The following is a 42,744-nucleotide window of genomic DNA, read 5'->3' as shown; positions in this document are numbered from 1 at the left end:
CGACGCGGTGGCCGAGCTGGTCACCGCTTCGGCCGTGCCCTGCTGGTCGGTGTAGCTGACCACCACCCGGACCGTGCCGCCGACATCGGGGTCGCCCAGGGTGTAGGTCGCCTGATCGGCCGCGCCGATGCTGACGAAGCCCGAACCGGTGTTGCGCTGCCAGTCGTAGTGCAGCGTGCCCAGACCGTCGAGATCGRCCAGGGCGGCGGTGTCGGCCGTCAGGATCTGGTTCTCGGTGGTCGTGCCGGTGACGCTGACACCGCCGGTCGGGACGTCGTTGACGTTGGCGATGGCGGCGGTGGCCGAGCTGGTCGCCGACTCGGCGAAGCCCTGCTGGTCGGTGTAGCTGACCACCACCCGGACCGTGCCGCCCACGTCGGAGTCGCCCAGGGTGTAGGTCGCCTGATCGGCCGCGCCGATGCTGACGAAGCCCGAACCGGTGTTGCGCTGCCAGTCGTAGTGCAGCGTGCCCAGGCCGTCGACGTCGGCCAGGGTCGAGACCGCCGTCAGGACCTGGTCCTCGGTCGGCGTGCCGGTGATGCTGGCGCCGCCGGTGTGCGGGTCGTTGACCSCGGCGATCGACGCGGTGGCCGAGCTGGTCACCGCCTCGGCCGTGCCCYGCTGGTCGGTGTAACTGACCACGACCCGGACCGTGCCGCCGACATCGGGGTCGCCCAGGGTGTAGGTCGCCTGATCGGCGCCGACATTGACGAAGCCGCTGCCGACGTTGTGCTGCCACTGGTAGTGCAGCGTGCCCAGGCCGTCGAGATCGGCCAGGGCGGCGGTGTCGGCCGTCAGGATCTGGTTCTCGGTGGTCGTGCCGGCGGCGGTGGCCGAGCTGGTCACCGCCTCGGCCGTGCCCTGCTGGTCGGTATAGCTGACCACCACCCGGACCGTGCCGCCGACATCGGGGTCGCCCAGGGTGTAGGTCGCCTGATCGGCGCCGACATTGACGAAGCCGCTGCCGACGTTGTGCTGCCACTGGTAGTGCAGCGTGCCCAGGCCGTCGAGATCGACCAGGGCGGCGGTGTCGGCCGTCAGGATCTGGTTCTCGGTGGTCGTGCCGGTGACGCTGACGCCGCCGGTCGGGGCGTCGTTGACGTTGGCGATCGACGCGGTGGCGGAACTGGTCGCCGATTCCACCGTGCCGCCGGCGTCGGTGTAGTAGATCACCACGCGGACAATGCCGCCGACGTCGGAGTCGCCCAGGGTGTAGGTCGACTGGTCGGCGCCGACATTGACGTAGCCGCCGCCGATGTCGTGCTGCCACTGGTAGTGCAGCGTGCCGATGCCGTCCACGTCGGCCAGGGTCGAGACCGCTGTCAGGACCTGGTCCTCGGTCGGCGTGCCGGTGATGCTGGCGCCGCCGGTGTGCGAATCGTTGACCGCGGTGATGTTGACCGTCACCGAGCCGCTGGCCGTGTCCGTCGCGCCCGATCCCTGGCCGCCGCCGGGCGAGCCGTCGGTCAGCGCGTAGTTGAGCGACACGCTGGCGGGCGGCGCGTTGCTGGCGTTGGTGTAGGTGATGTGTTCGATAACGTCGTTGACCAGCGCCGTGGTCGCGGTCGCGGCGGAACTGGTGAAGGTGATGCCCAGCACGCCGCCGGCGCTGGTGAAGGTGGCGAAGGTCAGTCCGCCGACCTGCAGATTGGCCCCGCTGACCGTGAACAGGCCGCCCGAGGCGAAAGCGAAGACGTCGGCGGCGTTGGCCGAGGCCCGCTGCACCGTGAAGCTGGCGCCGCCATAGTCGCCCGAACCGCTGTTGCGGGCGTCCAGGTCGATGTCGGACACCGTCAGCGAGCCCAGCAGGGTCGCCGCCGTCTGCTCGGTGGCGCCGACCGCGGTGGCGCTGGCCGGAACCACGGGCGTGTCGTTCACGGCCGTGATGCTGGTGGTCAGGTCGATGCTGGCGTCGCTGAAGCGGGTCTGCCCGCCGTTGACGCTGACGTCCAGGGTCGCGCCGGTCGTGACCGCGCCGCCGGAATTGTCGATCAGATAGGCGGTCAGGGCCGGGACCGCGCCGTTGAAATTGGCGGCCGGCAGGAAGCGGACCAGGGTTCCGGCCGCCAGCACCAGGGCGGAGCTCTCGCTGGGCGCGCCGATCGTCGTCCAGGCGCCGTTGAAGTACTGCCAGACGCCCTGGCTGGCGGCCGCGTTGCCGGTGATGGCCACGCCGGCCAGGGTGTCGCCGGCGTCCGGGTCGGTGAAGTGCGAGGCGAACAGGGTCGAGACGCTCTGGCCGGCCGGGGCGGCGGTGTCTTCGTTGACCGCCGTGAGGGTGGCCGAACCGCTGGCGACCGGCGCGTCGTTGGTCGGGGTGACCACGATGTTCAGCGTCATCGCCGCGCTGTAGGGCGTCGAACCGCCGGTGGTGCTAAGGTCCGGAGTCTGGCCGGTGGTCACCGCGCCGGCCGAGTCGTCGATCAGCGAGACGGTCAATGACGGCGCGGTGCCGGCATAGTCGGCCGCCGGCACGAAGCGCACCAGGGTGCTGGCGTCCAGGACGAAGGCGGAGGCGGCCGAAACGGCCGGCAGGTCATGCCAGCTGCCCCCCGAGAAGTACTGGTAGACGCCTTCCGCGGCGGTCGCCGCGTTGGCCGTCACCGCCACGCCGGTGAAGGCGTTGGCCGACGAGCCGCCGCCCACGGTGTCCGTGGTGTCGGAGAAGTGGCTGCTGAACAGCGAAGAGACCGTCTGCCCGGCCCCGGGCGCGGAATCCTCGCCGACCGACGTCAGGCTGACGGCCGAGCCGCCGGTGACGGTCGGGGCGTCGTTGACCGCGGTGACGGTGTGGCTGAGCACCACCGTGCCGGTGCTGTAGGGCGTGGAGCCGCCGTTGGTGGTGGTGTTGACGACCGCGCCGTTGGTCAGGGCGCCGCCCGAGGCGTCGACCACCCTGGCCGTAAGGGTCGGGGCCGGGCCGTTGAAGTTGGCGGCCGGCAGGAAGCGGATCGGCGCGCTGGCGGCCAGCGTCACCGCCGCCGCCGTCGAGGCCGCGCCGATGTTCACCCAGGTCGAGCCGTTATAGTACTGCCACTGGCCGGTGCCGCCGGTGGAGCCGTTGGCGGTCACGGCCACCCCGGCGAAGGCGTCGGTGTCGCCGTCGCTGTACTGGCCGCTGAACAGGGCCGAGACCGTGTTGGTCAGGGCCGGGTTGGCGACGTCCTCGTTGGTCGCGGCCAGGGCCTCGGTGCCGTCGCCGCTCACGGTCGGCGCGTCGTTCACCCCGATGATGGTGATGGTGTAGCCGTCGGTGTCGCTCTGCGCGCCGCCCGTGCCGCTGGCCCCGCCGTCGCTGGTGACCACGGTCAGGGTGTCGGTGCCGCTGACATTGGTGTTGCCATGGAACAGCAGGCCGTTGCTGGCCGCCAGGGTCGTGTTGATCGCGTTGATCGTGCCCGTGACGGTCACCGAGCCGGAGCCGTTGCCGCTGACATTGCCCGCTGTCAGACCGCTGGCGACATTGGTCCGCAGGGTCAGTATGCCCTTGGTCACGCTCAGGGTGACCGTCACCGTCGCCGAGGCCGGATTGGCGTCGACATCGCTGATCTGCAGGCCGGTGACGGCGATATCGGTGTTTTCGTTGCCGGTGGCGCTGGAGACCGTGCCGTTGACCGGCGCGTCGTTGACCGCCGTGATGTTGATCGTCGTCGTGCCGATGTTGACCGTGGTGTCGCCGACGTTGGTCGTCGCGGTCGAGATCCCCGGCGTGCCGTCGTTGATCGCCCAGGTGATGGTGCGGCTGGTGTTGGCGCCGTAGTTCGTCGGGTTGTCGCCCGTGGCCCAGTAGACCAGCCCGGCCAAAGCGGTCTGGTAGTGGGCGATGGTGTCGACGCCGCTGAGCGTCAGGGTTTCGGCGGCCGCGTTCCAGCTGACGGTGATGCTGGTGCCGGCGATCGTGCCCGAGACCTGCTTGCCGGCGCCGTAGCCGAGGTGGTCGTCGGCCTTGCTGTCCTCGTTGGTGGTGAACGTGCCGCCGGTGATCGCCACCGTGGCGCCGGTCAGGTAGCCGCCGCCGTTGTCGGTGATCGTCGGGGAGCCGCTCAACAGGGTGGTCGCCGACGCCGCCTGCTCGGTCGCCGCCGTGCCCGCGCCGGTGACGGTCAGGGCCGCCAGGTCGGCGAAGACCATCCCCTCGACCGTGGCCCCGACAATCGTGGTGCCGGGATCGATCTGGCGGAGCAGGGTGGCGGTGGTGCCGGCGCCGTCCAACTGGAAGACGTAGATGGTGTCGTCGGTGTCGGAGCCGCCGTTCTCGACTTCCTCGCTCTCGATGTAGAGCTGCCGCGTCGACGGATCGAACGTCATGTCGCCGGCGTAGAAGTGGTTGCCGCCCGGCATGCCGACCAGCGTCACCTTGACGGCTGTGCCGCCGGTGGCGCTGCCGCTGATGTACCAGAGGGCGTTGTCGTTGGCGTCGTAGTTGCCGCTGGGCGACGGGTTTTGCGAGTGGGTCGTGAAATAGACCAGGTCGGTGGACTCATCGACCTCGACGTCGACGAACAGGCCGTCGGCGTAGGTGGTGTTGTTGAACTGGTTGTCGTCGACCAGCGCGACCGTGCTGTTGTTCGGGTTGGCGAGGTCCAGGCGGAAGAGACCGGTCGCCAGGCCGCCGATCGTCTCGGTGTAGTACATCCGACCGCCGGCCACGATCGTGGTGTCGATCGCGAAGTCGCGCGGATCGAGGACGAAGAAGCCGCTCTCATTGGGCCGGTTGTCGGTGGCGGCCGTGGTCAGGAAGCCGAGGTCGGTGAGGGTCCCGGCCGCGTCGTAGCTGTAGACCCGGATGCCGGTGATGTTGCCGTTCGGCGTCCCCGCGCCGTCCTGATAGCCGACATAGATCTTGCGGTTGACCGCATCGACCTCGATCGTTTCGACGATGATGGTGTCGGGGAAGTCGACCACGGTGGTCGGGGCGGCGGCGCTGTTGATCGAGCCCCGCACCAGCAGGGCGTGGTCGTCGATGCTGTTGCTGAGGATGGCGAAATAGAAGCCCGTCGCGGTGTCGATGCCGAGGCCGGAGGTGAACGAGCTGACGAAGGCGTCGTCGCCCGTGCCCGCCCCGCCGTTGCTGACGACGGTGGTGCTGCCGGTGCCGTCGTCATTGACGCGGACGAGCTTGGTGTCGGCGTCGCCGCCTTCGGTGATGTACCACAGCTGGCCGGAGAACGGCATGGGTCAGTCCTTTGCCTCAGGCAAAACCACGCGCCGTCGCGCGGGCGCGACGGCGTCGGGACTCTCGCCCCGCGGGAAATGGGTGAAAGAAGGGACTAGGGGCGCGGAACGGCCGCGCACGACGCGAGGGCGAAAAAGCGCGCACGAAAGCGCATATATTACGCAACTGACTCCCCCCTCGCTCTAGTCAAACCATAAACGCAACCTTAACGAGGATGCGACGCCCGCACAAGTAGACACACGCTGATTGGCGAACCGCGTTCTCCTAACTATTGTGCAGCTCAGGATAGTGGGTTAGGAGGAGGACAATCGCCGGGGTGGGGCGCCTGATCTTAATCTTGGTTAAGACGCGGGGACGACTTAAGGTTTAGTCCAGGTCGATCGCGCGCGTCATGCCTGGGCACTTAAGACTTTTGGGAGCGAGGGAACGATCATGACCGAGCCTTATCTTGGTGAAATCCGCATGTTCGGGGGCAACTTCGCGCCTGTCGGCTGGGTCATGTGTGACGGCCAGCTGATGTCGATCGCGGAGAACGACGCGCTGTACGTCCTTCTCGGCACGACCTACGGCGGCGACGGCGTCAACACGTTCGGCATCCCGGACCTGCGCGGGCGGGTCGTGACCCACCAGGGCTCCAAGAACGGCCAGACCTATGTCATGGGCCAGATGACGGGCGTCGAGAGCGTCACGCTGATCTCCACCCAGCTGCCGGCGCACACCCACCCGTTCTTCGCGGCTTCGACGGCGGGCGCGGTGTCCACGCCGACCACCGCGACGATGATCTCGGACCAGGGACCGACCGGGACCGGCATTTTCGGCTACGCGCCCTACAACGGCGCCAACGAGCAGATCGCCCTGGCGGCCGCCTCGACCACGCCCGCCGGCGGCAGCCAGCCGCACGAGAACATGCAGCCCTATCTGGGCATCAATTTCATTCTCGCGACCGCGGGCGTCTTCCCGTCGCAGAACTGACCTTTCCGCCAGAAGATCTTTTGGAGACTCAAAGAGATGAGTGATCAATATCTCGCGGAAATCCGCATTTTCAGTTTCCCTTTCGCCCCGAGGGGCTGGGCTCAGTGCAACGGCCAGATCATGCCGATCCAGCAGAACACCGCGTTGTTCTCGCTTCTGGGCACCACCTATGGCGGCAACGGCACCAGCAACTTCGGCCTGCCCAACCTGATGGGCAACATCCCGCTCCATATCGGCCGCGCCCAGCCCGGGCCCGGCCTGCAAGTCTACGATCTGGGCCAGACCGGCGGTTCGCAGACCGTGACGATCCTGACCCCCGAGATGGCCGCACACAGCCACTCGCCGGTGGTGACCACGGCGGTCGGGACCGTCTCGACCTCGGCCGGCAACCAGCCGGCCAAGGCGTTCACCGGCAACTTCTCGAAGAACACCCAGGGCCTGTTCTTCAGCACCGTCACCACGCCGGCCACGCAGCTTCCGCCCCAGACCATCACCCAGACGGGCGGCGGCCAACCTCACAACAACATGATGCCGACGCTGTTCCTGAACTACTGCATCGCCCTGCAGGGCGCCTTCCCCGCCCGCAACTGATCGCGATCGCGACGAATACGAGGAGCAAGTCACATGTCTCAGCAGTATATGGGCGAAATCCGGATCATGGGGTTCAACTTCCCGCCGAAGCACTGGGCCCAGTGCAACGGTCAACTCATGGCCATCTCCCAGAACCAGGCGCTGTTCTCGTTGCTGGGCACCACCTACGGCGGCAACGGCGTCACGACGTTCGCCCTGCCTGACCTGCGGACCCTGGCCCTGGGAGGCGTCAGCTCGAGCTATCCGTTGGGCGCGATCACCGGCGAGTACGCCCACACCCTGCTCCAGACCGAGATCCCGAGCCACGTCCACTTCCTGAAGGTGGACGCCACCAAGGCCGGCTCCAGCAACCTCAGCACGGCGGCGGCGGGCAACAGTTTCGGACAGACGGGCAGCAGCGCCAGCGAAGGCACCGCTCCGGTCTACAACATGTACAGCACCGTGGTGACGCCCACCGCGCCCATGGCGCCCCAGGCCCTTGGGACGGCGGGCGGCAGCCAGCCGCACGAAAACCGCCAGCCGTTCCTGACGGTGAACATCTGCATCGCCCTGGCGGGGATCTTCCCGTCGCGGAACTAGGCCGTCCGGATTTTGTGGCGTGGCGTCAGTTGAACAGCGCCTGATAGTTCTGCCGCCCGGGCTCGGGCGTGTGGATCGGGATCAGGTACAGGTCGTAGGCGGTTCCGTCCTCGACCTTCATCGTGTGCATTCCCTCGGCGAGCACATCGCCGGGGGGGCCGCTGAAGATCAGCACGAAGGGCTGGAAGTCCGGTCGCCCGTGCCCCGGCTCGGGCTTGAACAGCTCGATCTCGTTCAGCGACAGGACTTGACCGCCGCCTTCGACCCGGAACGACGCGCCCACGTGCGGGGTGAAGGAGTCGGCGGTCGGGACGACGAATTCGGCGGCCATGATGTTCCCCGGGTCAGAATCGAAGCACGGCCATTATGACGACCTCTCCACCTGAACGGGAAGAGCCCGTCGCATCGCCATCCTTCGCCCTGCGCCCCGAGGTCGAGGCCGACGCGCCCTTCCGCCTGGCGCTGTTCCGCGCCTCGCGCGGTCCGGGCTGGGACCAGATCCCCCTGCCCGCCGAGATGCTGACCAAGATCATGGAGCAGCAGTTCCACGCCCAGACCCAGGGCTATCGCGCCGCCTATCCCCAGGCCCGGCTCGAGATCGTCACGATCGACGCGGCGCCCGTCGGGCGGCTGGCCACCGATCGCGGGACCGATGGCCTGCGCGTAGTCGACATCGCCGTGGTCCCCGAGCAGCGCGGCCAGGGGATCGGCGGGGCGATCCTGCGGGCGCTGATGGACGAGGCCGCCGCCGTCGGAACGCCGGTGATGCTGCAGGTGGCCAGCGACAACCTCTCGGCCCAGCGGCTCTATCACCGGCTGGGCTTCGTCATGACGGCGGCGAACGACACCCACCTGACCCTGCGTTGGCCCGCCCCGTCCTCGACGCCAGGGAGCGCGGCTTGACCCGGATCGCCGTGGTCGGCTGCGGCGCCTGGGGGCGGAACCTGATCCGGACCTGCGCGGAGCTTGGCGTGCTGGGCGCGGTGATCGACACCGACGCGGCCGCCGCCGCGCGCGAGGCCGCGGCCTGGAGCGTTCCCGCCCTCCCCCTGGCCCAGGCCCTGGACGACGCTGGCCTGGACGCGATTATCATCGCCGCGCCGGCCGAGGCCGAGACCCTGACCGGAAAAACTGATGCGGCGCGACCAGGCCGTGCCCCCCCGACCGAGACCGGGCCGGTCGCCGCGGGAAGCGAACCGCGCTTCGTCGATCTGCTCGCCGAACCGCCTTTGACCAGAGAAACCCGCCATTTCATCCGATGCCGCCAGACCAGAGACGCCCCCTTTACGGGTATTGAAGAAGGCGTTCGCGCGCAGCGGGTGCTGGAACGGGTTCAATTCCAGTTGAACCGTTGCTCCGATCAGCTTCGGACCTAGTCGGATCGCAGCGATCATCTTGCGAGACCTCACATAACACCGTTCGAACACTTCCGACTAGAAAGTAGATATGATCTTTATCGGCAAGAATAGGGCGAACGTCGCGCAGAGAACGGCAAATATACCCGAGACAAACACCCTTTTCGCGAAGCCGACCAACGCGTACCATCCCGCCATGTCGAGGGGCGCATTGAACTCAAACAAGAACGCCCGCCGCGCGAGGGGCCAATGAACGTCCACGTTCCGGCGTTTCCATTGCGTGGCGACGACGGTCAGACGTCGAACTTTCAAATCCTCACCCGAAAGATCCCGCAGCCTGAAGCCGTGATCGGCTTGGTCGGCATGGGCTATGTCGGTCTTGCGATCTCGGACGCCGTTTGCCCGGCCGGCTTTCGGGTGATCGGCTTCGACCTGGATGAGGCCCGGAAAGATTGTGAAGGCCTGAGATGAGCGCCGCGTCGTCATCGGACCGTTCAGCCGCCTGGGTCCGCCCCTCGGCGGCGGTCGAGCCGGGCGCGGTGCTGGGCCAGGACATGGCCTGCCCCCGCATCGGCGACCGCTACGCCGAGCGCGCCGAGGGTCTGCGGCGGACGATCAACCCGTCGGGCTTCGGCGAGGCCCCCAAAGACGACCAAAGTGAAGAACAGTCAGCGAGCGTCGGATGAAGCGGGCCCTGGTCATCGGATCGGAAGGCAATATCGGCAAGCCCCTGGCGGCGCACCTGCGCGCCCAGGGCTGGGAGGTGCTGTGCGCCGACATCAAGCCCGGCTGGCGCAAGGACTATCTGCAGGTCGACATCAACCAGCCGGCCGACCTGATGCCGACCCTGCGCTGGAAGCCGGACGTGATCTTCGCCCTGGCCGCCGTGGTCAGCCGGGTGACCTGCGAACAGGCCTCCAGCCTGGCGGTCAGCACCAATCTGGGCGGGCTGAACAACGTGGTGCTGCTGGCCCAGGCCGCCGACGCCAAGCTGGTCTATTTCTCGACCTCGGAAGTCTACGGCCCCACCGACGGGCCGATGGACGAGGCCGCCACCGTCCCCCGGCCCAACAACCGCTACGGCCTGACCAAGCTCCTGGGCGAGCAACTGGTCGACTACGAGGTCGCCCAGCACGGCCTGCGCGCGGTCACCCTGCGGCCGTTCATGATCTATGACGAGAACGAGGACTTCGGCGACCACCGCTCGGCGATGATCCGCTTCGCCCACGACCTGGCGCGCGGACGTCCGATCGAGGTGCATCGCGGCGGCGCCCGGAGCTGGCTGCACATCTCCGACGCCGTGCGCGCCATCGAGGCGGCCGCCGGGATCGAGGAGCACGCGGTGATCAATATCGGCCATCCGGACGTGACGCCGATCGAGGCCCTGGCCGAGGGCTTACGGACCCGGTTGGACGCCTCGCCGTCGCTGATCGCCCTCCGCGATCTGCCCGCCCGGATGACCGCCGCCAAGCAGCCCAGTCTGGACCGCATGCGCAACCTGCTTGGCGTGACGCCCAAGGTGTCGCTGGACGAGGGTCTGGACCGCGTCGTGACGCGGGTGCGCGCTCGCCTGGCACAGATCCAGTCGGGACAGCCGGCGTGACAACCGGTGGGATAGGCCGCCTGCTGACCGTGGTCGGCGCCCGGCCGCGGTTCGTCAAGGCCATGCCGGTCAGTCGCGCGATCGCGCGCGCCGGACCTGACCGAGGTGATGGTCCATACCGACCAGCATCACGACGCGGCCCTGTCCGACAGCTCCTTCCGCGAACTGGACCTGCCCGAACCCGCCAAGAACCTGGGTGTTCACGGCTGTTCGCACGGCCGCTGGGTCCGATCGACATGCAGCGGCCGCTGGCCGACTGCGCGCTGGCGCTCACCGATTCCGGCGGCCTGCGGAAGGAAGCCTATTTTCATCGCAAGCCCTGTGTCACCCTGCGCGACGACACCGAATGGAGCGAGACGGTGAACGCGGGGTGGAACCGGCTGTGGACCGTGAACGACGACCGGCCTCGGCGTGAGATCGATGACTATGGCGCGGGCGACGCCGCCGAACAGATCGTCGCGACGATCGCCCGATTTGTCGTCCAAGGTCGCGATGAGGACTTCGCCGCGCCGCGCGCGATGACCGGAGCCCGCTCATGAAGGACAGCCACGACCGGCCGCGACCGCCCCTGCCGAGCCACGACGTATCGCCGGACGAAACGGTCCCGTCGGCGGAGAGGGCGCGGCCGCTGCGCATCCTGCTGGCCTGCAACTACGACCCGGCCAACGCGGCCACGGTCTGCGACCACATCAACGCCTTCGCCGGCTATTCGCGCCATGAGATTCGCGTGCTGTCGCGGGTCGGCGAGATCTTCGACGGCGTGAAGCTGGACGCCTTCGACGCGGTCGTGATCCACTATTCGCTGTTCCTGGCGATCGAGGCCTTCGTGGGCCCGCGATCGCGTCGCGCCCTGGCCGCCTTCCGCGGCGCCAAGGCGGTGTTCATCCAGGACGAATACCGCTTCGTGAACGCCACCCTCGAGGCGCTGGAGGCCTGCGGCGTGGACCTGGTCTTCACCTGCCTGGGACCGGCGGAGGCCGATCGGATCTACGGCAAGTCCGGCCGGTTGCGCACTCAGCAGGTCCTGACCGGCTACGTGCCCCAGACGCTGACGCACTACCCGCCCGTTCCGCTGGCGAGCCGCAAGACCATGGTCGGCTATCGCGGCCGGACCTATCCGGCCTGGCATGGCGAGCTGGGCCGCGAAAAGATCCGCATCGGCAAGCTGTTCAAGCGCGACGCCCGGCGGTTCGGCATTTCGACCGATATCGCCTGGTCGGAACGCAGCCGGCTCTACGGCCGCGACTGGGTGAATTTCATCCGCAACTGCCAGGCCGTGCTGGCCGTCGAGAGCGGGGCCAGCGTCTTTGACTTCGACGGCGCGGTGGCCGCCCGCACCGAAAGCTTCGCCGCCCTGGTCGAGCGCCCCCACCCGATCCCGGCTCTGTCCAGGAAGGCCTCCTACGAGATGCTGCGCGATCGGTTCTTCGCCGATCACGAGGACCAGATCGACATCGCCCAGATCTCGCCCCGGGTCTTCGAGGCCATCGCCCTGCGCACCCTGGTGATCGCCTATTCCGGGCGCTATTCGGGCGTGCTGGAGCCGTGGCGGCACTATGTGCCGCTCGACAAGGACCACGGCAACATGGCGCAGGTGGCGGCGGTGCTGCGCGACCCCGAGCGGGTCGCCGAGATCATCACCAACGCCTATGCCGAGATCGCCCTCAATCCCGCCTACGGCTACGGGTCGATGATCGACCTGTTCGACCGGCGGATCGCCGAGATCGCCGCGGACCGACCGCGCGGGGTGACCAACGACCGCATCGACGCCAAGTTCCGCGCCGCCTTCCCATTCTTCGCGATCGACAATCCCCACGAAATGCGACGCCCGCGCCTGGCCTGGCGGCTGGCGCGGGCGGCTGTCCGCCGCCTGGGACTCGAGAGCCTCGCGCGCCGCCTGCTGCGGCGGTGACGTCGAGTTAGTCGACGCCGATCCATCGCCGCAGGAACGGCAGGCGCGCGATGGCGCCCAGCCGGCGCCTCAGCACGGGGGCCTTGAGCAGGCGCGACTCCACGATGATCACCGCCCAGGCGCCCCAATCGCGCAACCGCAGGAACAGCCGCAGGCCCCGCCCGCGCCTCACGCCAGCACCTGATCGGTGATCTCGGCCACCACCGTCCGCCAGCTGTAGCGGCCCGAAGTCACGATCTCGGCGTGAGCGCGGTCGACCATGGCCTGGGCCCGTCGCGGATCGCGGCTGTGGTCGAGGGCGTCGTCGATGTCGGACAGGTCGCGGCGAACCGGCTGGTAGTGGCTCCCCGCCTCGAGGACGCCGCTGTAGTCGCCCTCCACCAGCACCTGGAACGTCCGGGTCGCCGCCGCCTCGAGGTGGCGCGGCGACATCGCGCGGATCTCGGTCTCCGGCGGCAGGCCGTTCGCCGGGTCGACCCGCGACGAGCCGCCCTCGACCCCGACGACCGCCCGACTGGCGCCCAGCAGGCGGATCCAGGCGTCGCCGACCAGCTTGCGCTTACCGTCGACCGCCACGTCGGCGCGATGGCCGCGCGCCGCGGCCCAGGCCGCCGCGCGCAGCCCGACCTCGCGCTTGATCAGGCCCATCTCGCCCAGCCAGGCCGGCGTCTCCCAGGCCCGGTAGCTGACGGCGATCGATCGCCGCGCCAGATCGCTGGACGCCCGCCGCATCAGCCCGTCATCGATATAGCTGGTCAGGAAGCGCCGCAGGGCGAAGGGCCTTTGCCCGACCGGATAGACGCTGTCCCACAGCGGCGGATCGAGCGCGGTGAGCAGCAGGTCGATCCGCGCCTCGACCAGGTAATCGCGCAGGCCTTGAAGGCCGAGGAATTCGTCGAGCGGCGCGGCCACGCGGCGCGAGCGCGGCGGAACGGCGTCCATCGCCCGCCGCAGGCCGCCCAGGCCGACGCGCGTGTATCGCGCGGCCAGGGCCGTCGCGTCGACCATCACCAGATCCGGATCCAGCTGGGTGATCCAGGTCGGATTGAACGGAAACCCGATGTTCAGGAACGTCGTCCGCCCGGGGAAACAGGTCTTCCAGGCGAAGATCCGCTGATGCTCCCAGCGGCGCAGCGGCCACTGGCCGCGCCAGTTGTACAGGACCACGGCGGTCGGTTGGTTGCGCATGCGCGGCGAACTAGGCGGCGCGGGGCCGAGCCTGGCCTTCGACGGCGAGGACATGGACCCGAGCCCGGGCACGGATGAATCGCGAAGCCATGGACGCCGCCCTGGATGGAAGCGCCTGGCGCGCTCGCCTCAAGCGTCGGCGGCGTCGGCGGTCGCTGTCAACGCCTAAGGCTGTCGCCCTGCACCGCGCCTTGGGCCCCGCGCAGGGTCTCCGACGGAGACTCGCCGAACATCGCCCGATAGGCCCCCGAGAAACGCCCCAGCTCCCAGAAGCCCTGGTCCAGCGCCACCTGGGTCACCGTGGTCGGGTGACGGCCAGCGTCCAGCAGCCGGGCCCGGGCCGCCGACATGTTCTTCAGCCGCAGATAGGCCTTGGGACTGACGTCGAGCAGGTCGTGGAAGGCCCGGTAGAGCGTGCGGCGCGAGATGTTCAGGGCCTGGCAGATGTCCTCGATCTGCACGGCCTGCCGGGCGCCGCCGCTTTCCAGGAAGTCCTCGGCGCCGCGAACGATGCGGGCGGCGTTCAGCGCGCCCTGCCGGCGCGCGCCCTCGCCCTTGACCTCGGACAGGGCCGTCAACAGGCCGTCCAGCAGTTCGTTGCGCAGGAAGGCGACGGTGCTGGCCGGAATGCCGGCCCCCATGGCCCTCAGCAGGCTGGAGCAGCCCTGCAGCACGCGCTTGCAGGCGGCCCTGGCCTCGGGCGGCGGCGAATAGACGGCCGGCTCGGTCCAGAAGCACGGATCGGCCAGCCATTCGAACGCCTCGGCCCGCTGCATCACCAGGCCCCACGGCGCGGTGACGACGGCGTAGGCGACGTGGCCCTGGAACCGCCCGTCCAGTTCTCCGCCCGGCGGGATGGCGATGATGTCGCCTTCCTCGATCCGGTGGCCCCACTGGTTGAGCACGCCCTCCTGCTCCATCACCGAAACCAGGCTGAAGGCCTTGCGCGCCATGATCCCGCGCACGCGAAGGTCGCCGTCGAACGCCCCGGCGTCGAAACCCATGTCGCCCAGGCTGGCCCGAAGCAGGTGGCCGCGGCACGGCTCGGGCGTCAGCTGGGTGATCGCCAGATCGCGACCGGCGGTGTGAGCCCAGACCTCGTGCGGACCGCGGGTTTCACACAGCGTCGCATGGCCTAGGGAAACGGGCGCCGCGCGCGCCGCTCCGAACGACCGCTGCTCGTCAAACGTTCCGGAGACCAGGCCGTCCTCGGCCAGATCGGCGCGCGACGTGTTCGTCCTGGCCTGCCGCCAATCAGCATTCGACCAAGATCGAGGATGAGATTCCCTCATGCCTTCATTGTCCATCGGACCTCTCCTGGCTGAGACGATGCGATCAATGACGCTAGCGTCATGACCTTAGAACGACCGCACCTATCGTCACGCCCGATTCACCCTTCGAAGATGACACGACCTCTCTTCAATGTAAGTAAGGTGAAACCACTAGAAAGCATCGAAACAACAGAGAAAATTACAAATTTTCGTATGGCCCAGCTTGATAACCAAGTTTAGTGTATAGTTAATTTAACATTATTCATTAATACATAAAATCCCAAGGAACAGATGCGCGATTGGCACTTGCCGCATAGCAGACCGAGAGATTCGGAAGAAACATGATGGCGAAACGGGGTCGCGGAGGACTCTATGGCTCGTCAAAATTCGAAGGAAATGGCGATTTTCGGGAAAAGGAATCTCTCGGAGACTCCAGGCAACCCGCAAGAGCAGGATCGATGGACGCAAGCCTTGCGCGACCTGAAGGCCGCCTGCGATGGCGAACGCCGGCAAAGGCGCCAAATCGCCGAGAGCGGAGCCCGCCAATTGCACCGGGCGCAGGCCGTATTGCGCGAGGCGGAGAATCGCCAGCGCGACGCGGAAGCGGCCCTGATTCGGGCCCGGCGGATGGCCGCGGTCGGCTGGATGGCGGCCGAGGCCTGCCGTGACATGACCGCCCTTCACGCGGTGGCCATGAGGGCCCTGACCTCCTCCCGCGAGCGCCTGCACGGCGACCACCGGACGGTCTGCGAGATCGACTGGGCTCTGGGCGGGCTGAACCAGGCCGAGCAGATGCTGGACCGGGTGACGGCCTATCTCGACGCCCGCCGCGAGACCAGCCAGGGCGCCCGCATCGACGGTCTGCTGGCCGGGAACTGACAAGGCTTCCGCAAGCCGGCAAAGCGCTGAACGTTGGAGACCTGAACCAGGTCGTCATCCCGGAAGCCTCGTAGAGGCTGTCCGGGATGACGACGGTTAGAAAACCCTAGGCCTCGATGTCGACGTTCTTGGTTTCCTTCAGGAACAGGACGCCCACCACGGCGGTCACCGCGGCCACCACGATCGGGTACCAGAGGCCGTAATAGATGTTGCCCGTGGCCGCGACCATGGCGAAGGCGGTGGTCGGCAGGAAGCCGCCGAACCAGCCGTTGCCGATGTGGTAGGGCAGGCTCATCGAGGTGTAGCGGATGTTGGTCGGGAACAGCTCGACCAGCATGGCGGCGATCGGGCCGTAGACCATGGTCACGTACAGCACCAGGATCGCCAGGATCCCGACCACCAGCGGCTTGTCGATCAGGGCGGGATCGGCCTTGGCCGGATAGCCGGCGGCCTTCAGCGCCGCGCCCAACTCCTTTTCCCAGGCCGTCTTGCGGTCCTTGAAGGCGGCCTTGTCCAGGGTCTGGCCGGGGAACGAGGCGATCGTCGCCCCGCCGATCTTCACCTGGGCCACCGAGCCGGCCGGAGCGGCCTGGTTGGAATAGGTCACGCCGGCCTTGGCCAGGTACGACTTGGCCAGGTCGCACGAGCGGTTGAACACCGTCTTGCCCACCGGGTCGAACTGGAACGAGCAGTCGGCCGGGTCGGCCACCACGGTGACCGGCGCGCTGGCCACGGCCGCCGCCAGTTGCGGGTTGGCCGCCGTGGTCAGGGTCTTGAACAGCGGGAAATAGGTCAGGGCCGCCAGGATGCAGCCCAGCATGATGATCGGCTTGCGGCCGATCTTGTCCGACAGCCAGCCGAAGAACACGAAGAACGGCGTGCCGATCAGCAGGGCCGCGGCGACCAGCAGATTGGTCGTGCCGCCGTCGACCTTGAGCATCTTCTCCAGGAAGAACAGAGCGTAGAACTGGCCGGTGTACCAGACCACCGCCTGGCCGGCGGTCAGGCCCACCAGGGCCAGCAGCACGATCTTCAGGTTGCCCCACTTGGCGAACGAGTCGACCAGGGGCTGCTTGCTGCCCTTGCCCTCGTCGACCATGCGCTGGAACGACGGGCTCTCGGCCAGTTGCAGGCGGATCCACAACGACACGCCCAGCAGCAGCACCGAGATCAGGAACGGGATGCGCCAGCCGAAGGCCTGGAAGGCGTCCTCGCCGGTGGCGTTGCGGGTCAGCAGGATCACCACCAGGCTGAGGAACAGGCCGAACGTGGCGGTCACCTGGATGAAGCTGGTGTAGAAGCCGCGCCGTCCGGGCGGGGCGTGTTCGGCCACATAGGTGGCCGCTCCGCCGTACTCGCCGCCCAGGGCCAGGCCCTGGACCAGGCGCATCACCACCAGGGCGATGGGCGCGGCGATGCCGATGCTGGCGTAGCTGGGCAGCAGGCCCACCGTGAAGGTCGACAGGCCCATCAGCAGCATGGTGACCAGGAAGGTGTTCTTGCGGCCCCAGAGGTCGCCCAGCCGCCCGAACACCAGGGCCCCGAACGGCCGCACCGCGAAGCCGGCCGCGAAGGCCAGCAGGGCGAAGATGTAACCGGTCGTCTCGTTGACGCCCGAGAAGAAGTGTTTGGTGATGTAGGTGGCCAGCGAGCCGTAGAGATAGAAGTCGTACCACTCGAACACGGTGCCGACCGAGGCGGCTCCGATGACCAAGGCGTCATTGCGCCCGACGGTGCGGCCGCCCTTGGCGCCCTTCACCGGCTTCGCGGCGTCGCTTCCCATTCGCATCTCCCCCAAGCATTCTTTGGCGTCGCCGCTTCGGGCGATCCGCTATGTTACCGCAACCATAATGAACGGCGTTCGCGGCGTTGGCGAGAGGCTAAACATGAACCGGACGAAAGCCGAAGCGTTGGCTAAAAAGGAATCCTCGCCGTCCCATTTCGCGGGACGGGGCAAATAGTCAGGACCCTGATGAGCGTCGTCGCGGCCTATATCTACAAGGACGGCGTCAGGACCCGCGAGGTCAGTCTCGACAAGGACGACGCCCTGGCCACCAAGCCCGGCGAGTTCGTGTGGATCGGCCTCTATGAGCCCAGCCAGGCCGAGATGGCCCGCCTGCAGACACGCTTCAAACTGCATCCGCTGGCGATCGAGGACGCGCTCAACGCCCACCAGCGGCCCAAGGTCGAGGTCTATGGCCGCGAGCTGTTCGTGGTGGCGCGCACCGCCCAGCTGGTCGACGCCCAGATCGCCTATGGCGAGACGGCGATCTTCGTCGGCCAGGGCCACCTGATCACTGTCCGCCACGGCTCGGCCCGGGCCCACACCGAACTGCGCGCCCAGCTGGAGGCCTCGCCGACCCTGCTGGCCAAGGGCTCGGACTACGTGCTGCACGCCGTGCTCGACTTCGTGGTCGACGGCTATCTGCCGATCATCCAGGCCTTGGAGGACGAGGTGCTGGACATCGAGCGCCGCACGCTCGAGAGCTTCCTCAGCCACGCCGAGGTCAAGCGCCTGTTCCACCTGCGGCGCGACCTGATCCGCTTCAAGCGGGTGCTTTCGCCCATGGCCGAGGTCTGCGGGCGGCTGGAGCACCTGGAGACGCCCTGCCTGGACGACGACGTCCGCCCCTATTTCCGCGACGTGCTGGACCATACGCAGAAGGTCGAGGGCATGGTCGACGCCCTGCGCGAGGTGATCACCTCGGTGTTCGAAGCCGCCTCCCTGCTGGAACAGCAGCGGCAGAGCGCCATCACCCGCAAGCTGGCCGCCTGGGCCGCCATCCTGGCCGTGCCGACGGCGGTGGCCGGGATCTACGGCATGAACTTCGAGCACATGCCGGAGCTGCGGTGGACCTGGGGCTATCCCGCCGTGATGGTCGGGATCGTCGGGGTCATCGGGTGGCTGTACTGGCGGTTCAAGAAGAACGGGTGGCTGTAGAGCTCCACCCTTTCAACCGTCATCCCGGGCCCTGTGCCCGGGACCCCTTGTTCAGCTTCCACGTGAGGCGCAAGCGGTTCGCCAGCGAACCGCCCCCACTGCATCTGCGGCGGACAGAGGGGTCCCGGGCACAAGGCCCGGGATGACGAATGTTGAGAGTTTGGAGCGCTAGCCCTAGCTCGCCCAGGCTCGCGCCGGGTGCAGGAAACGCCCCGCCTCGGCGCCGTCGCGCAGGAACACCCGCACCTCGGCGGCGCGGCCGGAGGCGGCCAGGCGGCTGGCCAGGTCCCGGGCGGCGGCTTCGGCGCGACCGCCCCGTTCGAAGGTGAGGTCGGCCTCGAGGGCCTCGGAGCGCACGGACCAGCCTTGCTCGGCCGGGGCGACGGAAATCAGCAGAGCCATGAGGAGCTCCTTACGCAAATCAGACTTGGGAGCGCCCTCCCTTGGGCTTCAAAGGGGGCGCGAACGAGCGGCTTTTCGGGGCGCCAACCGACCCCGAAACATCGAGGTCAGATCGGCATTCGCCCTACGAGGGAATGACATCGACACATCTTATAGGCTCGCAACTTCACAACTTGACGACATCGGTACGGCTCGAACGCAACTGACGCGAGCCAGAACTCCTGGCCTCGTTTTTAGTTTCTCGGGCCCCGCTTGGGATATGGCGATGATCTGCGGAAAGGTAGGCGGCGCCGGCGCGCGCCTTCGAGCCGTTCGAGGCCCTGCGACCTCAGCAGTCCGGCTTGTCCAGATGCGCCTTGATCAGTGCCCGGCCCGCGCGCGCCACGACCCGCACCGGGCCGCTGGGACCCAGGGTGACGCGGGCGGTGTAGGAGCCTTCCATCAGCAGCATCAGGCCGTCGGCCAGGTCGTCGTCGATCGCGCCGGCCCGCTTGCATAGGTCGATCAGCCGGGCGTGCAGTTGCTGCTTGTAGGCCACCGACACCTTCTGGGCCGGGTGGTCGGCCTCATGCAGTTCGATGGCGGCGTTGGACAGCGGGCAGCCGTGGACGTCGGCGTTGCAGGCCTTGGTCTCGAAGGCGTCGAAGATCGCCTCCAGCTGCGCGCGCGGGTCGCCGCAGGTGCAGCCGACGACCTCCTCCCACCAAGCCCAGTAGTCTCGCTCCTGCTCGCGCAGCACCTCGGCGACCAGTTCGTCCTTGGACGGGAAGTTGCGGTAGAGCGTCATCTTGGTGGCGTCGGCCTCGGCGGCGATCGCCTCGACCCCCACCGCGCGGATGCCGTGCTGATAGAACAGCTCGCGGGCTGTTTCGAAGATCCGGTCGCGGGCCGGACGTTTGGACAACGGGGCGCATGCGGGCGCCTCCATTTCGTCCATCTTGCCCCCGCCAGAATTTCTCTCAGCCATTTTCACAGCGCCTCACCTTGACGTGAGAGTTACCGGTCAGTATCTCTCACCCAGCGGATGATACCGAACGGTATCGTCACATTGACTACATCGTCACAGATGGACGTCACGTCAAGCAACAGCAACTGCGACATTTGATCCTTAACCCCATAACGGAGCGCGAGCCATGCCCCCGAGCGCGAGCCAACACCCCGCCGCCACGCCCGCCAACGCTCCGCGCTGGATCGCCTTCGCGGCCGGGCATGCCCGTTCGCTTCGCAAACTGATCGGCGCCGGCGCCGACGGCCCGTCCGGTCAGGACTGGGCCGCGTCGCCCAAGGCCCGCCAGAAATCCCGGCGTCCCGTCTGGGAATAAACAAACCCGCGTCTCCTCCCCGCCCACCTTCCGTCCGACAGGTACGCTTTATGTCCCTCCGCCCCGTTTTCACGTCCTTCGCCGGTCTGGCCGCCATGGCCGTGCTGGCCGCCTGCAGCGCCCAGGCCAAGCCGGAAGCCGCCCCGCCGCCCGCCCAGGTCACCGTCACCGCCGTGGCCTTCAAGGAACTGCGCCAGTGGGACGACTTCACCGGCCGCCTCGAGGCCATCGACACCGTCGACATCCGCCCGCGCGTCGGCGGCTATATCGACGGCGCCCGCTTCGAGGAAGGCGCCCGGGTCCGCAAGGGCCAGGTGCTGTTCCAGATCGACCCGCGCCCCTACCAGGCCGAGGCCAATCGCGCCGAGGCCGAGGTGGCCCGCGCCAAGGCCCTGCTGAACCTGGCCGTCGTCAACCGCGAGCGCGGCCGCCGGCTGATCGAGCAGAACGCCCTGGCCCAGAGCGAGTTCGACCGGCTCTCCGCCGAGGAAAAGGCCGCCCAGGCCAATCTCGGCGCCGCCGAGGCCGCCAACCAGACCGCCCGCCTGAACCTGGAATGGACCCGCGTGGTGTCGCCGATCGACGGCCGGGTCTCCAAGGCGGTGATCACCCGCGGCAACCTGGTCACCCCGTCCGACCTGCTGACCACGGTGGTGTCCGACACCCCGATCTACGCCGCCTTCAACGCCGACGAGCAGACCTTCCTGAAGTACGCCTCGGCCGAACGCGGCAAGGCCAGCCCGGTCTATATGGGCCTGATGACCGAGGACGGTTATCCGCACCAGGGCCAGCTGAAGTTCATCGACAACGCCATGGACGCCAAGAGCGGCACGATCAGCGGACGGGCGATCTTCGCCAACGCCGACGGCCGGTTCACCCCCGGCCTGTTCGCCCGCATCCGCATGGTCAGCGACACCTCCGCGATGGTGGCCCTGACCCCCGATCGCGCGGTGGCGACCGACCTGGGCAAGCGCTACGTCGTGGTGGTCGGCGCCAACAACAAGGCCGAGTACCGCCCGGTCGAGATCGGCCCGCTGGCCGGCAACCTGCGCATCATCCGCACGGGCCTGAAGCCCGGCGACCGGGTGGTCGTCGGCGGCCTGCAGAAGGTCAAGCCCGGCGACACGGTCAGCCCGGTGACGATCAAGACCGACCTGTCGACCGACCTGTCGCAGTTCGAAACTGGTCCCCAGAGGGTCGCGATGATCAACAGCGTTTCTCAGAACTAGCCCTTTAAATCCGCTCATCCCGGCGAATGCCGGGACCCAGATCCCAAAGCGATGGGGTGGGTTGGAACAGCTCGGCGCTTTTGGCGTCAGCTACACCGCCCTTCCATCTGGGTCCCGGCATTCGCCGGGATGAGCGGAGTGAGAGTTGCCCTCGAAAGTTGGCCTTCGAGCCAGCCGACGCCCCCTCCTTGCCTCCTCCCCGGACGCCTCCCATGAATTTCTCCAAGTTCTTCGTGAACCGGCCGCGCTTCGCCGCCGTGCTCTCGATCATCATCTTCATCGCCGGGTTGGTGGCTCTGCCGCGCCTGCCGATCTCGGAATATCCCGAGGTGGTGCCGCCGACAGTGGTCGTGCGCGCCGCCTATCCGGGCGCAAACCCCGCCGTCATCGGCCAGACCGTCGCCGCCCCGCTGGAGCAGGCGATCAACGGCGTCGAAGGCATGATCTACCAGTCGTCGCAGTCGGCCTCCGACGGGGCGATGATCCTGACCGTCACCTTCGCCCTGGGGACCGACCTCGATAAGGCCCAGGTGCAGGTGCAGAACCGCGTCGCCCAGGCCCTGCCGAAACTGCCCCAGGAGGTGCAGCGCATCGGCGTGACCACCGACAAGGCCTCGCCCGACCTGACCCTGGTCGTGCACATGATCTCGCCCAACAACCGCTACGACATGCTCTATCTGAGCAACTACGCGCAGCTGAACGTCCGCGACCGCCTCAAGCGCGTCGACGGCGTGGGCGACGTGCAAATCTTCGGGGCCGGCAGCTACTCGATGCGGGTGTGGCTGGATCCTGAAAAGCTGGCCTCGCTGAACATGACGGCCGGCGACGTGGTGAAAGCGCTGCGCGAGCAGAACGTCCAAGTCGCCGCCGGCCAGCTGGGCGCCCCGCCGACCAATGTGGGCGCCGACTTCCAGCTGTCGATCAACGCCCCCGGCCGCCTGACCGACGAGGAGCAGTTCCGCGAGGTCATCATCCGCTCGGGCGCCAACGGCGAGATCACCCACCTGGGCGACGTGGCCCGCGTGGAGATGGGCGCCAACAACTACGCCCTGCGGTCCTTGCTCGACAACAAGTCGGCCGTGGCCATGCCGATCTTCCAGCGCCCGGGCTCCAACGCCCTGGCCATGGCCGCCGACATCAAGAAGACGATGAAGGAGCTGAAGAAGGAGTTCCCCGAGGGCGTCGACTACGAGATCATCTACGACACCACCGCCTTCGTGCAGGAGTCGATCGACTCGGTGGTCCACACCCTGATCGAGGCCATCATCCTGGTGGTCATCGTGGTGGTGATCTTCCTGCAGGGCTGGCGCGCCTCGATCATTCCGCTGATCGCCGTGCCTGTCTCGCTGATCGGCACCTTCGCCGTGCTGCTGATGCTGGGCTTCGGCCTCAACGCCCTGACCCTGTTCGGCCTGGTGCTGGCCATCGGCATCGTCGTCGACGACGCCATCGTCGTGGTCGAGAACGTCGAGCGCAACATAACCAACGGCCTGGAACCTGCGGCGGCCACCCGCAAGGCCATGAGCGAGGTCACCGGACCGATCATCTCCACGGCCCTGGTGCTGTGCGCGGTGTTCATCCCGACCGCCTTCATCAGCGGTCTGTCCGGCCAGTTCTACCGCCAGTTCGCCCTGACCATCGCCATCTCCACGGTGATCTCGGCCTTCAACTCCCTGACCCTGTCGCCGGCCCTGGCCGCCGTGCTGCTCAAGAGCCACGACGCGCCCAAGGACCGCTTCCAGAAGGCCATCGACGCGGCCCTGGGCTGGCTGTTCAACCCGTTCAACCGCGTGTTCGCCAAGGCGTCCAACGGCTATGTCCGCAATGTCGGCCGCACCCTGGGCAAGTCGACCGCGGGCCTGGTGGTCTACGGGATCCTGCTGGCCCTGACGGTCTTCGCCTTCGCCAAGACGCCGGGCGGCTTCGTGCCGCAACAGGACAAGGCCTATGTGGTCGCCGTCGTGCAGCTGCCCGACGCGGCCTCGCTGGACCGCACCGAGGCGGTGATCCGCCAGATGAGCGACATCGCCATGAAGGTGCCGGGCATCAAGCACTCGGTCGCCTTCCCCGGCCTGTCGGCCAACGGCTTCATCAACAGCCCCAACTCCGGCGCGGTGTTCTTCCCGCTGGACGACTTCAAGAACCGCACCGGCCACGACCTGTCGGCCAACGCCATCGTCGGCCAGCTGAACGCCAAGTTCGGCGCCATCCCCGACGCCCAGATCGCGGTCTTTCCGCCGCCCTCGGTGCAGGGGCTGGGCACGATCGGCGGCTTCCGCATGCAGATCGTCGACCGCGCGGGCCTGGGTCCGGACGAGCTGAACAAGCAGACCCAGAACCTGATCGACAAGGCCCGCAAGGACCCCGCCCTGACCGGCGTGTTCTCGACCTACCAGGTCAGCGTGCCGAAGATCGAGGCCGACATCGATCGCGAGAAGGCGCGGGCCTCGGGCGTGTCGCTGACCGACCTGTTCGAGACCATGCAGGTCTATCTGGGCTCGCTGTACGTCAACGACTTCAACCGCTTTGGCCGCACCTACGAGGTCAACGTCCAGGCCGACCAGAAATTCCGCATGCAGCCCGAGCAGATGCTGCGCCTGCAGACCCGCAACGGCGACGGCCAGATGATCCCGCTGGGCGCCTTCGTCAGCTTCAAGGAGACCACCGGCCCCGACCGCGAGAGCCACTACAACGGCGTGCTCACGGCCGAGATCAACGGCGGCCCGGCCCCCGGCTACTCGACCGGCCAGGCCCAGAAGGCGCTGGAGGACCTGGCCAAGCAGGAGCTGCCCAACGGCATGGGCTACGAGTGGACCGAGCTGACCTACCAGCAGATCCTGGCGGGCAACACGGCGATCTACATCTTCCCGCTCTGCGTGCTGCTGGCCTTCCTGGTGCTGGTCGCCCAGTACGAAAGCTGGAGCCTGCCGCTGGTGGTCATCCTGATCGTGCCGATGACCCTGCTGTCGGCCCTGGCCGGCGTGCTGCTGACCCATGGCGACAACAACATCTTCACCCAGATCGGGCTGATCGTGCTGGTGGGACTGGCGTGCAAGAACGCCATCCTGATCGTCGAGTTCGCCAAGGAGCGCGAGGAGCATGGCGACACGCCGCTGCAGGCGGTGCTGGAAGCCTGCCGCCTGCGCCTGCGGCCGATCCTGATGACCTCGATCGCCTTCATCATGGGCGTGGCGCCCCTGGTGGTCAGCCACGGGGCCGGCGCCGAGATGCGCCGCGCCATGGGCGTGGCGGTGTTCTCGGGGATGCTGGGGGTGACGGTCTTCGGCCTGATCCTGACCCCGATCTTCTACTTCGTGATCCGCCGCGCCACCGCCCGCCGGGCGGCCCTGAAGGCGGCCAAGCTACCCGTCGTGGAGGCGCACTGATGAGCATCGCCGCTTCCCCCCTCCCCCTCGATGGGGGAGGGGCCGGGGGTGGGGGTGACAGCGCCGGCGGGCTTCGGCTCGGCCGCGCCACCTCCGGAACCGCTTTCACCCCCATCCCCAACCCTTCCCCCATCAAGGGGAAAGGGAGACCTCTGAGGTCATCCATGACTGCTTTGAAACTCACCTTCGTCGCCGGCGTTTCGGCGCTGCTCCTCGCCGCCTGCGCCGTCGGGCCGGACTACAAGACCCCGGTCGACGCGCCGGTGGTCCTGCAAAACGCCCCGGCCGGCGCCTTCTCGACCGCCAATCCCGAAGCCCAGTGGTGGAAGGCGTTCAACGATCCGGTGCTGGACGGCCTGATCACCCAGGCCCTGGCCGGCAACCTCGACATCCGCATCGCGGTCGCCCGGGTGGACGAGGCCCGGGCCCTGTTCAAGGACGCCCGCCTCGACCAGCTGCCGCGGGTCACCGCCAGCGGCGGCTACGCCAAGAGCGACCAGCAGCAGCCGGGGTCGAACGGCCAGCGCGTCGAGAGCGACCTCTACCAGGCCGGCTTCGACGCCGGCTGGGAGATCGACCTGTTCGGCCACGTCCGCCGGGGCGTGGAGTCGGCCAAGGCCGAGGCCGGGGCGGCGCGGGCCGACCTGCGCGACGCCCAGGTGACCATCGCCGCGGAAGTCGCCCGGAATTACCTCGAGCTGCGCGGGGTCCAGGCCCGGCTGGCCGTGGCCAACCGCAACCTCGACACCCAGCGCGAGACTCTGCGCCTGACCCAGGTGCGCTACAACGCCGGGGCCGGCAGCCCGATCGACGTGGCCTCGGCCCAGGCGCGCCTGAACGCCACCGAGGCGGTGATCCCCGCCCTGATCACCGCCGAGAAGCGGGCCAACTACCGGCTCTGCGTGCTGGTCGGCCAGCGGCCGGGCGCGCTGGACGCGGCCCTGGTGGCCAGGGACGCCGAGGTCGCGCCGCTGATCGCCGCCCTGCCGATCGGCGACGCCGCCGACCTGCTGCGCCGGCGGCCCGACGTCCAGGCCGCCGAGCGGCGCCTGGCCGCCCAGACCGCCAAGGTGGGGGTGGCCACGGCCGACCTGTTCCCACGCGTGCGGGTGACCGGGTTCGTCGGCTTCCTGTCGGGCACGAGCTCCGGCTTCGGCAACGCCGCCAGCCAGGCTTGGTCGGTGGCCCCCACGGTCACCTGGCCGGCCCTGGACCTGGGCGGGGCGCACCAGCGCCTGAAGGCCGCCGAGGCCCGCAACGACGCCAGCCTGGCCGTCTACGACCAGACCGTCCTGCGGGCCCTGGAGGACCTGGAGACCGCCCTGGTCGCCTATCGCCAACAGCAGGCCCAGCTGGTCAGCCTGACCAACCAGGCCGCCGCCTCCCGCCGCGCCGCCGAGCTGGCCCGCATCCAGTACAAGGAGGGCGGCATCGACTTCTTGGTGCTGCTGGACGCCGAACGCACCCTGCTCGCCGCCGAAGACTCGCTCACGGTCGCGGAGACCGGCGTGAACACCAACGTCGTGGCGATCTACAAGGCGCTGGGCGGAGGGTGGACGTCGTAAAACACCCTCTCCCGGAGGGGAGAGGGAGGGACCCGCCGCGCAGCGGTGGGAGGGTGAGGGGTGACGCCCTCACCGTTTTTTCACCGACGCCCTGCCGGCACGCCGGCTGGCTCAGCACCCCCTCACCCTCCCACGCCTTCGGCGCGGGCCCCGCCCTCTCCCTCTGGGAGAGGGTTCTCTTTCGGCGAAAAGTTATCCACAGGGCGTCGCTCCATCCCCGCCCCCGTCAAAACAAACCGCAGCCCAATCAACCGCTTACACAAAAATACACGTTTCCGATCCCCACCCTCCAGGACGGCCGCACACTAGCGGCATGACCCAGACCACCACCGACATCCCCACCTGGTGCGCCGCCTTCCAGCTCAAGCTGATGGCCGCCCTCGACGCGGCCTGGAAGACCATCGAGGCCGCCACCGATCCCGCCGCCATCCGCCAGGCCCGCGACAAGGCCAGGGCCATCGGCGACCTGGCCGCCATGGCTCGCAAGGTGGCCCTGATCGTCCCGACGCCCCGCGGCAAGCCGCCGCTGGCCGAAACAGCGGCCGCCGGCCTGCACGCCGCCCAGGGCGTGGCCAATGTGAGCGCGATGCTGATGGCCTCGACACCCGCCGCTCCCGTGGCGGCGCAGGCCGAGCCCTCCCGGCGAGCGCTGGACAAGCTCAAGGGCGGGCGGCGGGGGCGGCTTTAAGAAAGGGGCACGTGGCTCACCCACTTGCCCCCACCTGACCGCTTCGCGGTCTGTCCGCCCCCATAGGGGGCGGAGGACACGCGCACCGCTCCTCTTCCCCCTATGGGGGAAGACGGTCGCGAAGCGACCCGTAGGGGGCAAATGGGTGTGATCCCACGCCAAGGGCCGCGCCTCTACGCCCAATCCGCCCGCAGCGGCGAGGCCGCGCCTTGAAACCTTGATGGCGAGCCTGCTCTGGCGTCTGACCGAGTCAAGGACGACGCGCCGCGTCGCCGCGACGCGGCCGCCGGAGGCGGTCCTTGACTCGGTCAGACGCCAGAGCTCCGATCCACCAAGGCTTTAAGGCGCGGCCTCCATCCGGGCGATTGGAGCTTACGCCGAGAAGAAACTTCTGAGCGTCGGCAATAGGAGGTCGTTCTGATCAGCCGGGATTAGTGTTGTGGCGAAAACTCGCTTTCCACAGCCATGCCATCGCCCACAGAGCTACCGCCGCCAACAAGCAAAGCACCACCAGCTGCGGTCCAAATCCGCGCAACTGATCCCACCGCGACAATGCCAACGTGGTTCGCTCAGAAGGGTATGCAAAACATTCGGACCATTCACCGCGCCATAGCGACAAGACAAATCGGTCTGTCTCGCCCTTCGTGAAGCCCTCGCATGATCCATCAGATGAAGGCGTTAGAAAGAAACCCATGCCGTCTGGGCGACCGACGAGCCGGCCAAAGGTCGGATCATCCGGCAACTTCCCGTTTTCTCGAGAATAGCTGTCCACGATTTTCGCAGCCTGCTCGAACTGGCGAAAATAGGCCTGGTCCTTTTCACCTTGGATGGGCAGCATTTTCAGCATGCCAACCAGCACCCAGACGGATAGCGCCGCAGCGGCGCCCAGGATGATTGAAGCGAGCACCTTCACAGCCTCACCCCCTCAACACCACCACCTCGAACACCGCCCCCGCCTCGCCCTCGACCAACCTAATCCGCCCCGAACTCGCCGCCAGCAGCGACCGCGCGATCGACAGGCCCAGCCCCGTCCCGCCCGTCTCCCGCCGGCTGGTGAAGAACGGTTCGAACAGGCGGTCGCGGTCGGCGGCCGGGACGCCGGGGCCGTTGTCGGCGATGCGCAGCACGATCTCGTCGCCGACCGCCGCGCCGCTGATCCGCACCGTCGTGGCGCCCGCCTGGCGGCTGTTCTCGGCCAGGGAGGTCAGCACCGCCTCGATCGTAGCCTCGGGCGCGGCCGCCGGCGGCAGGCCGGCGGGCAGGTCCAGCACGACGTCCAGCCCCCGCCCGCCCTGGGCGTCGACCACGCGGCGCAGCGGCGAGGCCAGGTCCGTCACGACCCCGGCCTGGGGCATGGCCATGTCGGCCCGGGCCAGGTCCATCAGCCGGCCCACCAGGTGCGAGAGCCGGGCGCTGTCGGCCGAGATGTTGGAGAGGAAGCGGCGGCGCTCGGCGTCGCTCATGGTGTCGAAATGGTCGTCCAGCAGCTCGACCGCCCCGGTGATCCCGGCCAGGGGCGTCTTGAACTCGTGGCTGACGGCCGAGGCGAAGTCGCGCAGGTAGCGCGAGCGCACGGCGATGGCGTCGGCCATCACCCGGAAGTCCTGGTAGAGGTCGCGGATCTCGACGGCGGCGGTGGCCGGAGTCTCCGGCACGCTGCCCTGACCGGCGGCCACGCTGCGCGTCGCCGCGCTCAGCGCCTCGATCGGCCGGGTCACGCCGCGCGACACCAGGCCCGACAGCAGCACCAGCAGCAGGATCGTCGCCCCGGCCCCGATCAGCAGCTTGCCCCGGTCCTGGTAGACGCCGCGAAACAGCGCCCGGGGCGAGCGCGACAGCAGCAGCGCGCCCACCACCTGGCCGTTGACCGTCACCGGCCGCGCATGGTGCAGGCGCACGGCCGAGGCGCGGCTGAGCCACTCGAACGAATAGCGCGGATGATAGGCCCCGTTGCGCCGCAGGACGGTGCGCGAATGGCCGTGCAGCGCCGCCTGGATCTCGGGCAGGGCCGCGAGACTCCCGCCCTGCCCCAGGCCCCGCACCACCACCCCGTGGCGGTCGACGATGACGATCGAGGCCAGGGTGCTGCGGCTGGTCTGGTCGAAGATCGGCTCCAGCACCTCGGCGGCCGCCTCCGCCTGGGGATCGGCCTTGGCGCCGGGGACCGAGGTCGGGCGTTCGGGCAGCACCGGCGTGCCGCGCAGGTCGATGCTGGTCGCTTCCGGACGATAATAGCCCGGATCGTCGCGGGCGTCGGGGTCGGCCGGCGTCAGGTCTGGCGCCGCGCCTGGCCAGAGGTTGGCGGCGGCCGAGGCCAGGGCCGCGCCCTGCGAGGTCAGCTCGGCCTCGGTCTGGCGCACCAGGGTGTTCTCGTAGGTGCGCAGGAACACCGCCCCGATGGCCGGCATGGCGGCGGCGAACAGCAGCACGGTCAGCAGGATGGTGCGCAGGCGCAGGGCCGGCCACCAGGTCCGCAGCCAGCTGCTCATCCGGCGACGCCGGCGCAGGCGCCCAGGCGGTAGCCGATCCCGGCCCGGGTCTCGATCACGTCGTGCCCGCCCAGGCCGGCGAACTTGGCCCGCAGGTTGCGCACGTGGCTGTCGATGGTGCGGTCGGTGACCGCGAAGCCCGGGCCGCGCAGGCGGTCGATGATGGCGTCGCGGCTGAACACCTTGGTCGGGGTGGCGGCCAGGGTCTTGAGGATCGTGAACTCGGTGACCGTCAGCGACACCTCGCCGCCGGCCCAGGCCGCGCTCCAGGCCTCGGGGTCCAGGCTCAGCTTGCCGCGGACGATCAGGCCGTCGGCGGGCGTCGCGTCCGAGGGCTTGCCGCCGGTGCGCCGCAGGATCGCCTGGACCCGGGCCACCACCTCGCGCGGGCTGAACGGCTTGACCACATAGTCGTCGGCCCCCAGCTCGATGCCCAGCACCCGGTCGATCTCGTCGTCGCGCGAGGACAGGAACAGGATCGGCAGGTCGCCCTGGGCCCGCAGGCGGCGGCAGACCTCCAGCCCGTCCAGGCGCGGCATGTTGATGTCCAGCACCACAAGGTCCGGCGCGCGTTCCGCGACGGAGGCCAGGGCCGCCTCGCCGTCGGCCGCCTCGCGGGTCTGCAAGCCCACCTTGGCCAGGGCGAACACCAGGAGCTGGCGGATATGGGGATCGTCGTCGACGACCAGGATCGTGCGCTGCATGACGCTCATGTTCAGTGCCGCGCGTGCGGGGTCAACGGGATTGCCGAGGCGGCTCGGCGCGTTTGCCGTGCAGATTCGGTGCAGAGGCGAAAACCCTCTCCCGGAGGGGAGAGGGAGGGGCCCAAGCGCAGCTTGGGAGGGTGAGGGGTGAAGGCGTCGGACGGCGCGCCGGCAGGACGCTCTGTGAAATCGGCGAGGGTGTAACCGCTCACCCTCCCACGACTTCGTCGCGGGTCCCTCCCTCTCCCCTCCGGGAGAGGGTTTCTTTCTTTAAGCCCCCGTCGCCGCCTCGGTCCACTTGGCGAACGGGGTGTCGGGTTCGTCGCCGAGGCTGGGCTGCAGCGAGCGCAGGTCGCTGGGGCGGATGTTGAACGCCTTGCGGAAGCTGCGGCTGAAGTGGGCCTCGCTGCTGAAGCCGCACTGGAAGGCGATCTCGCTGATCCGGCGGGCCCGCTTGGGGTCCAGCAGGGCGGCGCGGGCCAGGTGCAGGCGGCGGTCCCAGATATAGGCCGTCACCCCGCCCAGCGGCTCGAACAGGCGGTAGAGGGTGGAGCGCGACACGCCCAGGGCTTCGCTGATCTTGGCCGGGTTGAGACTGGGCTCCAGCAGGTTGTGCTCGACATAGGCGCGGGCCCGCATCAGCACCGGCGACTCGCGCGCGCCGAAGTCGGCCCGTCCGGCCTCCATCGCCAGGCAGGCGCCCAGCAGTTCGGTGGTCGCGCGGGTGATGCCCGGCAGGGTCTCGGGCAGCAGTTGGGGGAACCAGCGGGTCACCGCGGTCAGGTGCTCGATCAGCAGGCCGGCGCGGTTGCCGTCCAGCACCATGCCGTGCAGCTCGACGCCGCCGGCCACGGCCTGCACGTCGGCGCGGGGCAGGAAGGTGCTCAGCACCTTGACCGCCGTGCTGTGCATGACCATCGGCCGCGACAGGTCGCAGATCCCCACCTCGCCCGGGCCGAACGAGAAGGGCACGCCGTCGAAGTCGCCGGTGTGCGACCCGGCGATGTTGAACTGGACGATGTAGTGGTCGCGGCCGTCGGCGGCGATCATCTCCGGCGTGCGGAACACGGTCTGGCCGCCGGTCTCGGTGACATAGAAGGCGTGGGGGCCCAGGCGCAGCGAGGTGATGTTGGCCGTGAAGCCCGGCTCGGGGTCGCGGGCGTCCAGCGCTGTCAGAACCTCCCGACGATAGTAGTCGTGGCGCTCCTCGGGCGGAACGCTCCGCGTGCTGAAGTTCGTCCGCCCCAGCTGAAAAACGGTTTCCGCGGGCGGGTTCAAAGGTTCACTCATGCGGCCTCCCCCAAGGCACAGTCACGCATTTACGGTGTTCGCCCAATGCGGGCGTTCGTCGCACCAAGCGAGAGGGGGGTTTTCCTTTGAGACAAGCGATCAAGAAAATGGGACCCCCATGTAATGGTTACGGCGCGTAAAGCCTTACTGGTGTCGGCTCTGTCGGACGAACGTTGATCGATGATCAACATCGTCCGGACCGTATTCACCGACGCTCGGGCGCAACGCCATCGGCTCGGAGAACGGCGCACCGCGAGGCCTGGGGGGGCCGCGCGCTCAGCGCCGCCCACCCCCGAGGGGGACTCAAACTGAAGGCGGGCCTTGGGGGAGGCCCGCCTTTTATTTTGAAATGACAGCGTTGGCGGGGGCGCCCCGTGGCGGACGCTCGACGTTCGCCGGTCGCTGTGAAACAATTTCGAATGTCCAGCGATCCAGATTTGGTCGGAACGGTATTTTTCACGGTTTGCGCCGGGCTGATGCTGTGCCTGACGTGGTGGCCTCGCCTTTGGATCGTGCTGGCGGTCGACAGGCGTCGGACCGCCGACGACTTCGGGCGTAGGCGCGGAATACTGCGTGTACTGACCGGCTTGGGGGCTTTGCTTTGTGTTTCCCTAGCGGTCGCCATGTATCTCGGGTTTTGAATCGCCCGACGGTGTCCCCCAAACAGCCGATCGCCATTTCGCTTTCGGCGCCGTCGACCGGAGCGGTCAACGCGTCAAATGCCGCCGCCCCCTAGTGCTCGCGGCCCATGCGCCAGAAGGTCTGGAACAGCGGTTCGACCAGATAGGCCAGGGCCGAACGCTTGCGCAGCGGGATCAGGACCTCGACCGGCAGGCCGGCCTGCAGGCCCGATCGTGGGCCGCGCACCTTGCGGATCTTGTCCAGCTCCTCGGGCGGGGCGGCGACCTCGGCGCGGAAGTACTGCACCCCGGTCTTCTCGTCGGTGAAGCTGTCGGCCGACAGCTCGGTCAAGGTTCCGTTCAGCAACGGCAGGTCGCGCTCGTGCAGCGAGGTGAAGCGGATCTGGGTCTTCTGGCCCGGCCGCAGGTCGTCGGCGTCGTTGGGCGAGACCTTGGCCTGGATGACCAGGCGGCGGTCCTGCGGCACGATCTCCATCAGGGTCTGGCCGGGCGCCACCACGCCGCCGACCGTGAACACGTTGAGCCCCACCACCTTGCCGCCGGACGGGGCGCGGACCGTGGCCCGGGCCAGTTGCTCGCGGGCCGCCAGCACCTTGGGCTGCAAGTCGTCGAGCCGGACCTGGACGTCGCGCAGCTGGCCGGAGACCTCCTCCATCATCTGCCGCTCCAGCGACAGGGTCTGCAGGCGCGTCTCGCCGATCTGTTCGCCGGAGCGGGCGATCTGGGCGCGATAGGCGCCGTCCTCGCCGGTCAGGGAGGCGGCGCTGCGTTGCAGGGCCAGGACCCGGGTCTTGGGCGCGTAGCCCTTGGCGGCCAGCTCCTGCACGCCCGCCAGCTCCTCCTCGATCAGCTTCTGCTGCTCGCGGTTGGCGTCCAGCTGGCGCTGGGCGCCGCTGGTCTGCTGGGTCAGTTGCAGGACCCGCTGGTTGAGCACGCCGCGCTGGGTCTGAAGCGAGCTGCGGCGGGCCTGGAACTGCTGGCGCTGCAGCCGCAGGGCGTCCTCGGCCAGGGGCTTGTCCTCGGGCGTCAGCTTGGCGAACTCCGGCGGGGCGGCGAAGCCGGCCTGCCTGTCGCGCTCGGCGACCAGGCGGGCGCGCTGGGCCAGCAGGGTCAGGACCTCGCCGGTCATGCCGCGCTCGCTGGCCCGCAGTTCCGAGGCCGACAGCTCGACCAGGATCTGGCCCTTGACCACGCTTTGGCCCTCGACGACGCGGATGGCGGTGACCACCCCGCCCTCGCGGCTCTGCACCGACTGCCGGTTGCCGGCCACGGCGATCACCCCGTGGGCGTAGGCCCCGGCGTCCAGCGGCGCCAGCGCCGCCCAGCCCAGGAAGCCCACGAAGAACAGGCCGGCCACGCCCGCCCCGATGCGGATGGCCATGACGGGATCGTCCGACAGGCGCGGCGGGACCTTGGCGGCCGCTTGCTCCGGAGCGTGAAGTGTCGTGTCGGTCATGGCTTGGCGGCCTGCAGGGCGGTCGTGGTGGAAGCCGGCTTGGCGCCCGCCCCCTTGGCCTGGTTCTTGGCGGTCTCGGCCATCTTGGCGATGACGTCGGTCCGGGGACCGAGCATTTCGAGCTGGCCCTCGCGCAGCACCAGCAGGCGGTCGGCGACGTTGAGGATGCCGGTCCGGTGGGCGACGATCAGGATCGCGGCGTTCCGCGCCTTGGCGGCCAGGATGGCGCTGTTCAGCGCCGCCTCGCCGTCGGCGTCGAGGGCCGAGTTGGGTTCGTCCAGGATCAGCAGCGGCGGGTCGCCGTACAGCGCCCGCGCCAGGGCCACGCGCTGGGCCTGGCCCGCCGAGAGCCCGCGTCCGCCGGCCCCCAGCATCGTGTCATAGCCCTTGGGCAGGCGCAGGATCAGCTCATGCACCCCGGCCGCCTGGGCCGCGGCCACGACGTCGGCGTCGATGATCGCCGGATCGCCCCCGGCCGCCCCAGTGGCGCTCCAGGTGGCGAACCGCGAGATGTTGTCCTTGATCGAACCGGCCAGCAGGCCCGAATCCTGGGGCACGTAACCGATGTAGCGGCCCAGCCGGTCGCCGTCCCAATCGGCCAGGTTGGCGCCGTCCAGGCGCACCGTGCCGGCGTCGGGACTGATCGCCCCGGCCGCCACCCGCGCCAAGGTGGTCTTGCCCGCCCCGCTGGGACCGATCACGCCGAGGATCTCGCCCGGCGTCAGGCGGAAGGAGACGCCGCGCAGCAGGACCGGCCCCTCGCCGGGCGCGCGCACCGCCACCTGCTCCAGGGCCAGCATCCCGGTCGGCGCCGGCAGCTGGGTGCCGGAGATCTCCATCCCCCGGTTGGGGAACAGCTTGATCAGGTTGTTCAGCGCGCCGCGCGCCTGGCCGACCACGCCCCAGGATCCGACCAACTGCTCGATCGGCTGCAGGGCGCGGCTCATCAGCACCGAGGCGGCGATGATCGCGCCCGCCGAGATCTGCTTGTCGACCGCCAGCCAGGCGCCCAGACCCAGGGCGGCCGACTGCAGGAACATGCGGGTGAACTTGGTGGCCGCCGAATAGCCGCCGCCGGTGAACTGGGCCTTGGCCGACAGGTCCAGGCCGGCGCGGCGGTCGGCCAGCTGGCGTTCGCGCAGGGCGCCGCGCATGCCCAGGGCGCGCACGACCTCGCCGTTGGCGGCGGCGGCTTCCTGCGAGGCGTAGGCCTGGGCCTGGGCGAGGAAGGCCTCGCGGGCCCGGGTCCGCGTCGCCCGCTCGTTGAACACCGCCAGCACCACCAGCACCGCGCCGCCGACGATGGTCATCGCCCCCAGCGCCGGGTGGATCATGAAGGCGACCAGCACGTAGATCGGCGTCCAGGGGATGTCGAAGGCGGCCACGGCCACCGGACCCGACAGGGCCTGGCGCACGATGTCGAACTCGCGCATGCCCTGGGCCGACGAGCCCGGCGTCATGGCGCTCATCAGCCTTTGCAGGATGCCGCCGGCCAGCAGCCGGTCCAGGCGCAGGCCCGCCAGGGTCAGCAGTCGCGAGCGCACCGATTCCAGGGCCGTCTGGGTGGCCAGGGCGAAGGCCACCACCAGGGTCAGATACAGCAGGGTCAGCCGGCCCTCGGTCGGCACGACCCGGTCGTAGACCTGCATCATGTAGATGGTCGGCGCCAGCAGCAGGATGTTGATGAAGGCGCTGAACACCGCGGCGGCCATCAGGTGGGGGCGGCAGGCCCGCAGGGCGGCGACCAGCGGCGGCGGCAACGGGGCGTCAAGGAACTTCACGCGTCTCTCCCCGGGGCCGCGCCACCCTCTCCGCCGGCTCCAAATCGCCTGACGCAGGTCTCACGCCCCTGGCCGTACCTAACGTTGCGCCCGGGGTTTAGGCAAGACGCTCGTTGCGCCAAATGGTCGAGGTTCGGCGACCTACTCCACGAAAGCGGGCGCCGTGACGCGCCGCCCCAGCAGGAAGGCGTCGGCCACGTGGCGCAGCGGCGTGACGTCGACGTCGGACTGGCCGGAAGCGATCAGTTCGGCGAACCGGGCGTAGAGGCCCGGATACTCGGCCTCGGGCTGTTCGTGGACCAGGGCGCCGTCGATCCACAGCCTGGCGCCGCCGTGCGACAGCCGCAGGGCGCCGCCGTCGGTGTCGACCTCGATGTCCCAGCTCTGCGGACCGGTCTGCAGGAAGTCGAACGCGGCTGTGACCGGCACGCCGGCGGTGTCGACGAAGGCCAACTCAGCCTGGATCGGCGACTGGCGGTTCTCGGGCACGTGCAGGGTCGCCTCGGTCAGAAAAAACGGCCGCGGCAGGACGGCGGTGGCGATCGACAGGGCGTTGATGCCGGGATCGAAGACTCCGAGGCCGCCCGGCTCCCAGATCCAGTCCTGGCCCGGATGCCAGACCCGCACGTCCTCGCGCCAGTTGATCCGGGCCGCCGTGATGGTCTTGCCCGCCAGCCACTCGCGCGCCGGGGCGACGGCGGGGGCGTGGCGCGAGTGCCAGGTGGTCTGCAGGGTGACATCGCGCGCCTGCGCGACCTGGCGCAGGTCCTCGACCTCGCTGAGCGTCGCGCCGGGCGGCTTTTCCAGCATCACGTGCTTGCCGGCCTCCAGCGCCTGGCGGGCCAGGCCGTGGCGCACCTGCGGCGGGGTGCACAGGGCCACGGCGTCAAAGGCCACGCCGCTGGCCAGCAGGTCGTCGAAGGTGTGGAAACTGGGCAGGCCAGGCTGCTCGGCGTGGCGGCTGACCACCGCGACCAGCGCGAAACGCGGGTCGGCGGCCATGGCCGGCAGGTGCTGGTCGCGAGCGATCTTGCCCAGGCCGATCAGGGCCACGCGGATGGGGGTGGCGGCGGTCATGGGCGGCTCGCGACTCTGGGCAACACTTATTTGTAGGATAAATGCTTGGTCGAGCTTGGGATGTCAAACGGCCAGTGAGGCTTGGGGCTCTGCTTCGACCGTCACCGATCGCCGCCGAGGGGTTGCGCCAGCCCGATCAGAAGTCCTTCGGGGCCACGGATGTAGCAAAGCCGATACGCGTTCTCGTACTGAACCACGTCGCCGACGAGCTGAGCGCCGTGCTTGTGAAGTCTGGCCAGGGTGTCGTCGATGTCGCTCACCGTGAACATGGCGCGCAGATAGCCCAGGGCGTTCACCGGGGCGTTCCGGTGGTCGGCGACCACGGACGGGGCGAGAAAACGCGAGAGCTCCAGGCGGCTGTGGCCGTCGGGCGTGGCCATCATGGCGACCTCGACGCGCTGATCACCCAGTCCAGTGATGCGTCCCGCCCATTCGCCTTCCACCACGCCTCGCCCCTCGAACGTCAGGCCAAGCTCGGTGAAAAAGGAGACCGCGTCATCGAGGGATTCCACCACGATGCCGATATTGTCCATTCGTAGCAATTTGCTCTTGGTCATGATTTCGGTCGTGTCCCTGATGATGCCGCGGCTGCAACGCCGCGTCGGCCGGAGGGGCGGACACCCCACCGAATGTCGATAGGCCCTACGCCCCCAGCAACTCGAAGCTCGCCGCCAGCCCGTCCACCGCGCTGCTGGCCACCCACAGGTCGAATATCCCCGGCTCGGCGACCCACTGGTCGTTGTCGCCGACGAACATCAGCGCCGCCCGCTCCAGGCTGAACCGCGCCTCGCGCGTCTCGCCCGGCTTCAGCGCCACCTTCAGGAAGCGCTTGAGCTCGCGCACCGGCCGCGTGCGGCTGGCCACCCGGTCGCGGATGTAGAGCTGCACGACGTGCTCGCCGGCCACCTTGCCGGTGTTGGTCACGGTCGCGGTGACATACAGCCTCTCGTTCCAGCCCAGACGCGTGGTCGACAGCTTGACGTCGCTGAGCGCGAAGCTGGTGTACGACAGCCCGTGGCCGAACGGGTACAGGGCCTCGTTGCGGGTGGTGCGCCAGCGGGCCTTGTACTCCTGGCTGTCGTCGGCCTGGGGCGCGGGACGGCCGGTGGTGCGGTGATTGTAGGCGAACGGCTCCTGGCCGCTCTCGTGCGGGAAGCTGACCGGCAGGCGGGCCGACGGATTGACCTTGCCGAACAGCACGTCGGCCACCGCGTGGCCGGTCTCGGTGCCCAGGAACCAGGTCGCCAGCACGGCGGGGGCGGCCTTGACCGCGCCTTCCAGCACCAGGGCCCGGCCGTGGCGCAGCAGCACGACGGTCGGCTTGCCCACCGACGCCACCCACTCGGCCAGCTGCTGCTGGACGCGGGGCAGGCCGATCTCGGTGCGCGACTGGGCCTCGCCCGACATGTTCTGGCCCTCGCCGACCGCCAGCAGCACCACGTCGGCGGCCCGCGCGGCGGCGACGGCCTGTTCGTAGCCGCCGGGGATGGTGTTCTCGACCTCGCAGCCTTTGGCGACGATCAGCTGCGATGGGTCGGCCATGGCTTCACGAATGCCGGTGGCCAGGTCGACGCCCAAGCTCTGGTCGCCGAAGAAGGCCCAGGGTCCCAGGATGTTGTCGCGGTCCTCGGCGAACGGACCGATCAGGGCGATCTTCCTGCCCGTGGTCGGCAGCGGCAGCAGGCCGCCGTCGTTGCGCAGGAGGACGATCGACTTGCCGCCCGCCTCGCGAGACAGGGCGCGCATGGCCGGGGTGGCGGTGTTCGCCGCCTGGGCCTTGGCGTCGATCGAGCGGAACGGCCGGTCGAACAGGCCCAGGGTCTCCTTCAGGCTCAAGACCCGCCGCACGGCGTTGTCGACGGTGGCCATCGGCACCAACCCCTCGGCGACCAGCGCGGGCAGGTAGCGGCTGTAGAGCCCGCTCTGCATGCTGATGTCGACCCCGGCCAGGATGGCCAGCCGCGCGGCGTCCTTGTCGTCGGCGGCGTAGCCGTGGGCCACCAGCTCCTGGTCGGCGGTGTAGTCGGAAATGACCACGCCCTTGAAATCCCACTCGCCGCGCAGGATGTCGGTCAGCAGATGCTTGTTGGCCGTGGAGGGCACGCCGTTGATATCGTTGAAGGCCGACATCACCGACAGGCAGCCGGCGTCGAAGGCGGCCTTGAACGGCGGCAGGTGGATCTCGCGCAGGGTCTCCTCGGAGAGGTCCACGGTGTTGTAGTCCAGGCCCGCCGCCACCGCGCCGTAGCCGGCGAAGTGCTTGGCGGTGGACAGCAGGCTGTCGGGCGCGGCCAAGTTGGGCCCCTGGAAGCCGCGCACCCGGGCCTGGGCCATCACCTCGCCCAGGAACACGTCCTCGCCCGAGCCTTCCGCGCCCCGGCCCCAGCGCTGGTCGCGAGCCACGTCGACCATCGGGGCGAAGGTCCAGTGGTTGCCGTGCGAAGAGGCCTCGACCGCCGCGGCCCGCGCCGTGCGCTCGGCCAGGATCGGATCGAAGCTGGCGGCCTCGGCCAGGGGGATCGGATAGATGGTCTTGAAGCCGTGGATCACGTCGGCCGCGAACAGCAGCGGGATGCGCAGGCGCGACTGCTCGACGGCGGCGGTCTGGGCCAGCAGCGCCCCCTCCACCCCGACGCCGTTCATCAGCACGCCGATGCGTCCGGCCCGGACGTCGGCCAGGATCTGCTGGGTGTTGCGCTGGTTGACCAGCGGATTGATGTCGCCGATCGGCGGCCGGATCATGTCGGAATAGCACGACAGCTGGCCGGCCTTTTCCTCCGGGGTCATCTGGGCGATCAGGGCCTCCACGCGGGACGAGGCGGCGCGCGCCGCCCCCGCTCCGGCCAGGGCGAACCCCGCCAGGCCCGTCGCGCCGGCCAGGACCGCCCTGCGGTCCAGGCCTCTTCGCCAACCTGCACGCAAGGAGGGACCCCGTCGCCCGCCGCCGTCCGCCATGATGCCTCCCCGAACTGAACTTGCCGCAACCTCGCCAGAAACGCCGCTTGGTGCAATGGTGCGTTACCTGAGGAGCGAACCAACGCCTTCAACCTCGGAGAAGCTCCATGACCACCCTCTGGCGCATCGATGTCCGCCTCGGCGACGCCCCGCCCGAAGCTCCCCTGCGCAGCGTCGTGGTCGAGGCCCAGACCGAGGTCGACGCCCTGCGCATCGTCCTGGCCCAGGCCGAACGGGACCGGGCCGACGCCGAGGAGCTGCTGCAGGACGGCCAGGAAGAGGTGTTCTCCCGCACCGAGGTGCTCGAGGGGCATATCGAGCACAAGGGGCGGACCTGACCGGCGCGATCGACGGCGTGGAGTTCAAGACCTCGATCAACAGCTACGAGGTGCTCAAACCCTCCACGGCGAAAGTCCTGGCGCGGCTTTCGAACGTCGAGGGCTCGCCGCCGGTCGTCACGGTCAACCGCTTTGGCAAGGGCCAGGCGATCTAGGTCGCCACCCAGGCCCAGCCGTCCGTCCCTCAGCCGCCCGCGTCGTCGACGGCCGCACCCTCTACGTCAACACCAACCGCACGCCCCTCGAGGTCGACATCGAAGGCCAGAAGAAGGGCGTCCTCTCCGGCAGAATCTGGAGTGGCAAAGTCCAACGGGGATCCAACGGCGTCGACGTGGTCGAATAGACCAGGCCCGGCGTCCGACCGCGTTCGCCGCGATGCGCGGCTACGGCTTGTCCGCCGCCACCGCCGCCGCCCGCACCCGCGTCTCCAGCACCCGCAGCTGCGTGTCGATCATCGTGCGATTGGGATCGTGGCCGGTGCGCGCCAGCGGGAAGAACGCCTTTTCGGGCGCGGCCAGGCTGTCGAAATAGGCCCGGCTGATCTCGGGGACCGTGACCAGGTCCTGGTCGCCCTGCAGCATGAAGACCGGCATGGCGAACCGGGTTCCCAGCTTGCGCAGGTCGAGCCGGGGGCCCATGCCGTCGCCGGCCATGCCGACGAACTGGACGAAGGAATAGTCCTCGCCCGCTTCGTAGGCGGCCTCGTAGGCGGGGGTGTCGTAGCCCGGCGTCGGCTGGAACCAGTCTCTGGGGGGCGCATCGGTCGCCAGCGCCTCGTACTTGCGCGTCGCCCGCCGCAGGATCCCGAAGGCGCGGGGATTGGTCCACGGCGGCGCGCCCAGGGCCTCCAGCTTGCCGATCGTCTCGGCGTCGCCGGCCGCGCGCGCCAGGCCGATCGTTCGCGCATAGCTGGCCGCCAGATTGTCGTGGTACCGGACCATCTGGGCCGTGCCGACATAGGCGTGGAAGAGGTCCGGCTCGGCCTGGGCCATGGTCACCGACAGGGCCGAGCCCCACGAGCCGCCCATCAGGATCACCTTGCGCTTGCCCAGCCGCTGGGTCGCGTAGCGCGCCACCTCGACCCCGTCGGCGGCCAGACGCTCGATGGTCAGGGCCTCGCCCTCGGCCGGCGGGCTGGCCTGGTAGGTCTTGCCCGCGCCGCGCTGATCCCAGTGGACGACGGTGAAGTCCTTGGCCCAGTCGCCGAACACGGTGTGGGCGAAGGGGGTGTTCGGATTGCCCGGGCCGCCGTGCACGATCAGGACGATCGGGTTGGCGCAATCGCGGCCCTCGACGACGACCCACTGCTGGATGCCGCCGATCCGGACATAGCCGGCCTCGTCGACCGACTGACCCGGCGCGCGGCACGCCAGGTTCAACTCGGCCGGCGTCCGGGCCGCGACCAGCCCCGGCGCGAACGCCAGCACCGTCGCCGCGACAATCCCGAAAAACTTCATCAACGCCCCCGACTCGCTCCACCTCGCCATACGGATGGAACGGTGTTCGCTTACCATCCCGAGGCGCGCCGCGCAGATGAATTCGTCGCGGGACTTCACCTGGGCAAGGCCGCGCCGGTGAACACTTGCCCCCACCTGACCGCTTCGCGGTCTGTCCGCCCCCACAGGGGGCGGAGGAGGTGCGCACGGCCTCCTCTTCCCCCTCTGGGGGAAGACGGTCGCGAAGCGACCCGTAGGGGGCAAGTGCTGCCTCTACCGTCGATACAGATAGTCCCCCGCCAGTCCCATCCGTTGGCACGCCTCCACCGCCGGCGTGCCCTTGAGCGGAAGCCGGTCCGCCGCCGCGCCGGCCAGCTTCACCAGCCGCCGCTCGACCGGGCCCAGATCCCATTCACGGCCCAGCCCGACCACCGCCCGAACCTCCGGCGGGGTGATCGCCGCCGCCGCCCGGATCAGCGCCCCCTGCAGGCCGCGCAGCGGGGCCGGCAGGATCGCCGTCCGGCGCATCAGCTCCAGGAACTCGAAGACGATCTCGTGGCGCTCCAGCTTCGGCAGCATGGCCGCCAGCTGGGCCTCCCATTCCGCCACCGAGGCCGGCGCCCCGACCGCGCCGTACAATGCCGCGGCCGGCGCGGCCTCGGCGTAGAATCGGTCGCGCTCGGCGTCGCTCAGCGGACGGGCGAAGGCGTGATAGGCCTCCATGAAGCCGAAGCTGGCGGTGGCCTGCACCCAGTCCAGCAGCTCCACGTCGTTGGCCCGGTAGGCCGCGCCGGCCGGGGTGTCGCCGGTGACCCTGTCGTGCATGCGCCGCACGCCGGCGATCATCTTCTCGGCGACCGAACGCGCGCCATAGACCGTGACCATGGCCGCCAGCCCGGTGCGCTTCAGGCGCGGCAGCGGATCGCGGCGGAAGCTGGAATGCTCCCAGACGCCGGTGCGGACGCGCGGCTCGGCCAGCTCCAAGATCACCGCCGTCACCCCGCCGACGAACAGCGAGATCGGGTTCTTGAACACCCGCCACGACACCGAGTCCGGCGCGGCCAGGGCCGGCTCGCCGGCCGGCCGGCGAAAGTCGACGCGGGGTCCGCCCTCGGGCTGATACAGCCCCTGGACCAGCCCCGCCACGCGACCGTCGCCGTGCGTCATCGAGTTCACCTTCCGCTGGTTCACTGGGTCGCCGGTAGACCGGCAATCGCCAGCGGGCCGTCCTCGTCCTTCGACAGGCTCAGGATGAGGACGACTTTCACGGCCATTGAACTCGAATTCCTCATCCTGAGCCTGTCGAAGGACGAGGAATTCGCCCCCCCCACCTCAATTCACCCATCGTTCCTTGCCCGCCCAGTACGGCTCGCGCAGCTCGCGCCGCAGGATCTTGCCCGAGGCGTTGCGCGGCAAGGCCTCGATGAAGTCGATGGTCTTGGGCGCCTTGAAGCCGGCGATGCGGCTCTTGGCGAAGGCGATGATGTCGGCCGGATCCTCGGGCGCGCCCGGCTTGAG

At 69.0% G+C, this 42,744-nt stretch carries 39 protein-coding genes (1 of these 39 only partly in view); 19 read left to right on the top strand and 20 right to left on the bottom strand.

Annotated elements, in window-relative coordinates:
• On the bottom strand, positions 1-5,175 hold a 5,175-nt coding region (locus tag ASD21_RS08870), incomplete at its 3' end, for a beta strand repeat-containing protein (protein WP_162250221.1).
• Positions 5,176-5,608: 433 nt separating this feature from the next.
• Here ASD21_RS08870 and ASD21_RS08865 point away from each other — a divergent pair.
• The 3 genes from ASD21_RS08865 to ASD21_RS24680 are packed head-to-tail and all read left to right on the top strand — an operon-like array spanning position 5,609 to position 7,318.
• A complete protein-coding gene (locus ASD21_RS08865; RefSeq protein WP_056439704.1) occupies positions 5,609-6,148 on the top strand; it encodes a phage tail protein in 540 nt (179 codons plus the stop codon).
• A 36-nt stretch (positions 6,149-6,184) separates the two neighbouring features.
• A complete protein-coding gene (locus ASD21_RS24685) occupies positions 6,185-6,739 on the top strand; it encodes a phage tail protein (protein WP_056439701.1) in 555 nt (184 codons plus the stop codon).
• 33 nt (positions 6,740-6,772) lie between these two features.
• On the top strand, positions 6,773-7,318 hold the full coding sequence (locus tag ASD21_RS24680; RefSeq protein WP_056439698.1) for a phage tail protein: 546 nt from the start codon (positions 6,773-6,775) through the stop codon (positions 7,316-7,318).
• A gap of 25 nt (positions 7,319-7,343) precedes the next feature.
• On the opposite strand, the gene ASD21_RS08850 is transcribed toward ASD21_RS24680, so the two are convergent.
• Positions 7,344-7,649, bottom strand: coding sequence for a DUF6916 family protein (locus ASD21_RS08850; protein ID WP_056439695.1), 306 nt, complete (start codon positions 7,647-7,649; stop codon positions 7,344-7,346).
• Positions 7,650-7,684: 35 nt separating this feature from the next.
• Between ASD21_RS08850 and ASD21_RS08845 the strand changes: the two genes are divergently transcribed.
• The 7 genes from ASD21_RS08845 (at position 7,685) to ASD21_RS08810 (ending at position 12,188) form a co-directional block, all read left to right on the top strand.
• Positions 7,685-8,221, top strand: a complete 537-nt coding sequence (locus ASD21_RS08845) for a GNAT family N-acetyltransferase (RefSeq protein WP_056439692.1) — start codon at positions 7,685-7,687, stop codon at positions 8,219-8,221.
• Positions 8,218-8,694, top strand: a complete 477-nt coding sequence (locus ASD21_RS08840; RefSeq protein WP_235524861.1) for a hypothetical protein — start codon at positions 8,218-8,220, stop codon at positions 8,692-8,694. Before ASD21_RS08845 ends, ASD21_RS08840 begins: the two co-directional genes overlap by 4 nt.
• Positions 8,695-8,922: 228 nt before the next feature.
• A complete protein-coding gene (locus tag ASD21_RS08830; RefSeq protein WP_056439683.1) occupies positions 8,923-9,144 on the top strand; it encodes a hypothetical protein in 222 nt (73 codons plus the stop codon).
• Complete coding sequence (locus ASD21_RS08825) at positions 9,141-9,359, top strand: hypothetical protein (RefSeq protein WP_056439680.1); 219 nt, start codon at positions 9,141-9,143, stop codon at positions 9,357-9,359. Before ASD21_RS08830 ends, ASD21_RS08825 begins: the two co-directional genes overlap by 4 nt.
• A complete protein-coding gene (locus tag ASD21_RS08820) occupies positions 9,356-10,276 on the top strand; it encodes an NAD-dependent epimerase/dehydratase family protein (protein ID WP_056439678.1) in 921 nt (306 codons plus the stop codon). Before ASD21_RS08825 ends, ASD21_RS08820 begins: the two co-directional genes overlap by 4 nt.
• Positions 10,277-10,338: 62 nt before the next feature.
• On the top strand, positions 10,339-10,815 hold the full coding sequence (locus ASD21_RS25050) for a UDP-N-acetylglucosamine 2-epimerase (RefSeq protein WP_268761011.1): 477 nt from the start codon (positions 10,339-10,341) through the stop codon (positions 10,813-10,815).
• On the top strand, positions 10,812-12,188 hold the full coding sequence (locus tag ASD21_RS08810; protein WP_056439675.1) for a hypothetical protein: 1,377 nt from the start codon (positions 10,812-10,814) through the stop codon (positions 12,186-12,188). Before ASD21_RS25050 ends, ASD21_RS08810 begins: the two co-directional genes overlap by 4 nt.
• A 7-nt stretch (positions 12,189-12,195) precedes the next feature.
• Here the strand turns inward: ASD21_RS08810 and ASD21_RS23885 are convergent, their stop codons facing one another.
• The 3 genes from ASD21_RS23885 to ASD21_RS08800 all read right to left on the bottom strand — a co-directional run bounded on the left by ASD21_RS23885 (position 12,196) and on the right by ASD21_RS08800 (position 14,668).
• A complete protein-coding gene (locus ASD21_RS23885) occupies positions 12,196-12,360 on the bottom strand; it encodes a hypothetical protein (RefSeq protein ID WP_156390750.1) in 165 nt (54 codons plus the stop codon).
• Positions 12,357-13,430 carry a hypothetical protein gene (locus tag ASD21_RS08805; protein WP_235524860.1) on the bottom strand — a complete coding sequence of 358 codons (1,074 nt, stop codon included), beginning with the start codon at positions 13,428-13,430 and terminating at the stop codon, positions 12,357-12,359. The genes ASD21_RS23885 and ASD21_RS08805 overlap by 4 nt, the downstream gene beginning before the upstream one ends.
• 104 nt (positions 13,431-13,534) lie before the next feature.
• The gene (locus ASD21_RS08800; RefSeq protein ID WP_235523868.1) at positions 13,535-14,668 is read right to left on the bottom strand and encodes a helix-turn-helix domain-containing protein; all 1,134 of its coding nucleotides are present in this window, start codon (positions 14,666-14,668) and stop codon (positions 13,535-13,537) included.
• 525 nt (positions 14,669-15,193) lie between these two features.
• Here ASD21_RS08800 and ASD21_RS08795 point away from each other — a divergent pair.
• Entirely contained in the window at positions 15,194-15,526 is a 333-nt protein-coding gene (locus tag ASD21_RS08795; RefSeq protein WP_235524859.1) for a hypothetical protein, read from the top strand.
• A gap of 106 nt (positions 15,527-15,632) precedes the next feature.
• Here the strand turns inward: ASD21_RS08795 and ASD21_RS08790 are convergent, their stop codons facing one another.
• Positions 15,633-17,309, bottom strand: coding sequence for an MFS transporter (locus ASD21_RS08790; protein WP_056439663.1), 1,677 nt, complete (start codon positions 17,307-17,309; stop codon positions 15,633-15,635).
• Between the two features lie 189 nt (positions 17,310-17,498).
• On the opposite strand from ASD21_RS08790, the gene corA reads away from it, so the two are divergent.
• Positions 17,499-18,467 carry a magnesium/cobalt transporter CorA gene (gene corA, locus ASD21_RS08785; RefSeq protein WP_056439661.1) on the top strand — a complete coding sequence of 323 codons (969 nt, stop codon included), beginning with the start codon at positions 17,499-17,501 and terminating at the stop codon, positions 18,465-18,467.
• A gap of 174 nt (positions 18,468-18,641) precedes the next feature.
• On the opposite strand, the gene ASD21_RS08780 is transcribed toward corA, so the two are convergent.
• Both ASD21_RS08780 and ASD21_RS08775 read right to left on the bottom strand, forming a co-directional pair.
• The gene (locus ASD21_RS08780) at positions 18,642-18,869 is read right to left on the bottom strand and encodes a hypothetical protein (RefSeq protein WP_056439657.1); all 228 of its coding nucleotides are present in this window, start codon (positions 18,867-18,869) and stop codon (positions 18,642-18,644) included.
• A 328-nt stretch (positions 18,870-19,197) separates the two neighbouring features.
• Positions 19,198-19,836 carry a TetR/AcrR family transcriptional regulator gene (locus ASD21_RS08775; RefSeq protein ID WP_056439654.1) on the bottom strand — a complete coding sequence of 213 codons (639 nt, stop codon included), beginning with the start codon at positions 19,834-19,836 and terminating at the stop codon, positions 19,198-19,200.
• 166 nt (positions 19,837-20,002) lie between these two features.
• Here ASD21_RS08775 and ASD21_RS08770 point away from each other — a divergent pair, with 166 nt between their 5' ends.
• From ASD21_RS08770 to ASD21_RS08750, 5 genes are all read left to right on the top strand, one after another.
• Positions 20,003-20,191 carry a hypothetical protein gene (locus tag ASD21_RS08770; RefSeq protein ID WP_056439651.1) on the top strand — a complete coding sequence of 63 codons (189 nt, stop codon included), beginning with the start codon at positions 20,003-20,005 and terminating at the stop codon, positions 20,189-20,191.
• Between the two features lie 50 nt (positions 20,192-20,241).
• The gene (locus ASD21_RS08765; RefSeq protein ID WP_056439646.1) at positions 20,242-21,420 is read left to right on the top strand and encodes an efflux RND transporter periplasmic adaptor subunit; all 1,179 of its coding nucleotides are present in this window, start codon (positions 20,242-20,244) and stop codon (positions 21,418-21,420) included.
• A 212-nt stretch (positions 21,421-21,632) separates the two neighbouring features.
• Positions 21,633-24,806, top strand: a complete 3,174-nt coding sequence (locus ASD21_RS08760) for an efflux RND transporter permease subunit (protein ID WP_056439643.1) — start codon at positions 21,633-21,635, stop codon at positions 24,804-24,806.
• A 164-nt stretch (positions 24,807-24,970) separates the two neighbouring features.
• Complete coding sequence (locus tag ASD21_RS08755; protein WP_056439640.1) at positions 24,971-26,371, top strand: efflux transporter outer membrane subunit; 1,401 nt, start codon at positions 24,971-24,973, stop codon at positions 26,369-26,371.
• Between the two features lie 313 nt (positions 26,372-26,684).
• Entirely contained in the window at positions 26,685-27,059 is a 375-nt protein-coding gene (locus tag ASD21_RS08750; RefSeq protein ID WP_056439638.1) for a hypothetical protein, read from the top strand.
• Positions 27,060-27,480: 421 nt separating this feature from the next.
• Here ASD21_RS08750 and ASD21_RS23880 read toward each other — a convergent pair whose 3' ends face one another.
• The 9 genes from ASD21_RS23880 to ASD21_RS08705 form a co-directional block, all read right to left on the bottom strand.
• The gene (locus tag ASD21_RS23880) at positions 27,481-27,972 is read right to left on the bottom strand and encodes a hypothetical protein (protein WP_156398321.1); all 492 of its coding nucleotides are present in this window, start codon (positions 27,970-27,972) and stop codon (positions 27,481-27,483) included.
• Positions 27,973-27,976: 4 nt separating this feature from the next.
• Positions 27,977-29,548, bottom strand: a complete 1,572-nt coding sequence (locus tag ASD21_RS08745; protein ID WP_056439635.1) for a sensor histidine kinase — start codon at positions 29,546-29,548, stop codon at positions 27,977-27,979.
• The gene (locus ASD21_RS08740) at positions 29,545-30,252 is read right to left on the bottom strand and encodes a response regulator transcription factor (RefSeq protein WP_056439632.1); all 708 of its coding nucleotides are present in this window, start codon (positions 30,250-30,252) and stop codon (positions 29,545-29,547) included. The genes ASD21_RS08745 and ASD21_RS08740 overlap by 4 nt, the downstream gene beginning before the upstream one ends.
• Before the next feature lie 270 nt (positions 30,253-30,522).
• Positions 30,523-31,542 carry a helix-turn-helix domain-containing protein gene (locus ASD21_RS08735; protein WP_056439630.1) on the bottom strand — a complete coding sequence of 340 codons (1,020 nt, stop codon included), beginning with the start codon at positions 31,540-31,542 and terminating at the stop codon, positions 30,523-30,525.
• Between the two features lie 732 nt (positions 31,543-32,274).
• On the bottom strand, positions 32,275-33,639 hold the full coding sequence (locus tag ASD21_RS08725; protein WP_056439625.1) for an HlyD family type I secretion periplasmic adaptor subunit: 1,365 nt from the start codon (positions 33,637-33,639) through the stop codon (positions 32,275-32,277).
• Positions 33,636-35,420 carry a type I secretion system permease/ATPase gene (locus ASD21_RS08720; RefSeq protein ID WP_056439621.1) on the bottom strand — a complete coding sequence of 595 codons (1,785 nt, stop codon included), beginning with the start codon at positions 35,418-35,420 and terminating at the stop codon, positions 33,636-33,638. Before ASD21_RS08720 ends, ASD21_RS08725 begins: the two co-directional genes overlap by 4 nt.
• Before the next feature lie 141 nt (positions 35,421-35,561).
• Positions 35,562-36,497 (bottom strand): Gfo/Idh/MocA family protein, encoded by a 936-nt coding sequence (locus ASD21_RS08715; RefSeq protein WP_056439618.1) that lies wholly within the window; start codon positions 36,495-36,497, stop codon positions 35,562-35,564.
• A 101-nt stretch (positions 36,498-36,598) separates the two neighbouring features.
• Entirely contained in the window at positions 36,599-37,054 is a 456-nt protein-coding gene (locus ASD21_RS08710) for a VOC family protein (protein ID WP_056439616.1), read from the bottom strand.
• Positions 37,055-37,139: 85 nt separating this feature from the next.
• Complete coding sequence (locus tag ASD21_RS08705) at positions 37,140-39,452, bottom strand: glycoside hydrolase family 3 N-terminal domain-containing protein (protein WP_156398320.1); 2,313 nt, start codon at positions 39,450-39,452, stop codon at positions 37,140-37,142.
• Positions 39,453-39,559: 107 nt separating this feature from the next.
• On the opposite strand from ASD21_RS08705, the gene ASD21_RS08700 reads away from it, so the two are divergent.
• Both ASD21_RS08700 and ASD21_RS23875 read left to right on the top strand, forming a co-directional pair.
• Positions 39,560-39,790, top strand: coding sequence for a hypothetical protein (locus ASD21_RS08700; RefSeq protein ID WP_056439613.1), 231 nt, complete (start codon positions 39,560-39,562; stop codon positions 39,788-39,790).
• A 17-nt stretch (positions 39,791-39,807) separates the two neighbouring features.
• Positions 39,808-39,945 (top strand): hypothetical protein, encoded by a 138-nt coding sequence (locus ASD21_RS23875; RefSeq protein WP_156390748.1) that lies wholly within the window; start codon positions 39,808-39,810, stop codon positions 39,943-39,945.
• 228 nt (positions 39,946-40,173) lie between these two features.
• Here ASD21_RS23875 and ASD21_RS08695 read toward each other — a convergent pair whose 3' ends face one another.
• The 3 genes from ASD21_RS08695 to ASD21_RS08685 form a co-directional block, all read right to left on the bottom strand.
• Positions 40,174-41,247, bottom strand: coding sequence for an alpha/beta fold hydrolase (locus ASD21_RS08695; protein WP_082554679.1), 1,074 nt, complete (start codon positions 41,245-41,247; stop codon positions 40,174-40,176).
• A 252-nt stretch (positions 41,248-41,499) separates the two neighbouring features.
• Positions 41,500-42,393: an oxygenase MpaB family protein gene (locus ASD21_RS08690; RefSeq protein WP_056439746.1), complete on the bottom strand. Its 894-nt coding sequence runs from the start codon at positions 42,391-42,393 to the stop codon at positions 41,500-41,502.
• A 165-nt stretch (positions 42,394-42,558) separates the two neighbouring features.
• On the bottom strand, positions 42,559-42,744 hold the end of the coding sequence (locus ASD21_RS08685; RefSeq protein ID WP_082554678.1) for a fatty acid--CoA ligase. 1,419 nt of this gene lie beyond the right edge of the window; the window shows 186 of its 1,605 coding nt (coding positions 1,420-1,605); its start codon lies off the right edge, out of view; it ends in the stop codon at positions 42,559-42,561.

Origin of the sequence: Caulobacter sp. Root1455 (assembly GCF_001426905.1) — a bacterium.
Taxonomy (GTDB): Bacteria; Pseudomonadota; Alphaproteobacteria; order Caulobacterales; family Caulobacteraceae; genus Caulobacter.
The sequence above is the reverse complement of the archived record's forward strand: the minus strand, read 5'-3'. Positions and strand labels throughout refer to the sequence as shown.

Excerpts from the sequence above, each read along its gene's own strand:
- ASD21_RS08760 (WP_056439643.1), top strand. The coding sequence starts at position 21,633 with ATGAATTTCTCCAAGTTCTTCGTGAACCGGCCGCGCTTCGCCGCCGTG.
- ASD21_RS08700 (WP_056439613.1), top strand. The coding sequence starts at position 39,560 with ATGACCACCCTCTGGCGCATCGATGTCCGCCTCGGCGACGCCCCGCCC.
- ASD21_RS24680 (WP_056439698.1), top strand. The coding sequence starts at position 6,773 with ATGTCTCAGCAGTATATGGGCGAAATCCGGATCATGGGGTTCAACTTC.
- ASD21_RS08810 (WP_056439675.1), top strand. The coding sequence starts at position 10,812 with ATGAAGGACAGCCACGACCGGCCGCGACCGCCCCTGCCGAGCCACGAC.
- ASD21_RS08800 (WP_235523868.1), bottom strand. The coding sequence starts at position 14,668 with ATGAGGGAATCTCATCCTCGATCTTGGTCGAATGCTGATTGGCGGCAG.
- ASD21_RS08865 (WP_056439704.1), top strand. The coding sequence starts at position 5,609 with ATGACCGAGCCTTATCTTGGTGAAATCCGCATGTTCGGGGGCAACTTC.
- ASD21_RS08750 (WP_056439638.1), top strand. The coding sequence starts at position 26,685 with ATGACCCAGACCACCACCGACATCCCCACCTGGTGCGCCGCCTTCCAG.
- ASD21_RS08845 (WP_056439692.1), top strand. The coding sequence starts at position 7,685 with ATGACGACCTCTCCACCTGAACGGGAAGAGCCCGTCGCATCGCCATCC.
- ASD21_RS08820 (WP_056439678.1), top strand. The coding sequence starts at position 9,356 with ATGAAGCGGGCCCTGGTCATCGGATCGGAAGGCAATATCGGCAAGCCC.
- ASD21_RS08715 (WP_056439618.1), bottom strand. The coding sequence starts at position 36,497 with ATGACCGCCGCCACCCCCATCCGCGTGGCCCTGATCGGCCTGGGCAAG.
- ASD21_RS08735 (WP_056439630.1), bottom strand. The coding sequence starts at position 31,542 with ATGAGTGAACCTTTGAACCCGCCCGCGGAAACCGTTTTTCAGCTGGGG.
- ASD21_RS08805 (WP_235524860.1), bottom strand. The coding sequence starts at position 13,430 with ATGTCCTCGCCGTCGAAGGCCAGGCTCGGCCCCGCGCCGCCTAGTTCG.
- ASD21_RS08830 (WP_056439683.1), top strand. The coding sequence starts at position 8,923 with ATGAACGTCCACGTTCCGGCGTTTCCATTGCGTGGCGACGACGGTCAG.
- corA (WP_056439661.1), top strand. The coding sequence starts at position 17,499 with ATGAGCGTCGTCGCGGCCTATATCTACAAGGACGGCGTCAGGACCCGC.
- ASD21_RS08755 (WP_056439640.1), top strand. The coding sequence starts at position 24,971 with ATGACTGCTTTGAAACTCACCTTCGTCGCCGGCGTTTCGGCGCTGCTC.
- ASD21_RS08770 (WP_056439651.1), top strand. The coding sequence starts at position 20,003 with ATGCCCCCGAGCGCGAGCCAACACCCCGCCGCCACGCCCGCCAACGCT.
- ASD21_RS08850 (WP_056439695.1), bottom strand. The coding sequence starts at position 7,649 with ATGGCCGCCGAATTCGTCGTCCCGACCGCCGACTCCTTCACCCCGCAC.
- ASD21_RS08825 (WP_056439680.1), top strand. The coding sequence starts at position 9,141 with ATGAGCGCCGCGTCGTCATCGGACCGTTCAGCCGCCTGGGTCCGCCCC.
- ASD21_RS08695 (WP_082554679.1), bottom strand. The coding sequence starts at position 41,247 with ATGAAGTTTTTCGGGATTGTCGCGGCGACGGTGCTGGCGTTCGCGCCG.
- ASD21_RS08765 (WP_056439646.1), top strand. The coding sequence starts at position 20,242 with ATGTCCCTCCGCCCCGTTTTCACGTCCTTCGCCGGTCTGGCCGCCATG.
- ASD21_RS08710 (WP_056439616.1), bottom strand. The coding sequence starts at position 37,054 with ATGACCAAGAGCAAATTGCTACGAATGGACAATATCGGCATCGTGGTG.
- ASD21_RS08780 (WP_056439657.1), bottom strand. The coding sequence starts at position 18,869 with ATGGCTCTGCTGATTTCCGTCGCCCCGGCCGAGCAAGGCTGGTCCGTG.
- ASD21_RS08790 (WP_056439663.1), bottom strand. The coding sequence starts at position 17,309 with ATGGGAAGCGACGCCGCGAAGCCGGTGAAGGGCGCCAAGGGCGGCCGC.
- ASD21_RS08725 (WP_056439625.1), bottom strand. The coding sequence starts at position 33,639 with ATGACCGACACGACACTTCACGCTCCGGAGCAAGCGGCCGCCAAGGTC.
- ASD21_RS08775 (WP_056439654.1), bottom strand. The coding sequence starts at position 19,836 with ATGGCTGAGAGAAATTCTGGCGGGGGCAAGATGGACGAAATGGAGGCG.
- ASD21_RS25050 (WP_268761011.1), top strand. The coding sequence starts at position 10,339 with ATGCCGGTCAGTCGCGCGATCGCGCGCGCCGGACCTGACCGAGGTGAT.
- ASD21_RS08690 (WP_056439746.1), bottom strand. The coding sequence starts at position 42,393 with ATGACGCACGGCGACGGTCGCGTGGCGGGGCTGGTCCAGGGGCTGTAT.
- ASD21_RS08740 (WP_056439632.1), bottom strand. The coding sequence starts at position 30,252 with ATGCAGCGCACGATCCTGGTCGTCGACGACGATCCCCATATCCGCCAG.
- ASD21_RS08705 (WP_156398320.1), bottom strand. The coding sequence starts at position 39,452 with ATGGCGGACGGCGGCGGGCGACGGGGTCCCTCCTTGCGTGCAGGTTGG.
- ASD21_RS24685 (WP_056439701.1), top strand. The coding sequence starts at position 6,185 with ATGAGTGATCAATATCTCGCGGAAATCCGCATTTTCAGTTTCCCTTTC.
- ASD21_RS08745 (WP_056439635.1), bottom strand. The coding sequence starts at position 29,548 with ATGAGCAGCTGGCTGCGGACCTGGTGGCCGGCCCTGCGCCTGCGCACC.